At 41.0% G+C, this 57671-nt stretch carries 43 protein-coding genes; 30 read left to right on the top strand and 13 right to left on the bottom strand.

Annotated features, from left to right (window positions below):
* The first annotated feature begins 493 nt into the window (after positions 1–493).
* The 3 genes from AC2SLL_RS09680 to AC2SLL_RS09670 all read left to right on the top strand — a co-directional run bounded on the left by AC2SLL_RS09680 (position 494) and on the right by AC2SLL_RS09670 (position 3741).
* Positions 494–1057, top strand: a complete 564-nt coding sequence (locus AC2SLL_RS09680; protein ID WP_486531484.1) for a superoxide dismutase family protein — start codon at positions 494–496, stop codon at positions 1055–1057.
* A gap of 531 nt (positions 1058–1588) precedes the next feature.
* Entirely contained in the window at positions 1589–2647 is a 1059-nt protein-coding gene (gene recA, locus AC2SLL_RS09675; RefSeq protein WP_486531483.1) for a recombinase RecA, read from the top strand.
* Between the two features lie 38 nt (positions 2648–2685).
* Positions 2686–3741: a regulatory protein RecX gene (locus AC2SLL_RS09670; protein ID WP_486531482.1), complete on the top strand. Its 1056-nt coding sequence runs from the start codon at positions 2686–2688 to the stop codon at positions 3739–3741.
* 41 nt (positions 3742–3782) lie between these two features.
* Here the strand turns inward: AC2SLL_RS09670 and AC2SLL_RS09665 are convergent, their stop codons facing one another.
* Positions 3783–4457: a GNAT family N-acetyltransferase gene (locus tag AC2SLL_RS09665; protein ID WP_486531481.1), complete on the bottom strand. Its 675-nt coding sequence runs from the start codon at positions 4455–4457 to the stop codon at positions 3783–3785.
* Positions 4458–4627: 170 nt separating this feature from the next.
* On the opposite strand from AC2SLL_RS09665, the gene truD reads away from it, so the two are divergent.
* Positions 4628–5833, top strand: a complete 1206-nt coding sequence (gene truD, locus AC2SLL_RS09660) for a tRNA pseudouridine(13) synthase TruD (RefSeq protein WP_486531480.1) — start codon at positions 4628–4630, stop codon at positions 5831–5833.
* A gap of 74 nt (positions 5834–5907) precedes the next feature.
* Here the strand turns inward: truD and AC2SLL_RS09655 are convergent, their stop codons facing one another.
* A complete protein-coding gene (locus AC2SLL_RS09655) occupies positions 5908–6783 on the bottom strand; it encodes a PHP domain-containing protein (protein ID WP_486531529.1) in 876 nt (291 codons plus the stop codon).
* Positions 6784–7144: 361 nt separating this feature from the next.
* On the opposite strand from AC2SLL_RS09655, the gene ispZ reads away from it, so the two are divergent.
* The 4 genes from ispZ (at position 7145) to mnmC1 (ending at position 11282) form a co-directional block, all read left to right on the top strand.
* Positions 7145–7729: a septation protein IspZ gene (gene ispZ, locus AC2SLL_RS09650; RefSeq protein ID WP_486531479.1), complete on the top strand. Its 585-nt coding sequence runs from the start codon at positions 7145–7147 to the stop codon at positions 7727–7729.
* A 292-nt stretch (positions 7730–8021) separates the two neighbouring features.
* On the top strand, positions 8022–8318 hold the full coding sequence (locus tag AC2SLL_RS09645; RefSeq protein ID WP_486531478.1) for a YciI family protein: 297 nt from the start codon (positions 8022–8024) through the stop codon (positions 8316–8318).
* A gap of 53 nt (positions 8319–8371) precedes the next feature.
* Positions 8372–8845, top strand: a complete 474-nt coding sequence (locus tag AC2SLL_RS09640) for a hypothetical protein (RefSeq protein WP_486531477.1) — start codon at positions 8372–8374, stop codon at positions 8843–8845.
* Between the two features lie 187 nt (positions 8846–9032).
* Positions 9033–11282, top strand: a complete 2250-nt coding sequence (mnmC1, locus tag AC2SLL_RS09635; protein WP_486531476.1) for an FAD-dependent 5-carboxymethylaminomethyl-2-thiouridine(34) oxidoreductase MnmC1 — start codon at positions 9033–9035, stop codon at positions 11280–11282.
* Between the two features lie 25 nt (positions 11283–11307).
* Here the strand turns inward: mnmC1 and AC2SLL_RS09630 are convergent, their stop codons facing one another.
* From AC2SLL_RS09630 to AC2SLL_RS09595, 8 genes are all read right to left on the bottom strand, one after another.
* Positions 11308–12189 (bottom strand): tRNA threonylcarbamoyladenosine dehydratase, encoded by an 882-nt coding sequence (locus tag AC2SLL_RS09630; RefSeq protein ID WP_486531475.1) that lies wholly within the window; start codon positions 12187–12189, stop codon positions 11308–11310.
* A gap of 142 nt (positions 12190–12331) precedes the next feature.
* Positions 12332–13243, bottom strand: coding sequence for a TatD family hydrolase (locus AC2SLL_RS09625; protein ID WP_486531474.1), 912 nt, complete (start codon positions 13241–13243; stop codon positions 12332–12334).
* A 198-nt stretch (positions 13244–13441) separates the two neighbouring features.
* On the bottom strand, positions 13442–13600 hold the full coding sequence (locus AC2SLL_RS09620) for a hypothetical protein (RefSeq protein ID WP_486531473.1): 159 nt from the start codon (positions 13598–13600) through the stop codon (positions 13442–13444).
* A gap of 74 nt (positions 13601–13674) precedes the next feature.
* Positions 13675–16044, bottom strand: coding sequence for a type II secretion system secretin GspD (gspD, locus tag AC2SLL_RS09615; protein WP_486531472.1), 2370 nt, complete (start codon positions 16042–16044; stop codon positions 13675–13677).
* 340 nt (positions 16045–16384) lie between these two features.
* Positions 16385–17371 carry a type II secretion system protein N gene (locus tag AC2SLL_RS09610; protein WP_486531471.1) on the bottom strand — a complete coding sequence of 329 codons (987 nt, stop codon included), beginning with the start codon at positions 17369–17371 and terminating at the stop codon, positions 16385–16387.
* The gene (gene gspN / locus AC2SLL_RS09605; protein ID WP_486531470.1) at positions 17371–18192 is read right to left on the bottom strand and encodes a type II secretion system protein N; all 822 of its coding nucleotides are present in this window, start codon (positions 18190–18192) and stop codon (positions 17371–17373) included. The genes AC2SLL_RS09610 and gspN overlap by 1 nt, the downstream gene beginning before the upstream one ends.
* A 926-nt stretch (positions 18193–19118) precedes the next feature.
* The gene (gene ssb / locus AC2SLL_RS09600) at positions 19119–19706 is read right to left on the bottom strand and encodes a single-stranded DNA-binding protein (RefSeq protein WP_486531469.1); all 588 of its coding nucleotides are present in this window, start codon (positions 19704–19706) and stop codon (positions 19119–19121) included.
* Positions 19707–19766: 60 nt separating this feature from the next.
* Positions 19767–21131 carry an MFS transporter gene (locus AC2SLL_RS09595; RefSeq protein WP_486531468.1) on the bottom strand — a complete coding sequence of 455 codons (1365 nt, stop codon included), beginning with the start codon at positions 21129–21131 and terminating at the stop codon, positions 19767–19769.
* 770 nt (positions 21132–21901) lie between these two features.
* On the opposite strand from AC2SLL_RS09595, the gene uvrA reads away from it, so the two are divergent.
* The 8 genes from uvrA to AC2SLL_RS09555 all read left to right on the top strand — a co-directional run bounded on the left by uvrA (position 21902) and on the right by AC2SLL_RS09555 (position 35393).
* A complete protein-coding gene (uvrA, locus tag AC2SLL_RS09590) occupies positions 21902–24901 on the top strand; it encodes an excinuclease ABC subunit UvrA (RefSeq protein WP_486531467.1) in 3000 nt (999 codons plus the stop codon).
* A 255-nt stretch (positions 24902–25156) separates the two neighbouring features.
* Complete coding sequence (locus AC2SLL_RS09585; RefSeq protein WP_486531466.1) at positions 25157–26269, top strand: PIN domain-containing protein; 1113 nt, start codon at positions 25157–25159, stop codon at positions 26267–26269.
* 460 nt (positions 26270–26729) lie between these two features.
* Positions 26730–27761 (top strand): DUF368 domain-containing protein, encoded by a 1032-nt coding sequence (locus AC2SLL_RS09580; protein ID WP_486531465.1) that lies wholly within the window; start codon positions 26730–26732, stop codon positions 27759–27761.
* Between the two features lie 776 nt (positions 27762–28537).
* Entirely contained in the window at positions 28538–30784 is a 2247-nt protein-coding gene (katG, locus tag AC2SLL_RS09575) for a catalase/peroxidase HPI (protein WP_486531528.1), read from the top strand.
* A gap of 757 nt (positions 30785–31541) precedes the next feature.
* Complete coding sequence (locus tag AC2SLL_RS09570; RefSeq protein ID WP_486531464.1) at positions 31542–32336, top strand: threonine/serine exporter family protein; 795 nt, start codon at positions 31542–31544, stop codon at positions 32334–32336.
* A 1-nt stretch (position 32337) separates the two neighbouring features.
* On the top strand, positions 32338–32790 hold the full coding sequence (locus AC2SLL_RS09565) for a threonine/serine exporter family protein (protein WP_486531463.1): 453 nt from the start codon (positions 32338–32340) through the stop codon (positions 32788–32790).
* A gap of 387 nt (positions 32791–33177) precedes the next feature.
* Positions 33178–34545: a glutathione-disulfide reductase gene (gene gorA, locus AC2SLL_RS09560; protein WP_486531462.1), complete on the top strand. Its 1368-nt coding sequence runs from the start codon at positions 33178–33180 to the stop codon at positions 34543–34545.
* A gap of 98 nt (positions 34546–34643) precedes the next feature.
* Entirely contained in the window at positions 34644–35393 is a 750-nt protein-coding gene (locus AC2SLL_RS09555) for an MOSC domain-containing protein (RefSeq protein WP_486531461.1), read from the top strand.
* Between the two features lie 74 nt (positions 35394–35467).
* Here AC2SLL_RS09555 and AC2SLL_RS09550 read toward each other — a convergent pair whose 3' ends face one another.
* Both AC2SLL_RS09550 and smpB read right to left on the bottom strand, forming a co-directional pair.
* Positions 35468–35836 (bottom strand): hypothetical protein, encoded by a 369-nt coding sequence (locus AC2SLL_RS09550; protein ID WP_486531460.1) that lies wholly within the window; start codon positions 35834–35836, stop codon positions 35468–35470.
* Positions 35837–35897: 61 nt separating this feature from the next.
* Complete coding sequence (gene smpB, locus AC2SLL_RS09545) at positions 35898–36374, bottom strand: SsrA-binding protein SmpB (RefSeq protein ID WP_486531459.1); 477 nt, start codon at positions 36372–36374, stop codon at positions 35898–35900.
* A gap of 482 nt (positions 36375–36856) precedes the next feature.
* Here smpB and coaD point away from each other — a divergent pair, with 482 nt between their 5' ends.
* The 3 genes from coaD to AC2SLL_RS09530 are packed head-to-tail and all read left to right on the top strand — an operon-like array spanning position 36857 to position 37798.
* Positions 36857–37366: a pantetheine-phosphate adenylyltransferase gene (coaD, locus tag AC2SLL_RS09540; protein WP_486531458.1), complete on the top strand. Its 510-nt coding sequence runs from the start codon at positions 36857–36859 to the stop codon at positions 37364–37366.
* A gap of 48 nt (positions 37367–37414) precedes the next feature.
* Positions 37415–37666: a YfhL family 4Fe-4S dicluster ferredoxin gene (locus AC2SLL_RS09535; RefSeq protein WP_486531457.1), complete on the top strand. Its 252-nt coding sequence runs from the start codon at positions 37415–37417 to the stop codon at positions 37664–37666.
* A gap of 30 nt (positions 37667–37696) precedes the next feature.
* Positions 37697–37798: a serpin family protein gene (locus AC2SLL_RS09530; RefSeq protein WP_486531527.1), complete on the top strand. Its 102-nt coding sequence runs from the start codon at positions 37697–37699 to the stop codon at positions 37796–37798.
* A 76-nt stretch (positions 37799–37874) separates the two neighbouring features.
* Here the strand turns inward: AC2SLL_RS09530 and AC2SLL_RS09525 are convergent, their stop codons facing one another.
* Positions 37875–38582: a pirin family protein gene (locus AC2SLL_RS09525; RefSeq protein WP_486531456.1), complete on the bottom strand. Its 708-nt coding sequence runs from the start codon at positions 38580–38582 to the stop codon at positions 37875–37877.
* 175 nt (positions 38583–38757) lie between these two features.
* On the opposite strand from AC2SLL_RS09525, the gene AC2SLL_RS09520 reads away from it, so the two are divergent.
* From AC2SLL_RS09520 to AC2SLL_RS09470, 11 genes are all read left to right on the top strand, one after another.
* On the top strand, positions 38758–39318 hold the full coding sequence (locus AC2SLL_RS09520) for a hypothetical protein (protein WP_486531455.1): 561 nt from the start codon (positions 38758–38760) through the stop codon (positions 39316–39318).
* Positions 39319–39408: 90 nt separating this feature from the next.
* On the top strand, positions 39409–39570 hold the full coding sequence (locus AC2SLL_RS09515) for a hypothetical protein (protein WP_486531453.1): 162 nt from the start codon (positions 39409–39411) through the stop codon (positions 39568–39570).
* Positions 39571–39705: 135 nt separating this feature from the next.
* Positions 39706–42252, top strand: a complete 2547-nt coding sequence (locus AC2SLL_RS09510; protein ID WP_486531452.1) for a YgiQ family radical SAM protein — start codon at positions 39706–39708, stop codon at positions 42250–42252.
* Positions 42253–42455: 203 nt separating this feature from the next.
* Complete coding sequence (locus tag AC2SLL_RS09505) at positions 42456–42878, top strand: MliC family protein (RefSeq protein WP_486531451.1); 423 nt, start codon at positions 42456–42458, stop codon at positions 42876–42878.
* Between the two features lie 601 nt (positions 42879–43479).
* The gene (locus AC2SLL_RS09500) at positions 43480–44271 is read left to right on the top strand and encodes a DsbC family protein (RefSeq protein WP_486531526.1); all 792 of its coding nucleotides are present in this window, start codon (positions 43480–43482) and stop codon (positions 44269–44271) included.
* Positions 44272–45074: 803 nt separating this feature from the next.
* Positions 45075–52025 carry an ESPR-type extended signal peptide-containing protein gene (locus tag AC2SLL_RS09495; protein ID WP_486531450.1) on the top strand — a complete coding sequence of 2317 codons (6951 nt, stop codon included), beginning with the start codon at positions 45075–45077 and terminating at the stop codon, positions 52023–52025.
* A 95-nt stretch (positions 52026–52120) separates the two neighbouring features.
* A complete protein-coding gene (locus tag AC2SLL_RS09490) occupies positions 52121–52915 on the top strand; it encodes an OmpA family protein (RefSeq protein WP_486531449.1) in 795 nt (264 codons plus the stop codon).
* Between the two features lie 476 nt (positions 52916–53391).
* Positions 53392–54732, top strand: a complete 1341-nt coding sequence (locus tag AC2SLL_RS09485) for a homoserine dehydrogenase (RefSeq protein ID WP_486531448.1) — start codon at positions 53392–53394, stop codon at positions 54730–54732.
* A 164-nt stretch (positions 54733–54896) separates the two neighbouring features.
* A complete protein-coding gene (locus AC2SLL_RS09480; protein ID WP_486531447.1) occupies positions 54897–56078 on the top strand; it encodes a thiolase family protein in 1182 nt (393 codons plus the stop codon).
* Between the two features lie 214 nt (positions 56079–56292).
* On the top strand, positions 56293–56811 hold the full coding sequence (locus AC2SLL_RS09475; protein ID WP_486530417.1) for a helix-turn-helix domain-containing protein: 519 nt from the start codon (positions 56293–56295) through the stop codon (positions 56809–56811).
* Positions 56715–57638, top strand: coding sequence for an IS3 family transposase (locus AC2SLL_RS09470; RefSeq protein WP_486530431.1), 924 nt, complete (start codon positions 56715–56717; stop codon positions 57636–57638). Before AC2SLL_RS09475 ends, AC2SLL_RS09470 begins: the two co-directional genes overlap by 97 nt.
* Positions 57639–57671: the final 33 nt, after the last annotated feature.

Genomic DNA, 57671 nt, shown 5'->3' with positions numbered 1-57671 from the left:
TACTATCGTCAATCCGTACTATCGACGCCGAACTTATGAAATCGCTACTGTGCTCATCTTATTCAGCCTACAATTGTAGTACTTTCACATGTTTTCCTTGTATTTATTTTAGAGTTCTTTGACTATGGATTGAATAAGACAGACATATTATTGCTCCCCTTTTATATACGCTTCTGTACCCTTTTAACATTCAATAACGTATTGCAACGCTTGAACTAATAGTTTCTAGATTCTAAATGCTATACTAAATATAGTAATCAGCAAATACGGCAGATGCTATAGTTTTCTAGGTTCAGAAAATTGCGACTTTATTTTAGTGCACTATTTATAGCGTTATACCGTAAAAAATAGCGGTTAAAACTAATAGTTAAAAAGTAACTCTTGCAAAGTAACTATTAATAAAAACGACTGTTAATAACTGTCGCTATTTACCTTATCGGCTAATATTAACTTTGTATGAATTTCTATCAGTAACTTATAATAGGAGTGTTATATGCAATCTTATATCCAAAAGATATTCACTACTTCAGCAATTCTTACCTCGGCTTTAGTATTATCTGCATGTCAAACTACCCCACCTAAAGCAAGTCCACCTGCTGAGGTTAAACCCACTTTGAAATCTCAAATCTTTGCTTTCGATCAGAAAAATACCAAACTTGGCGATATGTATTTACGCCCTGTTGCAGACGGTGTGCAAGTGTTTGGCAAATTGTCTGGCTTTCAACCAGGGACAACGGTTTCTGTTCATATTCATGAAACCGGTAATTGTTCAAACATGGGTAAAGCGGCTGGCGGACATTTTAATCCTTTTAATAAGCCACATGGTAACCCAGACTCCGCTGAAAGCCATGCAGGCGACTTACCTAACGTTACTGCAGACGACTATGGTGTTGCGTCTATGAACTTTGTAAATAAAGACATTTCAGTTGACATGACAGGTAACAATAGCGTGTATAAACGCGCCTTTATTGTGCATTCTGGTGCGGATGATTATGTCAGTCAACCTTCTGGTAACTCAGGTGACCGCATCGCCTGTGGTGTTATTGAAAAATTTTAATTAAAAGTTATGTAAAAAGTTAAGTAAATAGTTATTACGCTAAAAACTACCTTTAAAGGTCAACTTTAACTTTAGTTGACCTTTTTATACTCTGGCCTCAGCTCTTAGTTATCTATTTACTATAAAAATCGGGACACCAGTAACACTTACTCATTGAGAAATATATCTATATAGTTGCCCTGACCCACATGTATCCATGCTATCAGGTTATTTTTATATCCTCTTTAATCTATTGAAGTGGCTATCTTTCTTTGACTTATCTTACTAGACTTACACTCTTTTACTCTTTGCGACAATATTTGTCGTCTGGTATCGTTTATACCCTATTAACTCGTCTACAATTTGTTATACTTATCTCATAAAAGAAACACTCTACCCTCCTTATTATTTAAGCAATTTTTGCCAATAATATTAAGCATACTGTAATACCTCATAATGGTTCATCTATTTTAGTCGCACTGTTCACAGCTTGTTTAAACTTTATAATGAATAACACCTTATTTAAATAATCAATAAAATTAGGACATCACTATGGATGACAACAAAGCCAAAGCGCTCAAAGCTGCTTTAGGTCAAATTGAAAAGCAATTTGGTAAAAATACGATTATGCATTTGGGCGATAACTCTGCCACGCTTGATGTGGATGTGGTATCCACTGGATCGCTCGGTCTTGACATTGCTTTAGGCATTGGCGGATTGCCTAAAGGCCGTATCGTTGAAATTTACGGGCCTGAAAGCTCTGGTAAAACCACCCTAACCTTACAAGCTATTGCTGAGTGTCAAAAACAAGGGGGCACTTGTGCCTTTATTGATGCCGAACATGCATTAGATCCTATTTATGCGCGTAAACTTGGGGTTAATACCGATGATTTATTGGTATCACAACCAGATAATGGCGAACAAGCATTAGAAATTACTGACATGTTGGTTCGTTCGGGCGCTCTTGATATGATTGTTATTGACTCGGTAGCTGCACTGACGCCACGTGCTGAAATTGAAGGTGAGATGGGTGATAGCCATATGGGCTTGCAAGCACGTCTCATGAGTCAGGCACTGCGTAAAATTACCGGTAATGCTAAACGCTCAAACTGTATGGTTATTTTTATTAACCAGATTCGTATGAAAATCGGCGTTATGTTTGGATCTCCTGAGACTACAACAGGCGGTAACGCATTGAAATTCTACGCATCAGTACGCTTAGACATTCGCCGCATTGGCGCCGTTAAGAGTGGCGATGAGATTATTGGTAACCAAACCCGTGTTAAAGTTATCAAAAACAAAATGGCACCCCCTTTCCGCCAAGCTGAGTTTGAAATTACTTATGGCGAAGGTACCAATCACTTAGCCGAAGTGATTGACTTAGGGGTTGATATTGGTGTCGTTGGTAAGGCGGGCGCTTGGTATAGCTATGGCGATGAAAAAATCGGTCAAGGTAAAGCCAATTCCGTTTTATTCTTAAAGGATAACCCCGCTATTGCTGAAGAAATCGAAGCTAAAATACGGGCGGAAAAACTTGCCGTTGCAGATGACAAGAAGCCAGAAGAAAAAGTGTCAGATGATACTGCAACACCCATTACTGACGTTGAATAATTTCAGCTGATAAGAATAACGATGAAAACAGACATACAATGGAGATAAAGACCTTAGCTCAGATCTTGGAGGAGAACCCTGATAGTGCTAATAAACCTTCAGACTATCGTAAAAGGAAGGCGCCTAAAGATCGACAAATTAAGAAACAAAAACAACAATTACGGGCGCCTATTATTTCTACCCGTAGTTCTACCCATAGCTTTGCTGTATCTGATAATTTAGATACAGCAAAGCCATGGGAAACTGAGGCTGAGGAAAAGAGTCCTGACTCTAAGAACACTGAGCGACAAAAGCAAAAAACATTTCATCCCGCTTCTCCTTATCAACCTAAGATAGAGAGCACTCCCCCTGTAAAAGAGGTAAATCCCAATAGTATTAAAAACCTATTAGCACAGGTAAAATCGGAAGGTTCTGCAAGTAGCAATGATACAGTGACATCTCAAGCTGAAGTCGAAACTATTCAAACGAAACACTGTGAGACCGATGCTCTCTCTCGTTTAGACAATCTACCAGCGGCCTTAAAGGCTTATCTTAAAACCCCTGAGCAGCGCCAAGCTGAGAAAGAAGCAATTAAGGCAAATAGTCGCCTACGTTGGCTTGCTTTTTATTATTTGTCACGCCGTGAGCATTCAGCAGGCGAGCTGCGTCAAAAGCTTATTGATAAAGAACAAGACCCTGTAAAGATTGACGAATTATTAGCGGAATTTGCTGAAAAAGGCTATCAAAGTGATTACCGTACGGCTTTAATGTTAATCCGAGAAGGTATTCGTAAGCGTTATGGACGAGTAAGAATTAAGAACGACTTTTACAAACGTAAAGTCGCCATGCCTTCTAATATTGATGAGCTCATTGATATGGCAATGGATGACAATGAAGAGTTTGCAGACGTATTATCTGATAATGACTTAGTTGAGGGCGTTGATTGGCTTCGATTAGCGGTGGAAGCACGGGTTAAAAAATATGGCGAGGCTATTCCTACTGAGCCTAAAGAAAAAGCAAAGCAATTGCGGTTTTTACAGTATCGAGGCTTCAAACCCGACATATGCTTTCAAGCGATAGGTTTTAACTTAGAGTCGCTTGATAGTCGGTTTTAGTATCACGATTTATTTAAACCCATTTCTTTAAGCATATTTCTTCAAACCCATTTTTCCAATTCCAACAGCTTTAAGTCATCAAACTTTGGCTCGCCATTATTGCCATCTACGGGAAACGGTTGACTGTTACCCGTCAATTCATAGCCTCGACGCTGATAGTAGGCCAATAGCTCGGGTCTTCGTTCTAATACACTCATTTTTAAATGGGCCAAGTTTTGATGACTCGTTGATTCATTATCAGCATTTGTTTGTTTATCATTATTTTTCTTAGCACTGTTTACAACGCCATTTAAATGACGGACAGCAAAAGTTTCTGCAGCAAAGAGCACCTCATTACCGATTCCTTTGCCCTGTAGCATGGGATCAACAGCAAAAGTGCCTATATAAGCTGAATCATACGCTAAAATAGTCTCATTAGAATCATCATTTTTAAAATCATTTGTTTTTATTTCGACCGAAATACAAGCCAATACTTTTCCTGTTTCTTGTGTCTTATCTGTTTGCGTGTCTATAAAAACTTCAGGATAGACAAATAAATAATGCTTAGGATTATTAATCATCGCTTCGATTTCAGCGGCAGTAGTCCGAATGCCACTGACCAAATGAGCCTCATTGGTCCAGCCCACATTGAGACGATAACTTTGATTTAATAAAGTCAGTAATGCTGGTACGTCTTCTACCGTCGCTTGACGTAGACGAACTTTGGGCTTAGACATTAGATTTGTCTCCAAGTTTATGCATGGATAAAATAGACTATATATGACATGCCTCCGCCCTCTATTAAAACAGATAATGAAAGCAAAGGTAAAGTTAGAATGTGTTGCTAGGTTCCCTACTTGCTCATGTTATTATAATGAAATTAATTTGAAAGTATTGAGCCAAACATATGATCAATCCACAGGCAGATAATGTTCCTTTTACCCAAATCACTGCGCAACAAATAAAATCACTTACCGACCTTGCTCAGTTGCCACAACCTTATCCGACCCCTATCTTGTATGCTACTTTTAAAAACACCCCCAGTGACTTTCAGGTTAATGAAATACTAGATCTAGAGTTAAGCGGTATTGGCGAACATTTATGGTTGCAGATTACAAAGAGTGGTATGAATACCACTTATGTTGCACAGCAATTGGCTAATTGGGCTAACATACCGAGCCGTGATGTCGGTTATTCTGGGTTAAAAGATCGTCAGGCAGTCACTACTCAGTGGTTTAGCTTACGCATACCTAAACAAGCAATGCCCGAGACTAATTTTGACGATTTCATCACATCAAATCGACTCAAAGAAAAATCAACTGCTAGAACATCGGGAGGATCTAACGAAGATGAGACCATTAAGGTTCTGAAACAAGTTTGGCACAGCAAAAAGTTAAATAGAGGCACCCACAAAGCCAACCATTTTGTCATTAACTTACGCCAGATTCAGCTCAATCCTGATGTCTCAGACAATAAGCACACCGTCGATGCCACCTTAAATACGATTGGTAAGCAAGGGGTACCAAATTACTTTGGAAATCAACGCTTTGGTCGAAATGGTAATAATATTGTTGCTGCTATAGAGTGGTTTGAGCACGGCACAATAAACGATCGTAAGCCCCACCCTAAGAAAAGCCGAGATATCCAGTCATTGCTATTATCCTCCGCTCGCAGTGCTATTTTTAATCAAATTTTAGCGGAACGAGTGATAAACAGTAGCTGGAATACCGGACTCGATGGCGAGGTCTTTAATCTGGAAGGATCAGGCTCACTTTTTGCCTGTGAGCAGTTAGATGAGGATTTAAAGACACGTGTGGCTAGCGGAGATATCCATCCTACAGGGCCGCTATGGGGAATTAAAAATGATAAAGTCAAGGCAGAAGCTCAAGCAATAGAAGCTGAAGTTATAGCAGCCAATCCTATCTTAACAAGACTGGCTAGGGGACTAGATGAAAAACAAATTAAATCTATGCGCCGAGCATTACGACTGCCAATCACTAACTTGCAATGGACATGGCGTGATGACTCAACACTAGTACTGGATTTCATACTACCCACGGGTACATTCGCTACCAGCGTTTTAGCCAGTATTGTAAAAAATTTAGATGGCTAATTAGATAGCCTATTTAGAGAGCGAATGCAAACGGGTTATTTATATAGCTTATTTATATAGCTAAGCGACTAATATCAAGCCAGCATATCCTCTATGACCAATCTTTGACCCTCCGCTAAGCGTGGTACATCGCCAAGCCTACGCCAAGGCATGCTTGTACCATGAAAATCACTGCCTGTAGAAACCATTAAATTGTGCTCTGCAATGCAACGATCAATCATTCGCCGCTTGCTAATCGGCTCATCATTGCTCGGTAATTCACAAGCATCACCGCCAAACTGAGCAAACTCTGCAATCAGTTTGCGTACGCGAGTTGCGGATAAGTTGTACCGGGTTGGATGAGCCAACACTGCCTTACCTCCGCAGCGATGAATCAAGCTGATCGTATCTTCCATGCTCAACGTCTCAATAGGCACATAGGCTGCTTTATTATCTGCCAGATATTTATCAAATGCTTTTTGCATGGAAGGTACAATGGCAAACTCTAAAAGCACTTTAGCGATATGAGCACGCCCCACTGCCTCGGCATTACCATCTGCTTTTGCTAATACCGCTTGCCATAGCTCTTCAAAGTCAAAGTCAGTCAGCTCTGCCATCTTCTCAATAATGGCGCGCCCCCTATTGGCTCGGCTTTGTTGTATATGCGTTAGGGTGTCGTTCATCTCAGCAAAGTTTTTAAATCCCAAAGCCAATACATGAATGACTTTGTCTGTTTCTTTGTTTTTACCATAACCACCTGTAAGGGTGTGCTGGCAACTAATTTCCACACCATTGATTAAGGTCATACCAAGCTCTTCTGCTTTTTGCCGGGCTTCTGGTATCCCTAACAACGTATCATGGTCGGTTAATGCAAACACCTCAATGTTTTTTTCATGTGCTTTTTCTACTAAAGTTGTAGGATCATTACTACCGTCAGAACATGTGCTATGGCTATGTAAATCAATTAACATGCAGGTATGCTTTTTACTCATGTCAGTAGGAGTATGCGTCGTTGTTGTATTAGGTTGTTGTGCTTTAGTAGACATATTGACTCTAATTAAAGGGTTTGAAAGAGAGTTGATTAATGTCTATTTTAACGGTTTATTGACTCTCTTTGTTAATAAATAACAATCTATTAGCCGTCAGCAAATAATGACTGTTTAAGTAAGCATTTCTAATCCAGCTTTCTAATCCAGCTTTCTAACCCAACTATTTTAACTAAAGTAGGCTCGGCGGTGTTATGACTTTTTTTTGTCGGCAATGGCGTGTAAACTATCGACATTAATATGTCCTTTATGACATAAACCTTATTTTTTAAACACTGTGGTCACTATGAAAGCATTTTTAGACTTTATTCCCCTCATCGCCTTTTTCTATGTGGCAAAAATGCATGGCATTCTTGCTGGTGCAGGGGCAATTTTGGTAGCCACTATTGCTGTCTCTATTATTCATCTAATGACGCAAAAAGGTAAACTACATAAGCAGCAGTGGATCACACTAGTGCTGACCGTACTGTTTTGCGGTCTAACCTTGATGTTCGATGATGATATTTACTTAAAATGGAAATCCACGGTAATTAATGGCGTATTTGCTGTGGCTTTACTGGTTAGTGTGCTAATGAACAGACCTTTATTAAAAATGGTCATGAAAAATGTGTTCTCATTAACTCAATCTGGCTGGAATAAGCTGACTTTAGCTTGGACAGGATACTTTGTGTTAATGGCGGCATTGCAGTATTATTTTGCTTTTTTTACGCCTGAACCCACATGGATTAACTTTAAAACTTGGGGCTGGATTCCATTTATGGTAGTGTTTATGGTTGGACAGTTTGTTTTACTACGAAACTATATGAATCCAGAGCTTGCTAATTCTGCTGCAGAAAAAGCAAAAGAACGAGAAAACCAAAATAAACCTTAACGTTGAGTCACTAGATAGAGCGATTCGCTTTTAACTGGTCTCATCTTAATAAATTTGCTAAAGCATCACTATCGTAAACATAGGCAATAGTTATAGTTGTTATAGGTATAGGCTACATTGTTTACAAGGCAACTAAACGCAGATATGTAGCTGTTTATTAAAGTAAGTACAGCTTATTAAAAGGGTGCTACTAGCGAGGTCAACCGTTCAACCATATAGAAACTTTGACGATATCTTTATCAGTTTTGATTCAACCCTTACCTATGTAACTAACGTAACTAACGAGATTATTATGTCATTATTCGCTATTATTGGTCATGATGTTGCCAACTCATCTACGCTTCGTAAACAGGTACGTGCCCAGCACTTAGCCCGTTTGGACAAACTGATTGACGAAAATCGACTCATTATTGCCGGCCCAACACCTATTGAACACGGTCAAACTGACATGTCAGGTAGCCTGATCATTGCTGAATTTGATAGTATTGAGGCGGCACAAACTTGGGCAAATGATGATCCTTATATTCAAGCAGGTGTCTACAGCCATGTAGATATTAAACCCTTTATCCAATCGCTACCAAAAGATTAACGCCTACCATAAACACCTATTTTACCCGTCCGATTTAATTGGAAATCGCTTCAATGCCAAGACCCATCTCAATATCTCGTGTACTGTGCCTAGCTTTTATAGTGACCTTGACAGCATCATTGGCGAGGCCAGAACCTACTGTTATTGTTAATAATCCAACGACTGAACTTGCGGACTCAGAATCAGCCCCTAGCGACCCTCAAATAGCGCCTCCACCAGCCTCGCCATTTAATGAGCAAGTTACCGACAATATTAATGACATAAGTACTGATGCCCTTGCTAACCCCAATAGCCTTGCCAGTGCCATGCACCCCAGCGATGCTGAGTTATCCGCTGCTAACCAAGAGCTTCTTGGACGTAATGCTCGATTACAGCGTGATGTCAATGATTTAGAAACCCGCGTTAACGTACTGATCAATGAGCGTAGTGGTCAATTATTTATGTATGGTGCCATTACCGTGACTATTGCTCTATTCCTTGGTTTTGTTTTGGGCTGGTATATGTTTGGTCGTAGAGATAACTGGTAAGTTTTGAGCTATAAGATTATACAGTCGAACTCCTTACCTTTTACTTAACTTCTTTATTTATACTTAACCTCTTCATTTATCTTGAGATTTATTTGACAGAACTGTCGTTAAAAACTCTAAAATCGACACAATGTAACCAAATAGACTTGGTTTGACATGACCACAGACAGGCACTCCATACTTTGCTATGACACATCTCAAACACTATCAAACTGCTTCTGAAGGGTCTTCCAATAATAGATCTTCTAATATCACGGCTTCTAATGCTAGGGCTTCTAATAACTTGCCTATTAGCCCTGCCAAGCTGTCATGGCAAGAAGATGCAAAAGGGGTCTTGGTACCCGTCTCTGAATTGTTTGGAGATGTCTACTACTCCTTAGCAGATGGTTTAGCAGAATCTCGATATGTCTTTAGTGAGCAAAACCACCTACCTCAACGTTTTGCCTCCCTACTAAAAAAAGCCTCAACAAACCCTAGTTATCAGAGCTTTACCATTGCTGAATTAGGATTTGGTACTGGCCTAAATGTGTTAGCGACTTGGCAATTATGGAATAAGGTCAAAACGGAGTATACTGAGAAAAATCAATCAAACACGTCTTCACATTTAACCCCTAGCCTACATTTTATCAGTACCGAAAAATATCCGCTTATTCATGCAGATCTCAAACAAAGTTTAAGCAATTGGCAACAGCATGAACCAAGCCTTGGTCCTTTTATTGTTAAGTTACTTGAACTGTATCCAAGTTTGGTTGCAGGATGCCATCGTCTCCATTTAGCGGAGGATGTTACCCTAGACTTGTGGTTAGGAGACGCTGCTAAAAATCTGGCCAAATTAGATAATACCGCTCACATTTTACCCAAGGCTAGCGCAAATAAGCCTCATCCTCATATCGATGCTTGGTTTTTAGATGGTTTTGCGCCGTCACGCAATAAATCATTGTGGGCTGATGAAATTTTTGCCCAGATACAACGATTATCCAAACCCGGTACCACAGTAGCGACATTTAGTTCTGCGGGTGTGGTAAAAAGAGGGTTGATAAACGCTGGCTTTGCTATCAAAAAAGCCAAAGGCTTTGGACGTAAACGTGAGATGCTAACCGCTAGAATGGGCAATGCAGAAGACTCACAATCTTCGATTTTCCTACCTGACAATAGTTTAGAAGAGAACTTTTTATCACCGGATAATTCACAGCCGAAATACTCCCAACACAGCTATTCTCACATTGCCATTATTGGCGCTGGCGTTTCAGGTTTAATGGCAGCTTGGGCATTGGCACAGCGTGGCATTAAAATTACCTTATTGGACAAAGTCGCACCCTTGGCTGGGGCTTCGGGTAATCCACGCGCACTACTTGCCCCCAAGATGACACCTCTTAAGCACGTAGACGAGCATTTACATACTATGGGTTATTTATACAGCCAACGCTTTTATCGGCAGCTTGACGCAAACCCCAACTATTTGAGTCAGAATAAGCCCTGCATCTTTGAACCTACTGCTACGCTAGACTTAATGCTTAAATCGAACATTAATACCGCCCAGGTTTCTCAATACCCTAAATCAATGGCAACCACGCTAGAGTCTACTCAAGCATTGAAAATCTCAGGACTGGTTAAACAAGACCTGCAAGAAAACCTATATCTACCGCAAGCGGGTTTGGTCAATCCAAAAGCATTGGCTGATACCGTACTCCATCATCCACTGATTAACTTTGTACAAGCTGATGTAGAAAAAATAGTCCCCAATGTGGCTGATAAGAACGCCGATATAACCAACGGCGTTTGTCTAAATTTGAAATCTTCAACAATGGAAAAATTGTGTGCAGATAGCGTTGTGATTGCCATAGCGCATGTCAGTCAATCGTTAGACAGCCGTATATTTGAGTTCCGCAAAATACGTGGGCAGTTATCTTGGTTTGAGCCTACTAAAGAACAACGTAAAGCACTGCCTAAGCTACCTTTGAAATATGGTGGTTATTGTGCTGTATTTACTCCCAGACCCTCTGATGATGAGCTTAACCCAGTCACTACAAATTGTTCTACTTTCTTGTTAGGGGCTAGCTTCGTACGTAACGATATAGCCACAGATATTCGGGAGTCAGAACACAGGGTTAATAAAGAGAAATTGGTTAGCGCCATCCCAGAGCTTGAGAAGCTTTTTAGTGTGCAAAAACAAGATGCGCAAAATGAGTATTCAGGGTGGAAAGCACGGGCAGGTATTCGAGCGCAAACACCAGACTATCATCCATTGGTTGGTCAAGTGGATAATGACGGGCTAATTTGGACCCTAAGTGGTATGGGCTCAAAGGGCTATGCGTTTGCCCCGCTTTGCGCTGAAGCTTTGGCGGATATGATGACGGGTCAATTTTGCCCCCTATCGAGTTCGATGCTTGCTCAGCTATCGCCAAAGCGTAAAAGCTTACTGAAGCCTTTGCGCTAAGATTTCATTAGCGCACCTAATTTTTCTATTTATTCGAGAAAATCTTGCTCAACATATCGAGTGTTTCACTGACCATGACCATACCCACCACTGAGGTAACAGCAACCGCAGAGCCATAACCACCGCAGTGTAGACCACCTATCTGACAGGCATTGTCGCCTTTACCCACAATAGGTGGCTGAGTGGAATAGACGCATCTAATGCCAAACTTTTCTTTCATCTCTTTATTGATGCCATGTTCATGGCGCAGCTTGGTGCGCAATCTTGCTAATAGGGGATCTTGAAAGGTATCTTTCAGATCGCTTACGGTAATTTGCAGCGGATCTGTTTTTCCACCTGCTCCGCCAGCACAAATCAACTTCAACTTATTAAAACGGCAGTGTAAGGCGATAGCTATTTTTGCAGACATATCATCTGTACAGTCCAATACTATAGTTGTTTCGCCATGTTGTAACCTTTGTCTAGCATCATCACGGCTTGGTAGTAATTCCCGAACATTATCGGCCGTTAAAAAGTCATCCACTTGAGTGATCACAACATTAGGGTTTATTTGCGAGGCGCGCTCTGCCATGACAGCGACTTTACTCTTGCCAAAGTTACTGTCCAATGCAGGCAATTGGCGATTGACATTAGATGCAACCAGCACATCCATATCCACTAGGGTTAGTTTACCCACACCAGTGCGTGCTAAACCTTCTACAACCCAAGCGCCTACTCCACCAATACCTATGACTATCACGTGCGCATTAGCAAATCGGTTAAAGCTATTATGCCCATACAAAGTTTGGGTACCCTGAAAACGACGTTGATACTGAGTGGTATCGACGTCTCTAGTAGCATTGCTACTAGAAGCAGAGCTAGTTGCGCTAGAGGCATTGATTAAGGCGTGCGCATTATCTACTGTCATAACAAAATATATATCAAATAAGTTGGGGGAAAGTTAAATTTAACATAACACATTCAGCAGTTAATCACGATATTAGTCAACCCGCTTTATAAACTTCTATCACTTTTACTTAAACGTGCTTGGACGTATCGGCTTAACAAAATCATCTCACATCTGGCAAAACCCAGTTAACGTTTAAGGCATCACAGCTGTTTTGCCATAACTGAATGGCTAAGTGTTCAGGCTCTACTGCTAATAACTCACTAAGACTTGTTAAAACTATCCTTAGGTTTTCAGGCTCATTACGGGTATGAGTATGACCTACCTGACACTGAATGGGCGTCATATCGGGGCAGTCGGTTTCTAAGACCAAACATTCTAGCCCATATTCTTCAACAGCAGCCGCAATCGAACGGCGCAGTTTTTTTGCATTGGAGTTGGTAACCTGCCCTGTCACACCAAGCTTAAACCCAAGTTTCGCAAAAGCCTTAGCCTCTTGCTCTCCACCACTAAAGCTATGCGCAATGCCGCCAAGCTTTTTGGCATTGTACGAATGCGACTTTAAAATGGCGAGTGTCTCGGCATGGGCTTTACGGATATGCAGTAATACTGGCAAGTGATGCTCTACAGCTAAATTCAGTTGCGCTATAAAAAACTGTTTTTGTTTGGCAACCGCATCCGGTGTTTTTAATTCATCAGTAAAGGTATCCAAACCAATCTCGCCAATGGCAATGGGAGGATTGAGTGTCACAAATCGAGCTAAACTCTCTAAATCTGCTTGTGTATGCTCGGCAATATAGGCAGGATGCAAACCCATTGCTAAATGGGCGGTCGGAACCTTCAATACGTCAGTCTCTAATGCGATTTCTGAGTTTACTCGTTGAAGCTGATGTTTGACATTTTTTAATCGCTCAAAGTATTTTGCTAAATAACCAACTAATAGCAAATGACGAACACCCGCCTCATACGCAGAATGAGCCAACTGAATCCTATCTTGATCGAACGCAAAATCATCAAAGTGAGTATGGGTATCGATCAGCGGCGCAATGAAGTTTTTAGACTCTAAAGTAGGCATAATGGTATACAACTATTTACTAGTAGTTACTGTTAAGTATTGTTCGCTCAAGTCATATCAGGATTAATGAGCAAAGGCTTTAAAAACAGTGTCGAAGCAATCAGCACAGCGCAGGCAAGATAGCCCAGCACTGTTGCACTTAAAGCAAGTATGTGTAGAGAACGCGGGGTTAACAGGGTAACCTTTTATTATTATCAGTTAGTCCTTATTACAATCTGTTTGTTTCTCATTATTTTGTTCAGGTTTTGATTGAGGGTTATCTATTGGTTTGATAATAGGAGCACGGCTACTACGTCTTGGGATAAGCAGCAACGCCAACCCAATTCCGACAAGTTTTATTAAATTAGATGTACGCATAACCCTCCGGTAAAACTATCAGGTGTCTAAGCTCTCTAAATCCATACTTTAGAATATATCATCGTACCCATAACTTAGGGTTTGACCGTGGTTAAATCAATAACCGCTTCATTCTTATTAACCGTATCGTTATCCTTATTACTAAAACTGCTATTAGAGGTTGCCGGCTGGTTGTAAACTGGTGAGGTCGAGGAGGCGGGTAATGGCACTGACTTATTAGAACTTGATACTGGGTTCAAAGGGGCAAGCTCGTAATTAGGTGTCACATTTGTATCTTCATCCCATCCAGCAGTACCTGACATAGGTATTTTTTTAATCGTACCGTTTTTATCAATGACCAACTGCATAACCCGCATTTGATTATAACGGCGTTCCGTCACACTCGCCACGGCACCGCCATCCCGCAAAATAGTGGGTTGTAAAAATATGATCAAATTGCTTTTTTCTGTATTTGCGGTGTCTGAACGGAACAGTCTACCCAACAGCGGCACATCGCCTAATCCCGGTACTTTTTGCTGACCATTGGTCGTGTTGTCTCGCATCAAACCACCCAAAGCAATCGTTTGTTGGTCATCGGCCAAAATAGTAGTATTAATCAGGCTCTTATTAGTGGTCAGGCCACTGGCATTGCCTCGTGTATCGTTGACGACAGAAGAGACTTCTTGAGAGACCTCTAAACGAACCGTACCATTGGCGCCAATATGTGGTATGACATTTAGATTAATACCGACATCTTTACGTTCGATGGTTTGAAATGGGTTGGTCGATGAGTTGCCTGATGTGGTATATGAACCTGTTACGAAGGGCACGTTTTGACCCACTAGGATACTGGCTTTTTCATTATCCAGCGTTAAAATTGAAGGCATGGATAGTAGATTAGCGCTAGTTGTTGAATCTAAAGCCTGTAAGATAGCGCCATAAAACTCTCTATTACCATTATTGTCTTTACTACTTTTACCCGCCCCTATTAGAGCGCCAGCAATAGCGCTTGCTGCACTACTCACACCAGATCCAGTCAATGCCGCAGTAGCAATTGCAGACGCCGGCACGCCGGCATTATCAAAATTAACCACGCCATAACCACTATTGGCATTGCCTATAGCCCATTGCACCCCTAACTGATTGGCATCACTACCTGATACCTCAATTATCGCCGCTTGGATAAGCACCTGAGAACGGCGAGTATCCAACTGGTTAATCGCTTCTTCTACTTCAACCATTAACTCAGGATCACCATTGACGATAATCGCATTTTGCGTTTCGTCCGCGATAATACTAAATGGGTCGTCACCTTTAACTACTGAGCTATTATTTGTGCCCGCACTCGCACCTGAACCAGTAGGATTAGAAGCGCTATTGCTATTGGGACCATTAAGTGACGTGGTGCCAGTGGCACCGCCCGCTGCATTACCTGCTAAGGAAGCTGACTCAATACTAGAGGTTGCACCCAAGCTATTTAAAGACTGGTTGGATAATAGTCCACGTAACATATTAGCCACATGCCCTGCGCTTGCATATTTCAATCGAAAGACACGTAGTCCACTTAACCGTTTAGAGGGCATCACATCCAACTGATTGACCATAGTACGAACTTTAGCTATCATTTCTGGACTACCCTGCACCAACAACCGATCACTGGCCGTATCAGCTATAACCTTTAACGTCCCAGAACCTGAGCCACTGCTCGCTGTACCGGTTAATCCACTGATTAAGTCCATCATGCGTTCTGGATCAACATGACGTAGCGGAACAACACTTAAAGCATTATTATTACTGCCATCTAAATCACGGATTAACGTTGTAATTTGGTTCAGACTATCTGCCCGATCGGATAATACCAATGCATTGACACCCGGTACTGCAGCCGCATGAGCAGACTGTGGCATCAATGGGCGAATAACCGTTAGAATCTCAGCAGCTTGTGTATTCTCAAGATAAATAACCCGTGTTTTTAGAGCTTCACCACTACTATTACCTTCTAGATCGACCTGAATCCCAGATTGTTTTGCTACATTGTCTGGCACAAGCTTGATGGTCGTCCCCGTATCAATTGCTGCAATACCATTGACTTGCATAACACTCAAAAATAACTGATAAACCTCAGTTTTCGATAAGGCACGGTTTGAAATAACCGTAACATTACCGTTTATACGTGGGTCTAATACAAAGTTTTGATTAGTAATGGTGGCTACTTCATTGATAAAGGCCTTGATAGGCGCATCCTGAAGATTTACTTTCCAGCTTTCAGCATGCGCATTAACAGATATCGTCACTGCTAAAGGTAATAATGCCCAGCTCAGAGCTTTTAGATCAATCATACCATTTATACGCAAGCCATCTAAACGGAACCGAGCTACTAAACGTAGCACTAATAAAGACTGAGATAACTTGGTTGCTACTGGTGCAATTGATGCAAACTTTTTAGAGTAATGCAAATTAAACATGCTGTCTTGTACCTACAGTTGTAACGCGGAATAAATGAATATAATAATACTTATAGTATAAAACCAAAATGAGCCTAATAAGTGCAAAGAGCGAACACAGTGTAAACATTATGAGCATTGTATTAATATAGTCGGAGTAGTCTAAAATTGTTACAAGATAACCGAGCTCAGTTAGTACGGCTTGTACAGGTAGCAAGGTTAATACTGTAAGCGTTTAGAATGACCGTGGCTATTAAATTAAGGTGTTTTTTATTAAATTGCCATTAGATGACATACAACAAGCACCAAAAACAAACACCGAAAAAAAACTCATGGTTAAAGCCAATTCAGACACAGTTGGTTAAAACTGCTGCCTAATTGTTATAGTTTGGTCGCCACGCTGAACCTCTATAGTAGCTTGACCTGACTGTTTAACCTGATTGAGCAAATCAGCATCTCCAGCAGGATTAGCGCCCACGCTTTGACCGTTAACTGACAGCACCTTATCGCCAGTTTCCAACCCAAGCCGATTACGTATTTTTTCTGGCATCGCATCGGTTACTTGATAGCCATCGCCAGATGCCATAACGCCCATACTGCTTAGGTAACCGGCTGGATTACTCTTAAGTTCGCTACTCGCCTTATCAATAGCCGTTGCTACGCTCGGTTTAAGCGTATTCTCTAACGCAGGTCCTCTATCAGCATCACCGATCTGCTCTTCTGCACCCTCGTTTTGATGACTATCACCTGTATTCTCCTCATCTCGATTCCTAGGAACCAATCCAGGACCAGAGGTAGCGTTAGTAGCGTTACGACTATTGGGCAAGCGCCTGTTACGAATATTACCTTTTTCAGTTTCAATACCTGCATTACCTTGGTCGAGTGGCATGCGCTCTGGCATATCTATGACAATCTGGCGATTACTGGCATCGGCAATAATAACTTGATTCCATGCAACATCTACCAAGGTATAGTTTGTTTCTTCTAATGCCTCACCAATACGATAATTAGCCATGACACCATTAACTTCTAACATTGCCGATGAAAACTCACTTGGTGTTGCCAACATAACCCCAGTCAAATTGACATTTGGCGGTTTTTTTTGCGGCGCAGCAGAGTTATTACTCTCAAAAATTGCTAATGCTGTACTTGCATTGACCTGTGGGGCTTGTCTCACTTGTAGCTCAGCCAACTGTAGATTGGGTACTTGCGGTGGTGCTAAAACCAACCAAACGATACGGGCAAGACCCCAACATAGCCAAATAATGGCAAGAAGAAGTAACCATCCTGACAGCCGATTGAGCCCGTCAGTTACTGTCTTACCGAGTGAGGCAAAAGCATTTGACATCAGCTACCACCCCCATTTGCCATACTGCCTAGAAGTGGCTGACGCACACTTACAACTGCTGTGTCAGCAGGTGCGCTTCCCTTATAGCTGGGCATATTCTCTAGCAGGCGCTGAGTTAAGCTGACATCTATCATACCTTGCGCATCTAAATAAATATCGCCTAAACGCTTGCTGTTATTATCCACTAAATTAGCATGGATCACATTAGTTTCACTGCGCGCCTCTTGGGTTATATCGGCCCGCATAGCCGGCAATATAATCTTATAAACTTTGTTACCATTTGGATAGTCTAGCTCTCCTCCCGACCATGTTAACTGACCGTCAACATCGCTAAAACCCTTCTCTTTATGCCGCTTAGCTGATAGCGTATTAACTTGGATGGGCGCTTCAGGAAGTTTCCAGTTTACGACCGAGGCTAAGGTCTGCTTGTCAATTTTTCCGCTTAAATCTGTCACTTCCCAAGTACTGAACCCTCGGCCTACACGGCCATCTAACTGGGTTTTTCCTGACTTGAAATCAATATCCGCACTAAGTTTACCTAAAAATAAAGACATAGGTTTCATTTGCCAAGTTAGCGTGCCAGACAAGGGCATGGTATTGGGCTGAGCGGAGGGTATTGGCAAGGTGGCAACAGCGGAGCCTTGCCAAATATTACCAGACACATGCTGTATATAGGGGGAGTTCGGCATAAATTGATTAATCAGCCACACCGCTGGCATTTGAATGACGATGCATAATGCCAACAAGATGACACCTATTAGCCACCATACTTTGCTTGGATTGCCTTTTTTTTCAAAGGTATTTTTAGAAGACGAATACATGGTAGATTGCAAAATAGATAAAAATCCAAGTCAGTTAAGAGATTAAGAGATGGAGCACCTAAAATTAGTAAGCATACCTAAAAATCATCCATTATTATACCTAATGATGACAAGATGGTTACATATTCTTGTTAAGCCGGAATCAAACTAGAATCCCCTAATGGATTAAGCCTACCCTTTAAAAAAAATGAGTCTCTTTAATCACTTTATTACAATTAAATATAAACCATCAACAATAAATAATACGCTAGCATGTCAGCTGTCATATTATTTCATTAACTTTACATATAAAACGCATCATTGTACTTGAGATAAATGCGAATGTAACTCAATAACTTATCTTTATTATTCCTCTTTATTATTTCGATTACCCTTTAATTATAGGCCATTATTGTATCCATAATTCCAGTATAAATACTCAAGCACTCATTCACAAATTAGGTAATGTCACAATAGCGAATAGGCAATCACATTAAATTGCCGACCGCTTACGACACGTCAATAACCAGAAAACTTTAGGTCTATTTGATCATTTACCTCAAAGGAAGAGTTGAGCGAAATTTGTCTTAATCAAGGTCTTGAATGCGGTGAACAGCTAGATATTGACCCATTCAGCAACACAGAATAAGGCAAATTCAGACAATTTTTACTTGAGCGTTCAATAATTATCAAACCTACCTCATTATTATGCTGACGTGGTAAATGATAAAATTGTTTTAAGATTCTGTGCCATCAATCCATTATTAACCAAAGAAGATATTGAAGAGGTGGTAAATAATATAAAAAGTGATATTGCATCGCTTGGTTTGCTTGAGCAATAATATTTGTGCAATAGATCTTTTTTCTATTAAGTATTTACCAAAAAAAGAGCTTATATTTAATATAAGCTCTTTTCAAATTAATCAACACTTATATACTTATAAGATTTAGAAAGGAATATCATCATCACGTGGTGTATCTTTCATTGGTGCAGGGCTAGCTGACGTCTGATTGTTAAAGCTATTTTGTTGGGTCTGGTTATTTTGCATAGGGTTATTTTGCGCAAAGCCATTACCCGCTTGACTTGGCTGGTTATTACCTTGAAAACCAACTTGGGCTTGGTTACTGGTATTACCAAAGTCAGTATTACCCTGCTGCGCAGGGGCCGATTGCGCATAGCCACCCGCTTGAGCACCGCCACTAGCACCACCCAGCATTTGCATTTGATCGGCACGTATCTCAGTGGTGTAACGGTCTTGACCATTTTGATCTTGCCATTTACGAGTACGTAAGCTGCCTTCAATATACACCTGACTACCTTTACGCAGATATTGGGCGGCAATTTCGCCTAAACGGTTAAATAAAGACACACGATGCCATTCTGTCGCTTCGCGTTTTTCGCCAGTTTGTTTGTCCGTCCACTGCTCAGAAGTAGCCACTGAAATGTTAGTCACACTACCGCCATTACTGAATTGACGAGACTCTGGATCATTGCCTAAATGACCTATAATAATTACTTTATTAACACCACGCATAGAGTTTCCTTTAAAATTTGATAAATATAATAAGGTTTATTCACTTTACCTAAGTTTCATTTAAATATCTAGTTTTGTATTGGTCATTTGCGACAATTGCTGTCGTGAGTCATCATCAAGCTTTAGCTTATCTAATTTTAAATAAGCCACACCTTCCTTTGCCATAACCACCATCTCATCAACCCCTTCAATATCCATAATTTGCTGTGACCACTTTTGAATAACAACGCCCTCAGGAATGGCTAAAGTTGTGCTGGTAAGATAAGGCGGCTGTGAGATAGGCAATATCAATAATAATGCCACTGCCATAATACCGCCTAATAGCCCCCATGATAGCATTGTTCCTTGGTTTAATAACATACCCCCTAAAGCACCTCCGAAGAATGCCCCAAGAAATTGACTTGACGAGTTAATACCCATGGCGGTCGCTTTATTGGCAACTGGCGCCCTCTTGGAAATCCATGAAGGAATGGTTGCCTCTAATAAATTAAAACCAATAAAGTACAACCCCAGCCCCACTATTAGGCCAATACTTAACTGACTACCCAGCACCAAACAGACAAAAGCCAGTACAATTACCATTAATGCCGCTAAAAATATCTGACGCATTTTACGCTTTTTTTCAGCAATAATAATAAAAGGAATGGCAATAGCAAAGCCAATAAACAAGAGTGGCAAATACACCAGACCTTGCTGACGAACACTTAAACCCAGTACATCCGCTAATTGTTGTGGCACAATCACGAAAATAGCAGTCATGGTCAAATGTAGAGCAAAAATCCCGATATGCAAACGGTTTAAATCGCCAATTCGCAGCACTTCCTTTAATTGCTCTTTAATCGATTTATTCGCCAAATTATGCTTGAGTACACGTAGGGGCGTCGGAACAATAAACAACAGCAACATTGCGATGGCGGCAAAAATAGCGGTTAGCCAAAACAGACCAGATATGCAAACACTCGCCACCATGATTGGCCCAATGGCAAATGACAACATGATAGAGGTGGCAATGGTCAGCCCCATGGTTGCCATCGCTTTTGTGCGTACTTGTTCACGTGTTACATCGGCAAGCAGCGCCATCAATACCGCTGACACCGCCCCACTACCTGCCAGTGCCCGACCAATAATAACCTGATAAATACTATCAGCGTTTGCCGCCACGATGCCGCCTGCTGCAAACAGTAAGAGACCTAAAAAAATCATAGGTTTACGGGGGTATTTATCCGCCGCCAAACTCATTGGGATTTGGAATATGGCTTGACCCAATCCGTAGATACCCACAGCCAGACCTATCAACAGCGGGGTGGCATGCGCATAGTCATGACCATAAACTGAAAACACCGGTACTATCATAAATAGCCCAATCATACGCAGCGCAAAAATACCGCCTATACCAGCAATAGCTCGTTTCTCGATGCTATTCATATCGCTCCCACTGTAGCTACATCAATAGTCTATCCTAGATAAATCACTACAAAGCAACCAAGTTTATATATACAGCAAACGGGGTTAGCATCACAGTGGTTTTAAATGAGGCAGACTATACTATATGTCTTGATAATTAACCATATATCTAAATGATTATCGAATAACTGCATTATTATAATGGATTCAGCCTGAGTATAGGCAGCAACATTATGCCGAAATTTAAAGGACTGTCTATTCAAACTCGATAACTATATATTCAAGCATATTCAAGCTCAATAACTAGCGAAAGACATTATATTAAACGCTTTATATATTAGCCTGCCTCGAACTTTGACCTTGAATTATAGGCAAAAGAGACCCATTAATAATCTAACGAATGACACATTTATTAAACTTACCTCTTATATAACGTATATATACCTTATTTTCTAATTTAGCTACTCTTAAGTCATAAATCTAATGATTTCAACTCAAACGAAATACAAATAGTGTAAAGTTGAGGGTTGTTTAATAAAGGTTTGATCAACAGCTTAGGCGCAAACTTAATGTAGGCACTAACACCTAAGCCTCATTAGTCTTTTAAATTAAAATCAGCCTTTTGAGCTCAAAACTATAAAAATTAAAGCAATGAAAATAAATTAAATCACTCAAAACAGCGTAGCCCTTTATTTACATCAAACGTCTTAACAACCCTAATAAACTTGATAACCACTTAAAACTTGATAACCACTTAAAACTTGATAACCACTTAATATGAAAGGCTTTATATGGCACACGAACACATCAAAATTCGCGGCGCACGCACCCACAATTTAAAAAACATCAATATCGATATTCCCCGTGATAAATTTGTGGTTATTACAGGGTTGTCTGGTTCCGGTAAATCATCCTTAGCATTTGACACCTTATATGCTGAAGGTCAACGTCGCTATGTAGAAAGCTTATCGGCTTACGCCCGCCAATTTTTATCGCAAATGGACAAGCCAGAAGTCGATAGCATTGAAGGCTTATCCCCTGCCATTGCCATTGAGCAAAAATCTACCAACCACAACCCCCGCTCCACAGTCGGTACGATTACCGAAATATATGACTACCTGCGTTTACTCTATGCTCGTGTCGGTACACCATTTTGTCCAGTGCATGACTTACCCATGGTGGCTCAAACCATTACCGAAATGGTTGATGACATTATGGCATTGCCTGAAGACACCAAGCTGATGATATTAGCGCCAGTGGTACGTGACCGTAAAGGTGAGCATGTGGTGCTACTTGAACAGCTGGTAGGTCAAGGATTTGTGCGGGTACGAGTGGATGGTAACGTTTATGATATGGATGAGCTACCGCCCTTAGAAAAAAACAAAAAACATACCATCGAAGTGGTCGTTGACCGCTTTAAAGTGCGTGATGATTTGGGTAACCGTGTGGCTGAAAGTTTAGAGACGGCGCTACGTTTGGGTGGTGACCTCGCTATCTTACATTACATGGACGGTAACCCCAATCCTGATGCGTCTAATAGCAATGTTAATACCGAAGGCGATGACCAAGTATTGTCTGCCAAGCACTCCTGCCCCGTGTGCGATCGTGCGGTTTCAGAATTAGAGCCTCGCTTGTTCAGTTTTAACAACCCTTACGGCGCTTGCCCTGCCTGCGATGGCTTAGGCAAACGCCAATACTTTGCTGCTGAAAAACTCATTACCAATCCCGAAAAATCACTCAATCAAGGTGCAATCAATGGTTGGGATAAACGTCATGCCTATTATTTTGGGCTACTAACCACCGTTGCTAAGCACTTTGATATCGATATGGACACGCCTTGGCAAGAGATATCAAAAGAGCATCAAGATATTATTTTGAAAGGTTCTGGTAAAGAGAAGATACTCTTTAACTTTACCGATGAGCGTGGGCGTAAAACCAAAAAGACCACCCCTTTTGAAGGGGTATTACCCTACCTTGAACGACGTTATGCCAAGACCCAAAGCAACTTTGTGCGTGATGAATTGGCAAAATACTTAGCCGACACCACTTGTAACGTGTGTGATGGCGCCCGTCTAAATGAAATTGCTCGTAATGTGCGTGTTGATGGCCGTGGTATCTCTGAAATCGTGCAAATGTCTATTGGCGATGCGGCAAACTATTACGCTGATTTACACATGGGCGGAGCCAAAGGCGAAGTCAGTGACAAGATTTTTAAAGAGATTAACGAACGTCTGAATTTCCTAGTCAGTGTTGGCTTGGACTATCTCAACCTTGCCCGCTCAGCTGAAACCTTATCAGGCGGTGAAGCCCAGCGTATTCGTCTCGCCAGCCAAATTGGCGCAGGCTTAATGGGCGTTATGTATGTGCTTGATGAGCCGTCTATTGGTCTGCATCAGCGTGATAATGACCGTCTGATACAGACGCTTATTCGCCTGCGTGATCTTGGTAATACGGTGTTAGTGGTTGAGCACGATGAAGATGCCATTCGCCAAGCCGACCATGTGATTGATATTGGCGTGGGTGCAGGTGTGCATGGCGGTCATGTCATTGCCCAAGGTACGATGCAGGATATTATGGATGTGGAAGAGTCGCTAACGGGTCAATATCTATCGGGTAAAAAAGAGATTGCCATCCCTAAGACTCGACATAAAGCCAAAACTATCGACTTAAATAATCCGCCTGAAAGAGCGCGTATTATGCCAATGGGTAAAGCTAAGGCTGCTGCCGCGAAAAAAGCGGCTGCTGCGAAAGCGAAAGCCAAGCCAATACCCAAAAAGATCGTGCCGATGCAGATTGAACTCAAAGGGGCGACGGGTAATAACTTACAAGATGTGGATTTAACCATTCCTATCGGCACCTTTACTTGTATTACAGGTGTATCAGGCTCAGGTAAATCAACGTTGATTAACCGTACCCTAATGCCGTTGGCGGCCACCCAATTAAACAATGCATCGACCTTAGTGCCTGATAAATACGACAGCATAACCGGTCTTGAATATCTCGATAAAATGGTCGATATTGACCAAAGCCCGATTGGACGTACGCCTCGATCAAACCCTGCTACCTATACGGGTGTGTTTACTCCAATCCGTGATTTATTCTCGCAAACCCAAGAAGCCAAAGCGCGTGGTTATAAAGCAGGTCGCTTTAGCTTTAACGTCAAAGGCGGACGCTGTGAGACTTGTCAGGGGGATGGACTTATCAAAGTTGAGATGCACTTCTTGCCCGATATGTATGTGCCCTGTGACAGCTGTCATGGCAAACGCTATAACCGTGAAACGCTTGAGATTCATTACAAAGGCAAGAGCATTGCCGAAGTATTGGATATGACGGTCGAAGATGCCACTGAATTCTTCTCAGCAATTCCGCCGATTCATCGCCGCCTACAAGCACTGATGGATGTGGGCTTAAGCTATATCCGTTTGGGTCAGTCTGCCCCGACATTATCGGGCGGTGAAGCCCAACGTGTTAAGTTGGCTCGTGAGCTTGCCAAACGTGATACCGGGCAAACGCTGTATATCTTGGATGAGCCAACCACTGGTTTGCATTTCCACGATATTTATAAGCTGCTTAATATTCTTCACGCACTGCGCGACAAGGGTAATACCATTATCGTTATTGAGCATAACCTAGACGTGATTAAGACTGCCGATTGGATTATCGACTTAGGTCCTGAAGGCGGTAAGAATGGTGGTTTGATTATCGCAGAAGGCACGCCTGAAGAAGTTGCTGAAAATAAAGCCTCGTTTACAGGTGCATTTTTGAAGCCAATACTTGAGAAAGCGTCGTAAACGGTTAGTCACTGTTTAAATAAGAAAAAGGCCGTCCTGAGTGGGATGGCCTTTTTTGCGTCTCTTGTAGCTATTACCGCTTTTTCTCTGATTTGATAATTAAGTGTTCGTATAGTTTTACACATTCATAAATGTATAGTTCAATCTATAATGATAGTAATTGCTGTAGTTAATTAGGTTTGTATTACAAACTGATAGTATCATCTATAATAATATAGAAAAAATAATCATTCTTTGAACTGGGTTTATTAGAAAATGTCAGAATCTAAGTACGATGCTATATTAGTTGATACTTCCATATTTGATGGAAATGGATTAAATCTAGAGAGTGGGCTTTTAGCTAGATTAAAGCAATTTTCTAAAACCAAGATCGACTTATTAATGCCAGACGTTATAAAAAATGAAATACTATCACACCTAGATAAGAAAATTAAAAGCTCAAAAAACTCTCTTGAAAAGTCCATAGAAAATGCAAATAATGATTTATTTCTTGATGATAACATCATAGATGAAGCTAGAAGGCTACTTTTGGACAATACAAGAATAGAATCTTTAGCTCAATCAATATTAGAACAATTTATAGACGATACGGATGCTCTAGCAATCGAGTGTAACCAATTCGTATCTATCACAGAAGTATTAAATATATATTTCAAAAATCAGCCTCCTTTTGCTGAGACTGGAAAAAAGAAAAGCGAATTTCCAGATGCAATCACGCTTTTAGCAGTAGAAAAATGGGCTAAAACTAATAACAAAAGTGTCCTAGCAGTAGCACGTGATAAAGATTGGAAGAATTATTGCGAAGGCTCTAATAATATTGATTATATTGAAGACTTCTCAGAAGGGTTATCATTGTTCAATACAGAAACAGCACCTCATTTGCTGATAGAAAATCTACAACAAGCTTTAGAAAAAGGGCTAGCGGATAATTTCTTAGCTGGAATAGAATCTGAATTAGAACTTTCACTAAATGATTTTGTTCCAGATCAAGAAGCAGATTCTTATTATTATTGGGAACCTGATGGGGCACATGGCTGGTTTAAAGAATTTGAATTAGATAGCAACGATTTTAAAATAATTGAAAATGGCGAAGATTCGATTGTAATTGGTGCGTGGGCAACTATTACTGTGGAAGCTGAAGGAGATTTTTCATTATCGATTTATGATTCTATTGATCGCGATTATATTTCAATGGGTGGTGTAAGTAGAACTGTTGAAGAAGAGTTTAAATCGGAAATTCTTATTACTATCTCTGGTAATTTGAGCAAAGATATAAATGAACTTGATATTGATAATGTTGAAATTGTAAATCCTATAACTTGTATTGACTTTGGTACGTTAGAAGTGGACTGGGGTGAATATGAATAATATAACCACATATTATTAATCATTTTCTTTACTAAACTCCAAAGCTTATTGTAGGTTGGCGTGGCGCTTGCGATAGATACCCAACATCCTTATTTACTCTGCATACCTAGGTAAGAGCGGTAAAAGAGAATACTGTATTATCCAACCGCACGATGCCTGCTTTTGTGCGAGGGACGAGCACCGAGCTAATCCTTTAAAGAACGCCTACCTATAAAACGCATATTTCTCCCCTACTAAAGAACTCATAACCTGAGGCCAGTCTTTTACTCTTTTTTCTTTTGTTTCTTTTATTGCTTTTATTGCTTTTGCTGTTTATTAAAACGGTCATAGAGTACATTCTATTAAAACAGTCGCTCAAAACTAACTATGTTATTACCCATAACAGCCTGATAAAATGGCGCATCTTTAATAGCATTTTTTAAATTACTTCCCGTAATGGCAAACTAAAAAAGGAATGTCGATGATGGCACCGCAATCCCCTCGACCACCACAACCGATAGAAAAACAATCCTCGTTACCCGAACAGCCTGATGTAAAATCAACCACAACTCATAATCCTACAGACAGCCCTAAACAGTTGCTAGGCGTCTACTTTAAAGGTATGGCAATGGGTTCGGCAGACATCGTGCCGGGTGTGTCGGGCGGTACAATTGCCCTCATTGCGGGTATTTATGAACGCTTAATCAATGCACTCGGAAGCATTGGCCCAAGCTTATGGCATGTGTTTCGCGAGCATGGCGGAATTAAAGGCTTACTTGCGGTTTGGCGAGAGGTCGATGCGACTTTTTTATTGTGTTTGCTATTGGGTATCGCTACCAGTTTTATCACTTTGGCTGGTACCATTAAATACCTCCTAGACACTCAGCCTCTATTCATCTGGTCATTCTTTTTTGGTTTGGTCGTCACTACCGTGGTAATACTATTAAAGGAGATTAAGTGCTGGAATGTGGCACGTGCAGGGCTGTTTGCTATCGGTATTGTGGCAGCAGTCGGCATCAGTAATATGCCCTTACTAACGACAGAACCCAGCTTGCCTTATATCTTCTTTGCTGGTGCGATTGCCATTTGTGCCATGATATTGCCGGGTATTTCAGGGTCATTTATTTTGTTATTGCTCGGTGTATATCATGCGGTGCTTGAGGCGGTGCATACCCTTAATCTGAGCGTCATTTTTACCTTAATGGTGGGTATGGTAACTGGGCTATTGCTGTTTACCCGTGCGCTTAAATGGTTATTATCCCGTTATTATCAGGGTACATTGGCGCTGTTGACCGGATTCATCGCTGGTTCACTGGTTAAGGTGTGGCCGTGGAAGGTAGATGGCTTAGGGGGATTGGGTAGCTTAGGTAATGAGGCCATTCATAATGTCGCACCGTGGCACTACCCTACTGGCGCACACTGGTTTGTAACTTTAGGCTTAATGATTCTTGGGGCGCTGATGGTGTCTGCGTTGTCTTGGTGGGGACATCAAAGTAAGCGAGTTGAAGGTTAGGATTGATACTTAAAGCTGATTTTAAGCAATTTTTTTAAGTCTCCATTCTCATGATCATACCCTATAACAGTTGGATTTCAACTTCGATTCAAAATGATGACCAGATTGAGCAGACTTTGCCATACTAAAAACTGGCAATACTAAAAACTTGCAATACTAAAGAAAGGTATCAACTAAATTTTAAAAACTTCCTATGAATCGCTCTCATCGAGGGTCAAGGCATGGACATTAAACAATGTCTTATCAGAAAGTCTTATTTAAGGGGCTTTGTCTTACCAACCTTGAGGAGGATCAAGCAAAACATTGTATTGCTCGACGCATTTATCCAAACGATAAGTAAGGTTGATTTAACTCGTTTGTTAACGTGTCACATGGCATATTAATCAGATACATTGCTCATTAGCTTAATGATTTATACAATTTAGCAAAGCTATACAGTTATGGATTTATGATTGATAAAACAAATCAGACCCTTTGTAAAAATTAGATTCCTAACCGTTGTAACCTGATGTATTGTATGAATAGAGGAGAAAACGAGGCAATAGAGATCACTTTTTAATCAAAGCTTAATAATGACTTATTAAGCTAAAGAGAAATTTTTCTCGCCTCGTGATGTCAATATCCTTAATTACCCACTGGTAAAAGTTTAATACTGAACTCTTAAACTTAGCATTCAATTGCATTAAACCAACCATAGGAAAATTAACGTGTCAAATACTGATGATATAAAAGCAACCAATACAACTTACGATCAAGGTAACGGTGAAGGCCCTACAATCCACAGTGAAAATGCGGATCAAAGTAATACGCCTGAGCGACCAAGTGCGGGCGTTTGTCCTGTAATGCATCAAGCGCACACCACCAAGGCGTCTTCAGTCACTGATTGGTGGCCCAATACGCTTAACCTAGACATCTTGCACCAACATGATCAAAAGACCAACCCAATGGATCCAGACTTTGACTATGCAAAAGCATTCTCAGAGCTTGATTTAGAAGCCGTTAAGCAAGACCTAAAAGACTTTATGACCGACTCACAAGAGTGGTGGCCAGCTGATTGGGGTCATTACGGCGGTTTAATGATTCGTATGGCGTGGCACTCGGCTGGTACTTATCGCCGTGCCGATGGCCGTGGCGGCTCAGGCACTGGTAATCAACGTTTTGCGCCTTTAAATAGCTGGCCAGATAATGCCAACTTAGATAAAGCACGTCGCCTTTTATGGCCTATCAAGCGTAAATATGGTAACAAGCTATCGTGGGCTGATTTATTCATTTTAGCCGGTAACATGGCGTATGAGTCTATGGGCTTTAAAACCTTAGGGTTTGCAGGTGGCCGTGAAGATATCTGGCATCCAGAAAAAGATATTTATTGGGGTTCAGAGCGTGAGTGGTTAGCGGAAACTAAAAACCGTTACGACGATGATAGCAAACGTGAAACACTAGAGAATCCATTAGCTGCGGTACAAATGGGTCTAATCTATGTGAACCCAGAAGGGGTGGATGGCAACCCTGATCCATTAAAAACAGCTGCTGATATTCGTACCACTTTTGGTCGTATGTCTATGAATGATGAAGAAACGGTTGCCTTGACAGCTGGCGGTCACACTGTGGGTAAAACCCATGGTAACGGTGATGCGTCCTTATTAGAAGATGAGCCAGAAGCTGCGGATGTGAAAGAGCAAGGTCTAGGTTGGCGCAATCCTAAAGGTAAAGGTAATGCGGGCGACACGGTAACCAGTGGTATTGAAGGTGCGTGGACCACTCATCCGACGCAGTGGGATTATGGCTACTTTGACTTATTATTCAAGTATGATTGGGCGCTTACTAAGAGCCCAGCCGGTGCTTGGCAGTGGGAACCTGTGAACATTGCAGAAGAAGACCGTCCAGTAGATGCTCATGATCCTAGTGTCCGCCGTAACCCGATCATGACAGATGCTGATATGGCTATGATCAAAGATCCTGAGTATCGTAAAATCTCTGAGAAATTCCATAACGATCCAGAGTATTTTGATCAAGTATTCGCCAAAGCGTGGTTTAAATTGACTCACCGTGATTTAGGTCCTAAGTCTCGCTACTTGGGTGCTGATGTACCTAGTGAAGATTTTATTTGGCAAGATCCTATCCCAAAAGGCAATGACAATTTAACCGATGATGATATCGCTAAACTAAGCGCTCAAATTCTAGATAGCGGTTTAGAAAGACGTGAATTGATCATTACGGCTTGGGATAGCGCGCGTACTTATCGTCAGTCAGATTATCGCGGTGGTGCTAATGGCGCTCGTATTCGTCTTGCTCCACAAAAAGACTGGATTGGTAATGAGCCTGAGCAGTTACAGCGTGTGTTAGACACCTTAACTCGCATTCAGTCTGAATTTGATAAGCCAGTTAGCCTAGCTGATTTGATCGTATTAGGCGGTAACGCTGCGATTGAGCAAGCGGCGAAAGATGCTGGCGTTGAAGTAAAAGTACCTTTTGTAGCTGGTCGTGGTGATGCGACTGATGAGATGACCGATGTGGATTCATTCTCAGATCTTGAGCCTGTACACGATGGCTATCGTAACTGGGTTAAGAAAGAGTATGCGGTGTCTCCAGAAGAGATGCTATTGGATCGCACACAGTTAATGGGTCTAACTGCCCCTGAAATGGTGGTATTAATCGGTGGTATGCGTGTACTCGATACCAACTATGCTCATAGCCAAAATGGTGTATTCACAGATCGTCCAGGTGTGTTAACCAATGATTTCTTCGTTAACTTAACGGACATGAACTACACTTGGGTGCCTGTAAAATCGGCAAACACGTCTGATCCAATCAGTAAAGCGGCTCAAGTTTATGAAATACGTGAGCGCAAAACTGGCAATGTGAAGTGGCAAGCCTCGCGTGTTGATTTAGTCTTCGGTTCAAACTCTATTTTACGTTCTTATGCTGAACTCTATGCGCAAGACGATAACTTAGAGAAATTTGTAAAAGACTTCGTTAGCGCTTGGAACAAAGTCATGATGGCAGACCGTTACGACGTTGCGTAGTCTTAAGTGTTAAAGACTTAAGCGCTATAGAGCTAAAATACGTGTGATAATTTAGTAAAACAGCCATCTAAAAATTAGGTGGCTGTTTTTTTATCTATTAGCAGTCCTAATATTTGAATGTTCAACAGACCCTAATATAAGCTGAGTTCATATAAGCCCAGATTTATATATAAATAAGAGCCAAAAACATACATATAGTTAAAGAAGTCTAAAATGGTTACAAGACAACCGAGTGCAAGTACTACTAGAGTAGGCTTAACGAGGTTAACACTGTAACCGTTTAGTAGTTCGCTGACTATAGCATCGACTAAACCATGGTAGTTGCTAAATAAACTCTAAACCAGTTGAAAACCTTTAATGACCTGCTAATAAACTGCTCACAAGATGGTGTCTGCTCTTGTGCGAGGGACGAGCACCGAGCTGACTGGTTAAAGAACATCTACTTTTGATCCGCATATTTCTCCCCTCTTTAGATGCTCAGATACTAATGCTCAGATATTAAGGCTCAGATACTAAGGCTCAGATACTAAGGCTATGCTTTTTCGCTTTTATCTTTTGATATCGAAACATTGACTAAATTAAATCAACACCTTAACCAAGACTATTGTTAAAATAACGGTGTTAAAAGTGCTCTATTGAAAGTGCTCTATTGAAAGTGCTCTATTGAAAGAAGCTTGTTGAACAAATCATCAATGTTAAAAAAACTGTCTATCAAGTCCATACTACAAAACCACCACCTATAATGCGCCTTTAATCTATGACCCAAATCAGTTATACACAGCAGCAGCGCATTACTCGATTATGTGTACGCTGCGGATTACTCCTTATGCAATATGGGGCTGAGTCTGCCGTAGTGGTTGATTTATCCAAACGTTTGGGGCTTGCATTGGGGGTGGATAGCGTGGCATGCGCCCTTAATTTTAATGCATTAACGCTAACCACTATCTCTGATGGGCGCTGTATTACCACCACTCGTGACACTGTTAATCAGAGTATCAATGTCAACTTATTGGTGCAAATTCAGCAAATTGTGAATAAAGCCGAAGATGCCACGCCCAATGATAATGACGATCACATTCGGCGCACGGTACGGGCACTTGATGGGCTGAATAAATCTGTCTACCCTACGTGGCTGGTGTGCTTGTTTGTTGGGGGTTCCTGTGCTGCTTTTGCCTACCTCAATGGTGGTAATTGGGCGATTACTGCTGTGACATTTGTTGCTGGCATGGTGGCTATGCTTACAAAGATTTATCTGTCTAAGCATCATTTTAATCCCTTTGTCACGGTCATTATTACCGCTTTTATTGCCTCTTTAATTGGGGCGACCAGTTATTATTTTGATATTGGCAATAATGCCGACATTGCGGTTGCCTCTAGTGTATTGCTACTGGTGCCAAGCTTTCCGCTCATCAACTCCTTATCGGACATTTTGAAAGGCTATATCAATATTGGAGTAGGACGTGCGGTCTACACATATATGCTGACCTTATCGGCGTGTGTCGGCATTGTCATGGCGCTTATTTTGCTGAGAATACAGCACTGGGGGTTTTAGTATGTGGTTGATTAAAACTATTGCGCTGTCTTGCATTATTACTCTGGGTTGGACACTGATGTTTACGGTGCCAAAAAGGTATATTTTGCCATGTTTGTTGATGACGGCTTTTGGATTCGGGTTAAAGACCTCGTTAGAACATCATGATGTTAATATCGTACTAGCAAGCTTTTTCGGTGCGATGTTAGCCAGCTTTTTAGGCGTTTATTTTTCTAAAAAATATACCCTGCCTCCTAAGGCACTTATCTCGCCAAGCGTCATTTGCCTGATGCCGGGTATTGCAGCTTATAAAGCCATGGTCAGTATGGTGCAAATTGGCTATTTTGGATTTTCTTACGATTTATTTAACCAAATGATGACCTATTTATTTGAGGCTATATTTGTCACGTCTGGTTTGGTGCTGGGCTTATCTATCCCTGGTATTTTATTTTATAGACGCCGCCCTATTGTTTGAGCGGCTAATGATTAAAGCAATTAAGGGTTACTCTACCTTCTTCTAAGCTTAATATCGTCTACTCTACTTACATTTTCTGAGTGTTGGTTCATAGTTATTCGACTGATTGCACAGTAGCAAACAGACGCTAAAAGTATCGCTATTAAAGTACTGATATTTAAAGATCGATATTTTGGCTACCTTCTAGAGGCGCCCAACACCATGATTAACTTTTCTTATACCTTCATTTTAAGAAATGAGCATCGATTAGTAAGAACCCACCGTCGTTTTTGTCCTATAATTATTTGTCCTATAATTATTTGTTCTATAATTATTTGTTCTATAATTATGAGTAAAGAACTTGCTCACTTGCTCACATAAAGAAGTTGATAACAAAAGGTTAAAACAATGACAAAACATTATGATTACATTGCGATTGGTGGCGGAAGTGGCGGTATTGCCTCACTCAATCGTGCGGCAAGCTACGGCAAAAAATGCGCCATTATCGAAGCCAATCACTTAGGTGGTACCTGTGTCAATTTAGGCTGCGTGCCGAAAAAGGTCATGTGGTACGGTGCGCAAGTTGCCGAAGCTATGCACAAATATGCCCCAGATTATGGCTTTAATGTGGAGGTAAAAGGATTTGACTTTAAAAAGCTAGTAGAGACTCGTCAAAAATACATTGGCAATATCCACCGCTCTTACGAGACCAACTTGGCTAAAAACAATGTCGAAGTCATACAAGGATTTGCCAAGTTCGTTGATGCGAAAACGGTTGAAGTCAATGGCGAACACGTGACTGCTGACCATATTTTGATTGCTACTGGTGGCCGTCCTATCTTGCCAGATATAAAAGGTGCTGAATATGGTATTGATTCAGATGGTTTCTTTGCTTTAGACCATCTACCAAAACGAGTCGCTATTGTTGGCGCTGGATATGTGGCCGTTGAAATAGCGGGCGTACTGCGCAGCTTAGGCTCAGAGGTAGATTTATATGTACGCCAACACAGCCCGTTACGTCAATTTGATCATGATATTGTCAACGTCCTAATTGAAGAGATGCAACATGAAGGTATTAACCTGCATACCTACGCTACCCCAACTGAAATCATCAAAAATGACGATGGAAGCTTAACCATTTGCTTAGAAGACCGACAGCATAACGGGCATAGTAAGACAGTAGATTGTTTAATTTGGGCTGTTGGGCGTGTACCTGCCACCGATAACATCAACTTAGAAGTCACTGGGGTTAAGACCAACTCTATCGGTAAGATTAAAGTGGATAAATATCAAAATACCAATATTGAGGGTATTTATGCGGTAGGCGATATTATAGAGAACAGCATTGACTTAACCCCAGTGGCGGTTGCGGCAGGCCGTCGACTGTCAGAGCGTTTGTTCAATAACAAACCAGAGGAACATTTAGACTATAGCTTGGTGCCGACGGTTATCTTCACACATCCGCCGATTGGCACTATTGGATTGTCTGAAATGCAAGCCATTGACCAATATGGCAAAGACGATATCAAATGCTATATGTCTACCTTTACTCCAATGTACAGTGCAGTAACCCAGCATCGTCAAAAGTGCAGAATGAAATTGGTATGCCTTGGGGATGATGAAAAAGTCATAGGCTTACATGGCATTGGCTTTGGTGTCGATGAGATGATTCAAGGCTTTGCCGTGGCCATCAAAATGGGCGCAACCAAAGCAGACTTTGATAACACCGTCGCCATACATCCAACAGGTTCTGAAGAGTTCGTGACGATGCGGTAGTTGCATGGCAACGTGTGCCTTGTAATAGTTGCAATAGCCAATGCTGTTGACATTGAATGCCAGTAAGGGCAACTAAAATCTATAGGAGTGTATGAAGTATGACACCACAAGCAGATGGCTTTAACGGTCAGAACTTACCTCTGCATATTGCCACATTAACAGGCGTACGGGCTGGCAAAGCGATGCCGTTTACCCGCGAACAAATGAGTGCTATTAACAAAACACCCGTTGCTGAGCCAGTAGCCGTCAACTATATGGGGCTGGTCACTGATGAGCAAGCAGATAGGCGCCATCATGGCGGTCATTTAAAGGCGGTACACCAAATGCCCACTGCCACTTATGATACGCTTAACCAAGAGTTTGGGTTAAAGCTTAGTGTGGGCTTGCTTGGCGAAAACTTAACCACTACCCCTGTTTCTGGCATTGAAGATATGACCGAAGCCACGGTGTGTATTGGCGACGTGTTCCAATATGGCAACGGTAAGGACTGTGTACAATTACGCATTGTACAACCAAGACGGCCTTGCTATAAGATAAATGATCAGATTGGGGTGTCTGCTAGCAACAGAAATATCGCCTCGTGGATAAGCAGTCAAGGTATTGCGGGTTGGTACTTTAAAGTGGTTAAAGAAGGCATTATTAACAAAGACCTACCCGTATACTTAATCGAACGCCCCTACCCTTTTGCTACTTTAGATAAGCTATTGACCCTGAGCAACCAAGAAGACAAACTAGCTTCGGAAGTTATCGAGCCTTGGCTTGCGATTGACTGTTTGGAAGACAGTTGGAAGAAGTTGCTTGCTAAAAAGGTATTTACCAAAAAGGTGCTTAGCAAAAAAGGTACTTAGCAAAAAAATGCTTCCTAAATAATTTTAGGAAGCATTTTAAATGTTCAGTACAATAAGTTTAATAACTATCGACGTTATACCCACTCATCGTTGACTTTATAAACCGTGAAGTTGGCTTTATCAGTACGGCTTTCGCCTTGAATCTTTTCAGTAATATCCGCTGTGCATAAATAAGTATTTTTACCATCCGTTTTATCGCAATTGATATTATCAACACCTTCCAGCTCTGGCATCATGCCGGACATCATACTTCTCATAGCACTCGCCATATCAGAATTAGCCATACCTCCAATACCTTCTATTCTATGATTCATCATGCTATACACTTGTTCATATTGCCCTTCGATCAATGACTCTACCTCAGGGTCAGACGGTCCGTTTGAACAGGCAATAACTAAAGGCGCTATTAAGAATACCGTAGAAAATTTAAGCAATTTTGTCATAAAACATCCTCTTAGAATGACACAAAATATCCTAGATTAAGGGTTTAAAGACTTAATTTGCTTAATCTAAGTGCTGTTTAAATCCACGTTGCTGATCACGCTCCCAATCTCTATCTTTAAGCGTTTTGCGCTTATCGTGTAGCTTTTTACCCTTGGCTAAACCAATCTTGCATTTAACCAAAGAGTTTTTCCAATAGACCTCTAACGGCACACAGGCATAGCCTTTTTGATTAACGGCACCAAATAAAGTGTCTATCTCTTTACGATTGAGCAGGAGTTTACGGGTACGAATGCTGTCTGGATCAATGTGTGTGGAGCTGGAAAGCAGTGGCTGAATATGAGCCCCAAATAAGAAGGCTTCATTGCCGCGAAATACCACATACGCTTCAGTGATACTCATCTTGCCAGCACGAATGGCCTTGACTTCCCATCCTTGTAATACCAGACCCGCCTCAAAGCTCTCTTCAATAAAATACTCATGCCGTGCTTTTTTATTCACGGCAATTTGATTTGAAGGTTTCTTGTTTTTTTTCGCCATAATACTATCTCTTAAAAGGTCAAGCCATATCTTAATATAAAAGTTGGCTTGTCGTACGTGTCCCTAATCTTAATCTTATGCGTTAACTGGCAGGCAATAAGCCAATAAAATCACATAAGGTTAAATTAGGTCGAACCCCCAGTATAACAAATTTGTGCCCTGTGCTATTTCATCGCTTTGTAATTATTTTATTGTGCATGGCGGTTGCTAATAGCCGCTTGTTTATGAGGTGCTTAACCCTTAACCGGCAATTTACTTTATCGGTTCAGTTGGGCTTCTAAGCTGTCTTTTTCTTTTTTATAAAGGTTAGTAGGTGCTACCTCTATCTTGTTCCTCTCTTTAGTCAACCTACAAAAGCGCTGTATTTGAACTACATTTAACCCCTATTGCCAATAAACGTTCTTAGATTAAACTTACCTCGTTATCAAAAATTTGATACGATAGGCGCTTATAAAACTTATTCATCATCTAAGCCTACCACCATGACTAAATCTTCTTCTTTATATACCAAAATCATTTATCCAGGTACGTTTGACCCCATTACCAATGGACATCGTGATTTGATATTGCGGGCAGTAAAGCTTTTTGATGAGGTGGTAATTGCCGTGGCGTTAGGTCATCACAAAAAACCCATGTTTAGCTTTGAGGAGCGGGTTGAATTGGTGGAAACAGTATTTGCTGACTTACCGCAAGTGTCTGTGGTTGGTTTTGAGGGACTGTTGGTGGAGTTTATGCGGGAGCAAAAAGCAACTGCTGTGCTGCGTGGGCTACGTGCCATGTCTGACTTTGAGTACGAGTTTCAGCTGGCCAATATGAACCGCGAGCTTGATGAGAATTTTGAGGCAGTATTTTTGACCCCTGCCCCGCAATATTCTTTTATCTCGTCCACGATGATTCGTGAGATTGCCAAACTAGATGGTGATGTGGATAAATTTGTGCCGCTTTGCGTACAAAAAGCATTTGATGACAAGCGGGCGAATAATTGGCAATAATGACTTGCAATAATGCACTTAGCGTTTGCACTGGGTTAGGAGATTGTAATGGCTTTATTAATCACTGATGAATGTATCAACTGTGATGTTTGCGAGCCGGTTTGCCCGAATGATGCCATCTATGAGGGTGAGGATATCTATGAGATAAATCCTGACTTGTGCACGGAATGCGTGGGTCACTTTGATGAGCCTCAATGCGTGCAGATTTGTCCAATTGATTGTATTCCTAAAGACCCCAATCATCCTGAAACTGAATCTGACTTGATGTCGAAGTATAAGCGTATTACGGGGAAGGAATAACACCCTAAACAACAAAGAAACTGCTTTCCAATAACCCCAAAATTTAAAGCTGACCATTCTTTTATGTTTGTGATAAAAGATCATAAAATAGAGACGATTTTGTTTATGGGTCAGGTAAATGAGCCTAGCTAAATTAACCCTAAAAAAGTCAGTCTAATAAAAATACCCCACCTAGTTTTGTGAATGAGCTGGGGTATTCTTTTATCAGTCATAAAGCCACTTCCATCAACAACACTTGCGCATCAGACACCACATCCATCGTGACATACTTCGTATCCATTATTTCAATGCCGTCTCGAGCCGTCATCCTCTGGCCGCCAATCACAACTTCGCCAAAAATAATAAACACATAAACCCCGTTATTTGACTCATGTAGCGCATAAGTTTTGGTCACACCTTTATTAAATTGACCGACACTAAACCATGCGTTTTGATGAATCCAAACCCCAGCGTCATCAGGATTTGGCGAGACGACTTGAACAAACTCATTCGGTATCAGTAAATCTCGTAGATCGACTTGCTGATAGCGTGGTGTTACATCCTTTTGGTTGGGTTCCACCCAAATCTGTAAAAAGGTTACGGGGATATCAGTACTGGCATTCATCTCCGAATGCACCACGCCTGTGCCTGCTGACATGATTTGCACGTCGCCTGCATGGATGGTACTTTCATTCCCCATATCATCTTTATGTACCAAGGCACCTGTCAGCGGAATACTGACAATCTCCATATTTCGATGCGAATGAGCGCTAAAACCCTTTCCGCCTTCAATATAATCATCGTTAATCACTTTTAACGCCCCAAAGCCGGTACGCTCAAGGTTATAATAGTCAGCGAAACTATAGGTATGCTTACTCTTTAACCAACCATGATGCGCACCGCCTCGCTCATTAGCAGGATGATAGGTTCTTTTCATAAATCATCTCTTATCAGATTTATGTGGCTATGACTATATCTGTTCATCAACCCTTATTATCAACCCCTTATCTAATCAGCAACACTTTATATGTTTTGAATTATCAATAAACCCATTGAAAACAGTAATCAAATATGTAATAAACTATTTAAATAAAAACATATGAGCCCACACTATGAATAAATCTTATTTATTACGCCCGTTAATAGCCATTACTTTTACAAGCATGATTACCTCCTGCAGTCTGTATAACTCAACCGATGACAATAGTAATGAATCTGAGAAAGTGGATACCATAAACCAAACGGATAATAGTAAAGAAAATACCAGTACTAACAATATGAAGGTGTCTAATATTGAAAATGAAACCCATGCACCGTTTTTTACTTACTCGTATTCGCATGGTCCTGAAATCCAACCAGCGATGGGCGGTAAGCTAATTTTAAAAGAGAATTGCTTGCTTTTGGATAATGGTGAAACTATTAGTGTACCTGTGTTTCCCCATGGTATTACTTCTTGGGACGAAGAAAAACAGACACTAACGGCAAATGGAGTCGAGATACCTTTGAATGGTGAGCTATTTACTAACGGTCCTTTAGCGTCCTATGAGTATAGTGCTGACTTTAACTTTGATTTCGTACAAGAGGGTGATAGAGAGTGTTTAAAAGATAGAAAGATACTCATTCTTGGGTCACAATTCATGGATATAAATGATTACCCACATTTGAAACGATAGAATAAGGTCAGTAAGGTTGGGTGAAGGTTACGACACCCAACACAACCCTAAGACTTACTCTACAAGCTTTGCCGTAAGAGCGGTTTATCCGTGATTGAAGTGGATATACTTGGCACAGCACAGGGTTGCGGGCGCTTGGCAAATGGCGTTATCGCTGAGTCAGGAACGACAGTTGGCATTAGCGCCCGCCCCTGTGCCAGCCAAGATAGTAGCGAAAAGCGCGATAAGCTCCCCATTTATAATTTGGAATGACGCTCAACTTGAAGCAAATTCATGTTAAAATGAGCGATATTTTGTTTTATCCACCCCTCTTTTATTACCTCCCCCTTTCTTATTGCTCATTTTTATTGTCCTTTAGATCATAAAATCATTACCTAGGTTATCCCCATGTCAGCTGAAACCATTGCCCGCACCGCTTTTAAACAAGGGGTTACGCCTCTATATGACTATGATAAGCACTGGGCAAGTTGCTACGATCCTGCGCCATTTCTGCCGATGTCACGCGCTGAGATGGATGAGCTTGGCTGGGATGCCTGTGATGTGATTATCATCTCAGGCGATGCGTATGTCGATCATCCAAGCTTTGGTATGGCGATTATCGGGCGTTTGCTAGAAGCCCAAGGCTTTCGTGTGGGAATCATCGCTCAGCCTGATTGGACCAGCAAAGATGCGTTTATGGAACTGGGCAAGCCCGTTTATGCGTATGGGGTGACTGCCGGTAATATGGATAGTATGATTAACCGTTATACCGCTGACCGTCGTATCCGTAGTGATGATGCGTATTCGCCAAATAATGCGCCCGATAAGCGCCCTGACCGAGCGGCGATTGTGTACAGTCAGCGTTGCCGTGAGGCGTACCCTGATGTGCCGATTATTTTGGGTGGTATTGAGGGCAGTTTGCGCCGTATTGCTCATTATGACTATTGGTCGGATAAGGTGCGCCGTAGTATTTTGCTGGATAGTCGTGCCGATGTCTTACTCTATGGCAATGCCGAACGGGCGATTGTGGATGTGGTGCATGGTCTGTCAAAGGGCTATACCTTTGAGCAGATGAGCGACCTACGGGGTACGGCTTATCTGCTCACGCCATCTCGTCGTCACTGGAAGGCTGGCATGGTTGAGGTCGCTAGTAACGATGTGGATACAGTGGGCCGTGTCGATCCGATTATTAATCCTTATGTGATGACAGAAGACTTAGACAGTTGCTCTATTGAAAAAGAGAAAGGCATTACCGAGAGTGGTTATAATCAAAGCAAAAATGACAGCATAAAAGAAAGCCTGTCATCTATGGAGCGTCAATATAAAGGCTTTAAGTCAGAGCCTGTAGAGAATAAGGTCATTAATGCCGACCAAGTGAATGATGATGTTCAGGTAGTAAAAATGGTTGGTCTTGAAGCTCCGAAAAATAATGACCAACAATCGGAAAACAGCCTCTCAGAACACAATAAACCAAAAACCGCGCGTAAGCATAAGTTAAAATTACCGCCACGTGAGAAAACGGTCATTCGCCTGCCCGATTATGAACAAGTGAAATCTGACCCTGTACTGTATGCTCATGCTAATCGTATCTTGCATATGGAAACCAACCCCGGTAATGCCCGTGCGCTTGTTCAACGTCATGGCTCAGGTAAAAAGAAGGGCGGTGGCAACTCACAAACCGATATTGATGTTTGGCTTAATCCACCCCCTATTCCATTGTCTGTGGAAGAGATGGATTATGTGTTTGATTTGCCTTACCAGCGAGTCCCGCATCCAAGTTATGGCGATGCGCGTATTCCTGCCTTTGATATGATTAAGTTTTCGGTCAATATTATGCGTGGCTGTTTTGGTGGGTGTACGTTCTGCTCAATTACTGAGCATGAAGGACGCATTATTCAAAGCCGTTCTGAAGAATCTATTCTGCGAGAAGTAGAAGCCATTCGTGATACTGCGCCAAACTTTACTGGTGTAATATCAGACCTTGGTGGCCCGACTGCCAATATGTATCGCCTAAGCTGTAAAGATGAGACGATAGAGAAGAACTGTCGTAAACCCTCTTGCGTATATCCTGATATTTGTGAAAATTTACTGACCGATCATAGTAACTTGACCAAACTATATCGTAAAGCACGTGATATTAAAGGGGTAAAGAAAATCCTGATAGCCTCAGGGCTACGATATGACTTAGCGGTAAAAGATCCTGAATATGTTAAAGAGCTGGTGACGCATCATGTTGGTGGCTATCTAAAGATTGCGCCTGAGCATTCTGAGACAAATGTGTTATCGAAAATGATGAAGCCGGGTATGGGTTCGTACGATACGTTTAAACAGATGTTTGAGCAATATAGCCAAGAGGCAGGCAAAGAGCAATATCTGATTCCTTATTTCATTGCCGCCCATCCGGGTACGACAGATGAAGATATGATGAATCTGGCGCTTTGGCTAAAACGTAATGACTTTAGAACCGATCAAGTTCAAGCGTTCTACCCAAGCCCCATGGCAACCGCGACTACCATGTATCACACGCACAAAGATCCACTACATAAAGTGACGCGTAGTGAAGGCGATGTTGAAATCGTTAAGTCAGGCAAACAGCGTAAATTGCATAAAGCCTTCCTACGTTATCATGATCCTAAAAACTGGGGCATGCTTCGTGCTGCTTTAAAACGTTTGGGCCGAGAAGATTTAATCGGAACGGCACGACATTGTCTGGTGCCTCCGTTTAATTCACGCTTAGAAGGTAGAGACAGTCAAGACACTTATCAATCAGCACGCAAGAAAAACAGCCGTGTAGGATCAGATTCAGTGAAGCGTAGCAATAAACCTAATTCAGGCAAAGGGGCTAATTCTCGCAAAAGTTCAGAATCTAAGCCCGTCAGAAATCAGCGCAAAAAAGTTCAAAAAGGCAACTTCCAAACACAGCATACAGGATTACCGCCTAGAGTGAGTAACTAGATATTAAGTAACTGGCTATTAAATAACTATAAACTTTAGAAAACCTTAAACAATTAATAGAGATTTTTTCTATAGCTCAATGTTAAAATTTTCTAACATATGCAAGTTGTTAAATGTCATAATATATCGATATTAAGGTTTTCTAAAATTTCTCATCAATACGAAAATAATGCGTTTTTTTATAATTAGAAGGAGCTGTAACCATGAAAAGCACAACAAAATTTTTAATGTCATTACCTGCTATTACACTATTAACCGCTTGTGCATCTGGTGGCAGCAACAGTACAGGATTTGGCGCTGAAAATATTCCTAACACTCAAGATAAAAGAGCACCTCAAACCACTGAGATCATGACCCCAGTGCATTACACCTGTGGCGAAGCAGGCAATGCTGTTGTCGAGTTTACTAATAGTTCTGTTGTACGTCTTACCGCAACATTTCCTGAACTCCAACTTCAAAACCGATCTCTTAGATTGTATCGTCAAGTATCAGCCTCTGGCGAACTTTATGTGGATAGCTTAAACCCTAACTCTACTATCGAATGGCATACGAAAGGTAATGAGGCTTTATTTGCTGTGCAGTGGAAAAACGGCAGAAACTACCAAGCGAACTGTATCATCAAATAATCGTTTATCATAGCTATCTAATTATCATAGTTATCTAATATGTAAATAATGAAATATATTGCAAAATCAGGTTTAACTCGCAAAACGTTTTTAATGAATGAAAGACATATTTGTGTAAATCGCATCTATCAACGGTCTCTATTTATGAAAGTTTAGCGACCGCTTTGAAACAGCTACCCATAAAGGTGGCTGTTTTCATTTATGTCATTTTTCAGGGCGTGTTCTCAACACTTAGCATGTAGCACTCAACACTTATTCAAATAAAGATACACGTGTTGCCTTAACCCATTTTTAAACCTCTTCTTATACTGTCTATTTACCGCTGTCTTACACACCCCTTAAAAAAGAATATGCTACACTTAGCAATATTTGCAAAAATGGCAATACCTATATAATAGCGTAAAAAGAAACATAGGGTAAAAATAAACGTTCAAATTATTTACTATCTTTTTACTGTTATCTTAATCAAATAAATATTAAAAAGCTTATTCCAAAAGGGCTCATTATGATTCGTCATATTAATCAATCAACACTTAAGCAATCCATACTTAAACAATCCCATGTTAAAAAATTAACACCTTTTACTAAAAATCTCATAGTCATGTTGACACTTAGTGTCGCTTTGGTGGGCTGTAATAATAATTCTACAGACACCACAGCCAAGGTGGATAACACTACTGAATCTTCAAACTCAGTAAACAATGCTAACAATAAATCAGTAGAAAAAAAATCTAACGATGATGTATTGAGTGCACTTCAAACCAATCTCAAAGCTTCAGGTATTGAACAAACCTTTACCTCAGCAGTACCTACCGACATGCCAGATATCTACTGGGTAACTGGAGATGGGACACCTGCATTTTATACGGATAAGGAAGGAAAATATGTTATTCAAGGTCAAATTGTAGAAGTAGGTGGCGACCATCCTGTTGATATAAGCTCAGATTTAGTGGCTAAAAGTGCTAAAGAAAAACTAGCCGCTGTTGATAAAGATGAGTTGATTATCTACCCTGCACAGGGAGAAACAAAAGCAGTTATTTATTCCTTTACTGATGCCGACTGCCCCTATTGCACTAAACTACATTCAGAAATGGAAGAAATCAATAAACTAGGTATTGAGGTACGTTATCTTGCGTGGCCACGCAGTGAAAAAAGTATTCCAAAGATGGAGTCAATTTGGTGTAGTGATGACAAAGTTGATGCTATGAATAAAGCGAAATCTGGTGAGATAATAACAGCCTCATCATGTAAAAATCCTGTTATATCTCATATGAAGTTAGGAATGAACTTAGGCGTCAGCGGTACACCTGCCATATTTACTGAGTCTGGTATACAGATTGGGGGCTATTTGCCTTCTCAACAACTCGCGAAAGCGGCGATTGATAATTCTTAAATTTAGATAGCCTACTGGCTGTTGCGATAAATTATTCCAATCCTATCTTTTGGGTATAGTTCCTATTCGACTATGGCCTAAAAGGTGGTAATTTCTAACAATATATTTAGCATTCATTCAGCCTTATTGGCAGAGTCTGACATCCCCTAGGATTTATTGGGTATTTAGTGCAAGGGACGAAATTTGCGCTAAAAAATAGCGTTTATTTGTCAATAGACACAACGCATGCTATTTGAGTCACTTTGTCATTAAACAATCTTTAATAGGCTTAAACACTTATCCTTTTGTTTGCGTTATTTATGCTCGTTATTTTGGTATGTCTTTTACCAAAATAGCGAGCTTTTTTTTATAACTTCACTCCCCCTCAAAGCTATACTGTATAAAGTTTTAAACTATATTTCAGCCTGCATGTTTTCTATGACACCTCTTGTTAATTGACTGATTTATTTGGCTATCGAATCGATTTAAGCTATTGGGTCAATTTTGATCAGATAGTTTAAAAAAACTAAATACTATATTAATATCACTTAGATTTATATTATCATAAACAATAGTTATAAATTATCATTGCAATTTTCATGAAAAAAATATATAAATATTCTTTTATTTAATATAAATTTACACTATATTACAATTAATAATTATAAATAAAATAATATTACATATTATTAAAAATTTATATAAATTCAGTATAAAAATTTTTAGCTTTTTTTACTTAGAAATTAATTATTTTTATGATTAACTTATTTTTCAACCTTATTTAGATCCTCTAAGGATATTTGAATACCCCTAGGAAAACTAGCATGAACCACGTCTATAAAGTAATATTTAATACAGCCACTGGTACATTTGTTGCTGTTGCAGAATACGCCAAAGGCCAAGGCAAAAGAAGCAATAGATCCGTTGTAAAACCTAAGTCAAACTCTGTCTTTAAGAGGAGTGCTTTGGTAATCGGTATTTGCACAGCTTTTGGCATGAGCGCTCCAGCTATGGCAAATCAGCAAGATGATGTTAAGTGTTTGCTGGGGGGTGGAATAACACAGGTTCAGAGTCAAGAACAGACGCTTGCCAATGTGAGAGCAATAGACCCTGATAATTTTACAGGTTTAAAGTCTGAAGTGGCTTGTGGTTATAACGCTGAGGCATTAATGCAAGGTGCGGTCGCTATCGGAATGAACTCTAAAGTCTATGCGCCTATAAGAGAAGACAAAGGTCAACATAAATTAACTGCTGATGGTGGGGTGGCTATAGGTTATGGTGCAAAGGCAATAGGGGATAACTCAACCGCCGTTCAAGATTCAGATCCAAGAGGTGAAGCCTTGACGCCAACCGCAATCGGTGGTTTTTCGTCAGCTTATGGCGATGGTACGGTAGCCTTTGGTGAAAGTGCTCAAGCGTCGGGGAAAGGCGCTATAGCAATTGGTGCCAAAAGTGATGCAAATCGTGAAGCTACTATATTGAGTACTACTGCAGGTGTCGCTGCTACCTCCTCACAACCGACGCAAGATAGAAGTAGAGTATTCTCAATTGATTATGTTGAACTAAGAAGTTTAAATGACGGTACTACTACCTCTTCAACTAGGTCTACTGAAGATAAAACGCTTATTGGGTATTCACAGGTTTATGCCCCTGATTATGCTGCTACAGCAGAAAAAACGGCTATCGCAGCAACGGTAAATGGCGAATTAGCCCCGCTATCAATAGGTAACCCTGATCAAACTCGTCAAATTATTAATGTTGCAGCAGGTTCGGCAGATAGCGATGCTGTAAACGTAGCTCAGCTTAGGTCTGTTGCTATTGCAGCGGATAAAGATACTTATTTTCATGTCAATGATACAGGTACGGTACAAACACCAGTAATATCTAACTTAGGAAAACTAGATGCAACCGCTGGTGCAAGTGGTGTTAATGCTTTAGCTGCTGGTATGAGTGCGCAAGCCTCAGGCAGTAAAGCCGTTTCAATCGGCATGAATACAGATGCAAGCGGCAGTAGTAGTATTGCTATAGGTGAAAAAGCTCAGTCTTCAAGTAATAATAGTATTGCTATAGGTGCTGATACTAAAGCGTCTTCAACTTACACAACAGCAATTGGCCGTTCAACTCAAGCCACTAAATCTGGAGCCACTGCCATTGGTGGTGGTACAGCAAGTGGCGCAGCTAAAGCAGGTGGATCAGGAGCGGTTGCGATAGGTGGGGGTTATAATAGCAATGTAGGTGCAAATGCCGAAGCAACGAGATCTGTTGCGATAGGTAACGCATCCACTGCCACTTTAGTGGATTCTATTGCTCTTGGTGCTAAGTCTATCGCCAATCGAGATATCCCAACTGTAAGTGGTTATGATGCCTTAACTGGTCTACCCTCAACTAACACTGATTCTACGTGGCGTGCGACTACAGCTGCCGTCTCAGTCGGGGATGGTACCACCCTAACCCGTCAAATCACTAGTGTGGCAGCGGGTTCTGAAGATACCGACGCTGTTAACGTGGCTCAATTAAAGTTGGCAGAAACCCATTATTTTAGTGTCAATGATAATGATATTGCCCAAGGCAACTACAATAATAATGCGGCTAATGCGGCTGGACTGGGTGCAATAGCCATTGGACCTAATACTACCGTAACCAATCCAGACTCAATTGTAATGGGTAATGGCGCCAATTCAAATCTGAATCATGCAAACGATTCTCAAACTGGTGATTTGGTCATTGGCGCTGATGCTTCTAGCGCAATTACCTATTATTGGAATGCTGCCAGTGGCGCAAATGGCTATAATAGCGCAAATGTTGTATTAGGGGATCAAGCGTCATCAAGTAGCCCTGGTGGTGGTGCTGTCGTCATAGGCGATAGTGCTAGCAACCAGACTTTTGCAGGTGTAGCAATTGGTAATTACGCTAAAGTAACAGGTATAGATGGTAATCAGACATTTGGTAATAATGGTGTTCAAGGTGGCGGTATAGCAATAGGTGCTTATGCGGAGTCTAATTATAGCGGAGAAACTCAAACACCTTATGATGGTAATGCAACGCCAGTTGCTCTTGGTGCTCAGGCCAAAGCCATGGCTGACGGTGCGGTTGCTTTTGGCGAAATAACACAAGCTTTGGAATTAAGAAGTACCGCTCTAGGTTCTAGATCAACCGCCTCTGTAGACCATAGTGTGGCACTAGGTGGAGAGTCAATTGCCGACAGAGAAGGATTAACTGGGACTTTAGCTGCTCCTACTACTGTAACTACCGCTGCTACGCCTACACTGGCTGACAGTCAAGTGTATGCTTCTACTCTATCAACTGATGCGGATAAAGACGCTATTGCTGCTACGGTTAAAAGCAATATGGCTATTGGAAATATGGGTGCAGTGTCTGTGGGTAACGCTGACAATACTCGTCAAATTACAAACGTTGCCGCAGGCTCTTTAGATAGTGATGCGGTAAACGTAGCCCAGTTAAAAGCGGTAGGTAACTTAGCCAGTAGCCCACTAACCTTCACAGGTAATGTTTTACAAGATACAGATGCCGATGGTTCACAGCAAAAGCTAGGATCTACGCTTGAAATCTCTGGTGGAGCAACTGCTGATTCACGCAATGATAATATAAAAACGGTTGTTACAGATGGCAAAATTGATATTCAATTGCTTGATGCTCCAACTTTTGAAGGCGTAGTAAAAGCCAATGGCTTTGATGCAAACAATAATAAAATCACTAATGTAGCTGATGGTTTAATTAGTGATTCATCCAAAGATGCTATCAATGGTAGTCAACTTAATGAAACGATAAATAAACTAAATAAAGATACTTACTTCCACGTTAATAAGGCTGACGGTTCTAACGCCGGTACAGGTAACGCCACCACAAATTTAGGTAAAATAGAGGAAGCAGCAGGGGCCACGGGTGCAACTACTGTTACCGCTGGCGAAAAGGCTAAAGCCACTGGAGATCGTAGCATAGCCGTTGGTTTTAGTACTGAGGCAACTGGCCGCAACGCCACCGCAGTCGGTTATCGTGCTGAAGCGCAAAGCGAGCAAAGTATCGCAATAGGTTATCGTACCGAAGCACAAGGTGAAGGAACTACTTCAGTAGGCTCACAAAGTGGCCGAAGTACCGCAGGTGACGGTCATACAAGTGTTGGGGTATTAGCAGGTGCTTATGCCAGTGGTTCTCGTAATACTTCTTTAGGTATGCAAGCTGGTTCAGGAACAGACGATAACAACAAAAATGTTGGTGTAGATAATGTATCTGTCGGTTATCAAGCTGGTCAGAATGTCGAAGGGAGTCGTAACGTTTCGTTAGGTGGACTATCTGGACAGGGTGTAGTTGGTGCTCAAAACTCAGCAGTAGGTCACTGGTCTGGCCAAAACGTAACCGGTACAGGCAACAGTTCAGTTGGTTACCGCTCTGGTCAACAGATTAATGGCAAAAATAACGTTGCTTTAGGTATCGGCGCTGGTAATAACATAGAAGGCAGCTCTAATATTGCCATTGGTGAAAGTGCGGGTATAAATTTAGGTAGTACTTCAGAGGCGATAAACAATACGATATCAATTGGCGAACGTGCACAAGCTGAAGCTGGAAACGCAATAGCGCTTGGTACTGAATCCCAAGCTACTATTGAAAATAGTGTTGCTCTTGGATCTGCATCTATAGCAACTAGAGACATCCCTACTGTAAGTGGCTACGATATTCTTACAAATACGAACTCTACTATCCAAGACTCTACATGGCGAGCTACCCAAGCTGCAGTTTCTGTTGGTGATGTAAGTAATGACCTAACCCGTCAAATTACCAGTGTCGCTGCAGGCTCTGAAGATACCGACGCGGTAAACGTTGCACAGTTAAAACAAGTAGCACAGACCCCTCTTACTTTCTCTGGCGATACAGGGGCTGATTTTGACCGTAAACTTGGAGATACGGTCAATGTCGAAGGCGGTGTCACAGATGCTACATTGTTAACTGACAATAATATCGGTGTGGTTAGTAACGAAGCTGATACTCTTGACGTTAAACTGGCAAAAAGCTTAAAAGGTTTAACTGATGCTGAATTTACTGATGCTAACGGTAATATTAATAATGTCACTGGCAATGGGGTTATTATCACACCTAGTGATACCTCAAAAGACCGAGTTAGATTAACGACAGCAGGTTTAGATAATGGTAATAACAAAATCGTTAATGTTGCTGCTGGAACATCAGATACTGATGCCGTAAATGTTTCGCAAATTAAAGGTTTGAAAACCGAAGTTAAAGCTGGCAAACAAGTGACAGTTGATAAAGACACAACATCTGCCGACGGTCATACCATCTACACGGTTAACGCCACTAAAACCATCCTTACTGCCGCTACTGACGGCAAGGTAGCCGTCATAGGCGGTACAGAAGATGCTGATGGCTTACTTACCTATGAAGTTGATCTTAATCAAACTACTAAAGACGCAATCGCAGACGGTAAAAAGCACAATACAGTAGCTGCAGGTAACAATGTGACTATTGATACAGATACTAATGCTGCTGCAGGTACTGAATATACCATCAATGCAGAAAAATCTACGGTGTCATCAGATAGCTTAAGCGTTACCGGTACTAAAGATGAGGCAACTGACATTACTGATTATAAGGTTGAGCTCACTGAAGACACTATCGAGAGTCTAGGTAAAGCGGACTCTGCCCTGCAAACTGTGGTGACCCAAATCAACGGTACTGAGGTGAAAACGCTTGATCAAGACGACAATGTTGCCAACTTTAAAAACGGTGACAACATTGTCTTAAGTGATGAAGATGGTTCTATTAAAGTAGCCACAGCCAAGGATGTGACCTTCGATTCAGTCACTGCCGATACCGTTTCAGTAGGTCCAGTGACTATTGATAACACGGGTATTGATGCAGGCGATACAGTCATTACCAATGTGAAAGCGGGTGTGAACGCAACAGATGCTGTTAACTTGAGTCAGTTAAGTAACGCCGCTGCGGGATCAAAAGAAGCTGTCAGGTCTGCTGATGAGTCTATCACTGTCACTACTACTCAAAACGATACCACCGGTGCAACGACCTTTGATGTTTCTGTGAATACAGACGATATGACTATTACTAAAGATGATGATGGGAATGTTATTGCAGTTACGCATGGCTTCACGGCTGATGATAAGGGTGCTATATCTGCTGAAATCCCTACCTCTCTTGCCACCTCAAATGATATAGCAAAGGCCATAAATAACTCAGGTTTTATTGCTAAAGCTAATAGTGATGAAGGCGAACTTATCAATATAGGAAATGAGGTTAATTTCGTTAATGGTAATAACATTACCATTACTCGCGAAGGTGCTAACTTTACCGTTGGTACTAAACCAGAAGTTGCTTTTGATACAGTCACAGTAGGTCAAGTCAATATAGATAAGACGACTGGTATTGATGCTGGTAATACGGTCATGACCAACGTTAAAGCAGGTACAGACGCAACAGACGCAGTGAATGTCAGTCAGTTGAACAAAGTTGGTGGGGTAGCAGATAGTGCTCTGCAAACTATAGTCACTCAAATTGATGGTAAAGAGGTTAAAACCATTAATAAAGCCTCTAATACAGCTAACTTTGTTACTGGTAAAAATATCATGTTAGAAGATGATGGTAATGGTGGTATTAAAGTGTCAACTTCTGATGAGGTAACATTTAGTACAGTAAACGCGGTTAATATGACAGTCGAAAATGTGGGTAATACACCAAACTCAGTGACCAACAAACAATATGTTGATGATGGCCGTACGCAAGTTACCTCTAATAATGGTACGGTAAGTGTCATTGAAACCACAACGGATAATGGCGTCAGTTATGACCTATCAGTAAATGCTCAAGGTGTCACAAACAATTCTCAATTACCTGTTGTTTATACAGACACTGAAGGAAATAAACTTTATAAGATAGGTAATAGCTTTAATACTGCGATTGATGGTAGTGGTAATGTAGTAGAAAACGCTAACATTATGACGAGTATTCAAAATGCCAATGGTTCCACAACAGTACCGACAAAACTCGCTAATGTAGCTGATGGCGATATTAATGCGGGTAGCTCTGATGCTATTAATGGTAGTCAATTAAATGATACTAATCAGAAGGTGGCACTTAATGCTGGCAATATTGCAACCAATCGTAATGATATTGCAGGCAACACGGCTAATATTAGTAAAGGATTAAATGTTGGTAATGGCAATACTGCAAACAACTACCAACTTGGTGATACTGTTAATATTACAGGCGATAATAATATAGCTACAACGACTTCAGAAGATGGGGTTCAAGTAGCATTGGCTGATAATATTACAGTGGAGAGTGTTAGCATCGGTGATACGTTTATTGATAACAACGGTATCACTATAACCAATCCAGATACGGCTAATAATCCTATAAGTGTCACTAGTCAAGGTCTCAATAATGGGGGGAATACTATTAAAAACGTTGCGCCAGGCGTGTATGGTACCGATGCAGTCAATGTGAATCAGTTGAACGATCTTGGCTATAAAATGGCCGTTCAAATAGATGACTTAGAAAATCAGCTATCTGCAGGTATAGCTTCAGCAGCCGCAATTGAAAATGCACCCTATGTTGCTGGTAAATGGACTTATGCTGCAGGAGCAAGTCATTATAATAGTGAATCAGCAATAGGTGTTAGCCTGCGTCGAACTGCCGATAACGGTCGCTGGTCTATAAATGGGGGCGTATCAACCAATACAGAAAATGATCCTTTATTCCGTATTGGTGTTTCAGGTGTTATTGATTAAATCTTAGTTTTAATGCTCTTGGTCAGACTTGCTATTCCTGAATTAGCCAGTCTGGCTCCCCTATTTACTATTACAAAATCAGTAAGGTATCACTTATGAAAAGACTATTTTCAATACTCTCCTACACTATTTTAGCCATCGCAGCTTCAGCTTCAGCGAATACTGTCAATCCTATAAATAAAGATATTGAATTTCCTGATGTTAGTAGATCTTATTTAAAAGATATTCCACGGTATGATCCTATACAGCTGACTCATATTGACAGGGGCATTAACGATGATACGGTGCGTCAGTTAATCGGAAATCCACATTTTAATGAGTTTAACTCGAATAATTGGAATTACATTTTCAATATCCGTCTACCCAATTCAAGAAATTATATACAGTGTCAATTACAACTACATTATAATAAAGATGATGTGGTAGAGAACTATTACTGGAATAACCCGCAATGTGCTGAAGTTATTGAGACAGCCTTAAAGCCTGTACCAACAAACATTCAACCAAAAGTACGCACCTTTACATTATCTTCTGACTTACTTTTTGATTTTGACTCAGCAGATGTAAAGTCTTCGAGTGCATTCAATATCAATAAACTGTCTTCTAGCATTCATCAAGCATACAATCAGGTTCATTCTATTAAAATAATAGGCCATACTGACTACTTAGGTAATGCGTCCTATAATTATGAATTAGCGCTTAAACGTGCTAATGCGATAAGAGATGAGTTAATTCGCAGAGGATTCAACCCCTCCTCTATGACTATATCCAGCATGGGAGAATCCTCACCTTTAACAAATAGCTGCCAAAATATGAGTAATGAGCAAACCAAACTATGTCTAGCGCCCGACCGCCGTGTTGAAGTTCAGGTCGTAGGTCGTCTTAAATAGGGTATAAACAGGTCATTTCATTGCTATAACTTATCATTACTATAAATTAATGGGATCATAAACAATGACCCAGCCACTTACCCTGACTAACCCCTAAGCCAAATCAACAAAAGCTGATAAAATATAAAGGTTAATCAAGAGCACTGATCATCGGATTATTTTGTACCTTTAGGATTTTATGAGGGTTAGCACTTTATTCGCGTTACATTGACTGATAGTATGGGTGTCGTTTTAGACTAAACCGTCAGTTAAAGTGCTGACCGCTAAGTTACTTTTAAACCACTACCATGTTAACTTTAACCTGTAGTCTATTTAACCTTTTAGATTGTATTATTTAGCTTGTTAGCACTAGGGTAGTACTATCTATATAATGTAATGAAGTACTATCTATATAATGATAATTTGATTTGATAGCTGCACCCCCTTAATACTATCTACTCTCTATAATAATGCTTAATAACACTACTGAGGATACCGTGAGTAAATCAATTAAACTTGCCATACTAGGGCTTGGCACTGTGGGTACAGGCGTGCTAGACCTACTAAAAGACAACCTATCAGAGCTTAAAAGACGTAGTGGCCATGACATTTATATCACCCAAGTAGGAACTCGGCGTCAACGTGATGACATAGAGCCTAGTATAAAACAAAACAGCGATTTAATGGCAATTGCAGAGAGCGATGATGTCGATATTGTTATCGAAGTCATCGGCGGGCAAACCATTGCCAAAGAGGTGATTACCCACGCCATTAAAAATGGTAAACATGTAGTAACGGCTAACAAAGCTTTACTTGCAGAACACGGCAACGAAATTTTTGCGTTAGCAGAGCAGCATAACGTACATGTCGCTTATGAAGCTGCTGTTGCTGGTGGTATTCCTATTATCAAAGTGATGCGTGAAGCGTTAGCTGCGAATAAAGTAGATTGGTTAACGGGTATTATCAATGGCACAGGCAACTTCATCATGTCGGAGATGCGTGATAAAGGCCGAGATTTCCATGATGTATTGGCAGAAGCGCAAGCGCTCGGCTATGCAGAAGCAGATCCTACTTTTGATGTCGAAGGCATAGATGCCGCACACAAACTTGCGCTTCTGGCTTCTATTGCTTTTGGTATTCCTCTACAATTTGATAAAGTCTACTGTGAAGGCATAACCAACATTACCCTGCAAGACGTTACATATGCCGAAGAATTAGGCTACCGTATCAAACACTTAGGTTTTGCCGTACGCCGTTATGATGATCAAGATATAGCAGACTGTAATAGAACAGCAACGGGTATTGAATTGCGAGTTCACCCTACTTTGATTCCACAAGACAAACTACTGGCGAATGTCAATGGCGTTAAAAATGCGGTATTGGTTAACTCGCACCCCTTAGGCCAAACTCTTTATTATGGAGACGGGGCTGGGGCTGGGGCCACGGCTTCTGCAGTAATGGCAGATGTGATGGACTTGATTCGTGTGTTAACGGTAGAAGATGACGGACACCATGTGCCGCATTTAGCATTTATGCCAGAGGCGCTATCGAACATACCCATCCTACCCGCTGAACAAATGGTTGCAGGTTACTATCTACGATTACAAGCAAATGATACACCTGGCGTATTGGCAGACGTGACCCGTATCTTAAGCGATGCTGGCATTAATATTGATGCGATATTACAAAAGCCTGCCCATCAAAAAGGACAGGTTCCAATTATAATTTTGACTCTACCGGTTGTTGAAAGTCGAATGAATATCGCCATAAATAAAATAGAAGCATTAGACGCAATTACCTCAAATGTCGTACGTATTAGGCTACACGAATTAGATTGAATATAAACTTTACTAATTAGTTTTTGAGGAAAAACATATAATAAGTCTGTAATATAGGGACAGAAGATATGCTTTTTAGTCGCTCTTAAATTAACTTAGAACGTAACGTACTCACTACTACCCTACTCTGATGTGTGAGTAGGTTTCAAATTAAGGATAAAATTATGTCATCAAATTCAATTGTTATTGTAAGTGGTACACGTACCCCTATGGGTGGATTCCAAGGTAACCTTAGTGGTGCAACTGCCCCCCAACTTGGTGCTACTGCTATTAAAGCCGCTGTCGAGCGTTCAGGGGTCGAGCCTGAAGAAGTGGATGAAGTTATCATGGGTTGTATTTTAACAGCGGGAGTTAAACAGGGTCCAGCTCGTCAAGCAATGCGTAATGCAGGTATTCCAGATAGCACCGGTGCTGTAACTATTAATAAACTTTGTGGTTCTGGCCTTAAAGCGGTCATGCAAGCTCATGACTCAATTAAAGCTGGCAGTGCTAATATTATTGTTGCAGGGGGCATGGAGTCTATGACAAATACCCCTTATATTTTACCACAGGCTCGTGGCGGATACCGGATGGGTCATAAAGAAGTCCAAGATCATATGTTCTTAGATGGCTTAGAAGATGCCGATACGGGTAAGCTGATGGGTCAATTTGCTCAAGAAATGGCTAATGAGAAGGGCTATACCCGTGAGCAAATGGATGACTTCGCTATTGAGTCATTAAATCGTGCTTTAACCGCTATTAAAGAAGGTCACTTTAAAGACGAGATTACCCCGATAACTATTAAAAATCGTAAAGGCGATGTGAGTATCGACACTGATGAACAGCCAGGTAATGCCAATGCAGAACGTATTCCTACGCTTCGTCCTGCTTTTGCTAAAGACGGTACTATCACTGCTGCAAATGCCAGCTCAATCTCTGATGGCGCAGCGGCAGTCGTGGTTACTTCTGAACAAGTGGCTAAAGATAAAGGACTTAACATCGAAGCCAGCATTGTAGCTACCGCCTCTCACTCGCGCCATCCAAGCGAATTTACGATTGCGCCGATTGGCTCTATTGAAAAAGTTTTAGACAAAGCCGGTTGGTCAGTTGAAGACGTCGACTTATGGGAAATCAACGAAGCCTTTGCCATGGTTACGATGGTAACGATGGAAGAACTAAATATCCCTCATTCTAAAGTTAATATTGAGGGTGGTGCTTGTGCGCTTGGTCATCCAGTAGGCTGTTCAGGTGCCCGTATTTTAGTGACCCTTATTAACTCATTGAAACGTACTGGTGGTAAAAAAGGTGTTGCCTCATTGTGCATTGGCGGTGGTGAAGCTGTTGCCGTTGCTATTGAAGTGGCATAACTATTAACATCTATAGTCGGCTAATTTATAATCACTATGATATTAATCTGGTTTATTTAGCCTACAATTGCATTTCTTTCATTCGATTACCTTGTATTGATTTTAAAGTACTTTGACTATATTAGTCTTAACAACCATGATTACATTCAAACACAAAAGAGCCCCAAAGTTGAACTGACCCCCAAAAGTTGGACACAACTTATGGGGTATTTTTATGCGTTACAATCTAGATTTTAAGATCAAAGTCATAGGATACTATAAGCAAGGACATACCGGTCATGCCACAGCAAAGAAGTTTAAAGTGAATCCAAGATTTGTAAGTAAATGGGTCAAGCAATATCAAAGCGGTGGTATAAAGGCTATTAAGCCAAAGACAAGCAAAGCCAAATACAGTAGTGAGTTTAAACTTAACGTACTAACAACGATGCTTACCCAAGGCCTAAGTCAATTGGAAGTTGCTCTAAGGTATAACATCAGCTCACCAGCTTTAATCAGCCAGTGGCACAAAGCTTATCGACTACAGGGTATGTCTGGACTCATATCTAAACGTAAAGGTAGAGCGGCCATGAGCAAACCATTTATCACAGACAAACCAGATGATGAAAAGATATTAGCAGAGCTGAAACGTGAGAATGAATATCTTCGTGCGGAGAATGCCTACCTAAAAAAGCTCGATGCCTTGCTCAGGGAGAGGGAACAAGCCGAGACAAAGCAAGGCTCATCGAAGGACTAAGGGATAAATATTGCATATCAGCTTTACTTAAGATAGCTGATATGCCTAAAAGTGTCTTTTATTACCATAGGTGTCAGTTTGATGCTGAAGACAAATACGCTGATTTAAAGCAGCGTATCATCGAGCTATATTACCAACATAAAGGTCGGTATGGCTATCGTAGAATCACAGCCGCATTAAAGCAGTTAGGCATGCATCATAACCATAAGCTTATTGCCAAGCTTATGAAGCAGTTAAATCTTAATGCGAAGATCAGAAGAAAGAAGTATCGATCCTATAAAGGTCAACAGGGAAAAATAGCAAAGAACTATTTAAAGCGTCGCTTCCATGCTGGTAAACCCAATAAACGCTGGTTAACAGACATTACTGAGTTTAAGGTGGGTGACAATAAATTATATCTATCTCCGATTCTTGATTGCTATAATAATGAAATAGTCAGTTATACCTTATCTAAAAGACCAACCTATGATGTGGTAAGTAAAATGCTAGATTTTGCGCTAGATAAGACGAAAACAAGTCGTCATAAAAAGTTAATGCTTCACTCTGATCAAGGCTGGCATTATCAAATGAAGCCTTTTAGAAAGACGCTTAAAAAGCATAAGATAAGACAAAGCATGAGTAGAAAAGGCAACTGCATAGATAATGCGTTAATGGAGAGCTTCTTTGGCACACTGAAGTGTGAGACCATCTATATTGAAAAGCCTAAAACTATTGATGAACTAGAAAAGCAAATTCATGAGTACATTCATTATTACAATCATGAGCGTATTCAGCTTAAACTTAAAGGACTGAGTCCTGTGAAGTACAGAATTCAGTCCTTGAGATAGACTTAAACCGTCCAACTTTTGGGGGTCAGTTCA

This window comes from Psychrobacter sp. CX97 (assembly GCF_057396285.1).
The sequence above is the reverse complement of the archived record's forward strand: the minus strand, read 5'-3'. Positions and strand labels throughout refer to the sequence as shown.

What these genes read in the sequence shown, in the direction of transcription:
- AC2SLL_RS09680 (WP_486531484.1), top strand. Translation starts at nt 494, where the DNA reads ATGCAATCTTATATCCAAAAGATATTCACTACTTCAGCAATTCTTACC.
- recA (WP_486531483.1), top strand. Translation starts at nt 1,589, where the DNA reads ATGGATGACAACAAAGCCAAAGCGCTCAAAGCTGCTTTAGGTCAAATT.
- AC2SLL_RS09670 (WP_486531482.1), top strand. Translation starts at nt 2,686, where the DNA reads ATGGAGATAAAGACCTTAGCTCAGATCTTGGAGGAGAACCCTGATAGT.
- AC2SLL_RS09665 (WP_486531481.1), bottom strand. Translation starts at nt 4,457, where the DNA reads ATGTCTAAGCCCAAAGTTCGTCTACGTCAAGCGACGGTAGAAGACGTA.
- truD (WP_486531480.1), top strand. Translation starts at nt 4,628, where the DNA reads ATGATCAATCCACAGGCAGATAATGTTCCTTTTACCCAAATCACTGCG.
- AC2SLL_RS09655 (WP_486531529.1), bottom strand. Translation starts at nt 6,783, where the DNA reads ATGTTAATTGATTTACATAGCCATAGCACATGTTCTGACGGTAGTAAT.
- ispZ (WP_486531479.1), top strand. Translation starts at nt 7,145, where the DNA reads ATGAAAGCATTTTTAGACTTTATTCCCCTCATCGCCTTTTTCTATGTG.
- AC2SLL_RS09645 (WP_486531478.1), top strand. Translation starts at nt 8,022, where the DNA reads ATGTCATTATTCGCTATTATTGGTCATGATGTTGCCAACTCATCTACG.
- AC2SLL_RS09640 (WP_486531477.1), top strand. Translation starts at nt 8,372, where the DNA reads ATGCCAAGACCCATCTCAATATCTCGTGTACTGTGCCTAGCTTTTATA.
- mnmC1 (WP_486531476.1), top strand. Translation starts at nt 9,033, where the DNA reads ATGACACATCTCAAACACTATCAAACTGCTTCTGAAGGGTCTTCCAAT.
- AC2SLL_RS09630 (WP_486531475.1), bottom strand. Translation starts at nt 12,189, where the DNA reads ATGACAGTAGATAATGCGCACGCCTTAATCAATGCCTCTAGCGCAACT.
- AC2SLL_RS09625 (WP_486531474.1), bottom strand. Translation starts at nt 13,243, where the DNA reads ATGCCTACTTTAGAGTCTAAAAACTTCATTGCGCCGCTGATCGATACC.
- AC2SLL_RS09620 (WP_486531473.1), bottom strand. Translation starts at nt 13,600, where the DNA reads ATGCGTACATCTAATTTAATAAAACTTGTCGGAATTGGGTTGGCGTTG.
- gspD (WP_486531472.1), bottom strand. Translation starts at nt 16,044, where the DNA reads ATGTTTAATTTGCATTACTCTAAAAAGTTTGCATCAATTGCACCAGTA.
- AC2SLL_RS09610 (WP_486531471.1), bottom strand. Translation starts at nt 17,371, where the DNA reads ATGTCAAATGCTTTTGCCTCACTCGGTAAGACAGTAACTGACGGGCTC.
- gspN (WP_486531470.1), bottom strand. Translation starts at nt 18,192, where the DNA reads ATGTATTCGTCTTCTAAAAATACCTTTGAAAAAAAAGGCAATCCAAGC.
- ssb (WP_486531469.1), bottom strand. Translation starts at nt 19,706, where the DNA reads ATGCGTGGTGTTAATAAAGTAATTATTATAGGTCATTTAGGCAATGAT.
- AC2SLL_RS09595 (WP_486531468.1), bottom strand. Translation starts at nt 21,131, where the DNA reads ATGAATAGCATCGAGAAACGAGCTATTGCTGGTATAGGCGGTATTTTT.
- uvrA (WP_486531467.1), top strand. Translation starts at nt 21,902, where the DNA reads ATGGCACACGAACACATCAAAATTCGCGGCGCACGCACCCACAATTTA.
- AC2SLL_RS09585 (WP_486531466.1), top strand. Translation starts at nt 25,157, where the DNA reads ATGTCAGAATCTAAGTACGATGCTATATTAGTTGATACTTCCATATTT.
- AC2SLL_RS09580 (WP_486531465.1), top strand. Translation starts at nt 26,730, where the DNA reads ATGATGGCACCGCAATCCCCTCGACCACCACAACCGATAGAAAAACAA.
- AC2SLL_RS09570 (WP_486531464.1), top strand. Translation starts at nt 31,542, where the DNA reads ATGACCCAAATCAGTTATACACAGCAGCAGCGCATTACTCGATTATGT.
- AC2SLL_RS09565 (WP_486531463.1), top strand. Translation starts at nt 32,338, where the DNA reads ATGTGGTTGATTAAAACTATTGCGCTGTCTTGCATTATTACTCTGGGT.
- gorA (WP_486531462.1), top strand. Translation starts at nt 33,178, where the DNA reads ATGACAAAACATTATGATTACATTGCGATTGGTGGCGGAAGTGGCGGT.
- AC2SLL_RS09555 (WP_486531461.1), top strand. Translation starts at nt 34,644, where the DNA reads ATGACACCACAAGCAGATGGCTTTAACGGTCAGAACTTACCTCTGCAT.
- AC2SLL_RS09550 (WP_486531460.1), bottom strand. Translation starts at nt 35,836, where the DNA reads ATGACAAAATTGCTTAAATTTTCTACGGTATTCTTAATAGCGCCTTTA.
- smpB (WP_486531459.1), bottom strand. Translation starts at nt 36,374, where the DNA reads ATGGCGAAAAAAAACAAGAAACCTTCAAATCAAATTGCCGTGAATAAA.
- coaD (WP_486531458.1), top strand. Translation starts at nt 36,857, where the DNA reads ATGACTAAATCTTCTTCTTTATATACCAAAATCATTTATCCAGGTACG.
- AC2SLL_RS09535 (WP_486531457.1), top strand. Translation starts at nt 37,415, where the DNA reads ATGGCTTTATTAATCACTGATGAATGTATCAACTGTGATGTTTGCGAG.
- AC2SLL_RS09525 (WP_486531456.1), bottom strand. Translation starts at nt 38,582, where the DNA reads ATGAAAAGAACCTATCATCCTGCTAATGAGCGAGGCGGTGCGCATCAT.
- AC2SLL_RS09520 (WP_486531455.1), top strand. Translation starts at nt 38,758, where the DNA reads ATGAATAAATCTTATTTATTACGCCCGTTAATAGCCATTACTTTTACA.
- AC2SLL_RS09510 (WP_486531452.1), top strand. Translation starts at nt 39,706, where the DNA reads ATGTCAGCTGAAACCATTGCCCGCACCGCTTTTAAACAAGGGGTTACG.
- AC2SLL_RS09505 (WP_486531451.1), top strand. Translation starts at nt 42,456, where the DNA reads ATGAAAAGCACAACAAAATTTTTAATGTCATTACCTGCTATTACACTA.
- AC2SLL_RS09500 (WP_486531526.1), top strand. Translation starts at nt 43,480, where the DNA reads ATGTTGACACTTAGTGTCGCTTTGGTGGGCTGTAATAATAATTCTACA.
- AC2SLL_RS09495 (WP_486531450.1), top strand. Translation starts at nt 45,075, where the DNA reads ATGAACCACGTCTATAAAGTAATATTTAATACAGCCACTGGTACATTT.
- AC2SLL_RS09490 (WP_486531449.1), top strand. Translation starts at nt 52,121, where the DNA reads ATGAAAAGACTATTTTCAATACTCTCCTACACTATTTTAGCCATCGCA.
- AC2SLL_RS09480 (WP_486531447.1), top strand. Translation starts at nt 54,897, where the DNA reads ATGTCATCAAATTCAATTGTTATTGTAAGTGGTACACGTACCCCTATG.
- AC2SLL_RS09475 (WP_486530417.1), top strand. Translation starts at nt 56,293, where the DNA reads ATGCGTTACAATCTAGATTTTAAGATCAAAGTCATAGGATACTATAAG.